Source organism: Oscillatoria sp. CS-180 (assembly GCF_028330965.1).
Lineage (GTDB): Bacteria > Cyanobacteriota > Cyanobacteriia > Phormidesmidales > Phormidesmidaceae > Halomicronema.
Genome location: NZ_JAQMUB010000091.1, coordinates 1 through 57,671 on the forward strand (window position 1 = coordinate 1; position 57,671 = coordinate 57,671).

The 57,671-nt window shown below is 50.9% G+C and carries 46 protein-coding genes and 1 tRNA gene (1 of these 47 running past the window's edge); 26 read left to right on the top strand and 21 right to left on the bottom strand.

The window, feature by feature from the left end; all coding sequences use genetic code 11:
• Positions 1–590: 590 nt before the first annotated feature.
• From PN498_RS23945 to PN498_RS23970, 6 genes are all read right to left on the bottom strand, one after another.
• Entirely contained in the window at positions 591–2,756 is a 2,166-nt protein-coding gene (locus tag PN498_RS23945) for a formylglycine-generating enzyme family protein (RefSeq protein WP_272065948.1), read from the bottom strand.
• Entirely contained in the window at positions 2,753–4,153 is a 1,401-nt protein-coding gene (locus PN498_RS23950) for a VWA domain-containing protein (RefSeq protein ID WP_272065949.1), read from the bottom strand. Before PN498_RS23950 ends, PN498_RS23945 begins: the two co-directional genes overlap by 4 nt.
• A gap of 7 nt (positions 4,154–4,160) precedes the next feature.
• Positions 4,161–5,099, bottom strand: a complete 939-nt coding sequence (locus PN498_RS23955; protein ID WP_272065950.1) for an AAA family ATPase — start codon at positions 5,097–5,099, stop codon at positions 4,161–4,163.
• Entirely contained in the window at positions 5,084–6,325 is a 1,242-nt protein-coding gene (locus tag PN498_RS23960; protein ID WP_272065951.1) for a TIR domain-containing protein, read from the bottom strand. The genes PN498_RS23955 and PN498_RS23960 overlap by 16 nt, the downstream gene beginning before the upstream one ends.
• A gap of 513 nt (positions 6,326–6,838) precedes the next feature.
• Positions 6,839–9,268 (bottom strand): MobF family relaxase, encoded by a 2,430-nt coding sequence (gene mobF / locus PN498_RS23965; protein WP_272065952.1) that lies wholly within the window; start codon positions 9,266–9,268, stop codon positions 6,839–6,841.
• 6 nt (positions 9,269–9,274) lie between these two features.
• Positions 9,275–9,727 carry a hypothetical protein gene (locus PN498_RS23970; RefSeq protein ID WP_272065953.1) on the bottom strand — a complete coding sequence of 151 codons (453 nt, stop codon included), beginning with the start codon at positions 9,725–9,727 and terminating at the stop codon, positions 9,275–9,277.
• A 306-nt stretch (positions 9,728–10,033) separates the two neighbouring features.
• Between PN498_RS23970 and PN498_RS23975 the strand changes: the two genes are divergently transcribed.
• The 8 genes from PN498_RS23975 (at position 10,034) to PN498_RS24010 (ending at position 19,399) form a co-directional block, all read left to right on the top strand.
• Positions 10,034–11,074, top strand: coding sequence for a ParB/RepB/Spo0J family partition protein (locus tag PN498_RS23975; protein WP_272065954.1), 1,041 nt, complete (start codon positions 10,034–10,036; stop codon positions 11,072–11,074).
• 482 nt (positions 11,075–11,556) lie between these two features.
• Positions 11,557–11,859 carry a helix-turn-helix domain-containing protein gene (locus PN498_RS23980; protein WP_272065955.1) on the top strand — a complete coding sequence of 101 codons (303 nt, stop codon included), beginning with the start codon at positions 11,557–11,559 and terminating at the stop codon, positions 11,857–11,859.
• Between the two features lie 293 nt (positions 11,860–12,152).
• Positions 12,153–12,677 (top strand): thermonuclease family protein, encoded by a 525-nt coding sequence (locus PN498_RS23985; RefSeq protein ID WP_272065956.1) that lies wholly within the window; start codon positions 12,153–12,155, stop codon positions 12,675–12,677.
• 518 nt (positions 12,678–13,195) lie between these two features.
• A complete protein-coding gene (locus PN498_RS23990; protein ID WP_272065957.1) occupies positions 13,196–14,542 on the top strand; it encodes a replication initiation protein in 1,347 nt (448 codons plus the stop codon).
• On the top strand, positions 14,530–15,279 hold the full coding sequence (locus PN498_RS23995; RefSeq protein ID WP_272065962.1) for a ParA family protein: 750 nt from the start codon (positions 14,530–14,532) through the stop codon (positions 15,277–15,279). Before PN498_RS23990 ends, PN498_RS23995 begins: the two co-directional genes overlap by 13 nt.
• Positions 15,280–15,302: 23 nt before the next feature.
• Positions 15,303–16,298: a ParB/RepB/Spo0J family partition protein gene (locus PN498_RS24000; RefSeq protein ID WP_272065964.1), complete on the top strand. Its 996-nt coding sequence runs from the start codon at positions 15,303–15,305 to the stop codon at positions 16,296–16,298.
• Positions 16,299–16,916: 618 nt separating this feature from the next.
• Positions 16,917–19,088: a VapE domain-containing protein gene (locus PN498_RS24005; RefSeq protein ID WP_272065965.1), complete on the top strand. Its 2,172-nt coding sequence runs from the start codon at positions 16,917–16,919 to the stop codon at positions 19,086–19,088.
• Entirely contained in the window at positions 19,088–19,399 is a 312-nt protein-coding gene (locus PN498_RS24010; protein WP_272065966.1) for a hypothetical protein, read from the top strand. The genes PN498_RS24005 and PN498_RS24010 overlap by 1 nt, the downstream gene beginning before the upstream one ends.
• On the opposite strand, the gene PN498_RS24015 is transcribed toward PN498_RS24010, so the two are convergent.
• From PN498_RS24015 to PN498_RS24035, 5 genes are all read right to left on the bottom strand, one after another.
• Positions 19,353–20,462 carry a hypothetical protein gene (locus tag PN498_RS24015; RefSeq protein ID WP_272065967.1) on the bottom strand — a complete coding sequence of 370 codons (1,110 nt, stop codon included), beginning with the start codon at positions 20,460–20,462 and terminating at the stop codon, positions 19,353–19,355. The two genes, PN498_RS24010 and PN498_RS24015, sit on opposite strands and share 47 nt — an antisense overlap.
• A 135-nt stretch (positions 20,463–20,597) precedes the next feature.
• Positions 20,598–20,671 (bottom strand) — tRNA-Arg (locus tag PN498_RS24020).
• Between the two features lie 67 nt (positions 20,672–20,738).
• A complete protein-coding gene (locus PN498_RS24025) occupies positions 20,739–21,482 on the bottom strand; it encodes a carbonic anhydrase (RefSeq protein ID WP_272065968.1) in 744 nt (247 codons plus the stop codon).
• Positions 21,483–21,657: 175 nt separating this feature from the next.
• The gene (locus PN498_RS24030) at positions 21,658–22,635 is read right to left on the bottom strand and encodes a putative 2-dehydropantoate 2-reductase (RefSeq protein ID WP_272065969.1); all 978 of its coding nucleotides are present in this window, start codon (positions 22,633–22,635) and stop codon (positions 21,658–21,660) included.
• A 64-nt stretch (positions 22,636–22,699) separates the two neighbouring features.
• Positions 22,700–23,533 carry an SPFH domain-containing protein gene (locus tag PN498_RS24035; RefSeq protein WP_272065970.1) on the bottom strand — a complete coding sequence of 278 codons (834 nt, stop codon included), beginning with the start codon at positions 23,531–23,533 and terminating at the stop codon, positions 22,700–22,702.
• Between the two features lie 220 nt (positions 23,534–23,753).
• Between PN498_RS24035 and PN498_RS24040 the strand changes: the two genes are divergently transcribed.
• The gene (locus tag PN498_RS24040) at positions 23,754–25,307 is read left to right on the top strand and encodes a helicase C-terminal domain-containing protein (protein ID WP_272065971.1); all 1,554 of its coding nucleotides are present in this window, start codon (positions 23,754–23,756) and stop codon (positions 25,305–25,307) included.
• A 198-nt stretch (positions 25,308–25,505) separates the two neighbouring features.
• Positions 25,506–25,721: a DUF2839 domain-containing protein gene (locus PN498_RS24045; RefSeq protein ID WP_272065972.1), complete on the top strand. Its 216-nt coding sequence runs from the start codon at positions 25,506–25,508 to the stop codon at positions 25,719–25,721.
• A 23-nt stretch (positions 25,722–25,744) separates the two neighbouring features.
• Here PN498_RS24045 and PN498_RS24050 read toward each other — a convergent pair whose 3' ends face one another.
• Complete coding sequence (locus PN498_RS24050) at positions 25,745–25,966, bottom strand: lipopolysaccharide assembly protein LapA domain-containing protein (RefSeq protein ID WP_272065973.1); 222 nt, start codon at positions 25,964–25,966, stop codon at positions 25,745–25,747.
• A 121-nt stretch (positions 25,967–26,087) separates the two neighbouring features.
• On the opposite strand from PN498_RS24050, the gene rplI reads away from it, so the two are divergent.
• The 3 genes from rplI to PN498_RS24065 all read left to right on the top strand — a co-directional run bounded on the left by rplI (position 26,088) and on the right by PN498_RS24065 (position 30,767).
• Complete coding sequence (gene rplI, locus PN498_RS24055) at positions 26,088–26,546, top strand: 50S ribosomal protein L9 (RefSeq protein WP_272065974.1); 459 nt, start codon at positions 26,088–26,090, stop codon at positions 26,544–26,546.
• Positions 26,547–26,837: 291 nt separating this feature from the next.
• On the top strand, positions 26,838–27,527 hold the full coding sequence (locus PN498_RS24060; protein ID WP_272065975.1) for a DUF4079 domain-containing protein: 690 nt from the start codon (positions 26,838–26,840) through the stop codon (positions 27,525–27,527).
• Positions 27,528–27,686: 159 nt separating this feature from the next.
• Entirely contained in the window at positions 27,687–30,767 is a 3,081-nt protein-coding gene (locus PN498_RS24065) for a UPF0182 family protein (RefSeq protein WP_272065976.1), read from the top strand.
• Between the two features lie 120 nt (positions 30,768–30,887).
• Here the strand turns inward: PN498_RS24065 and PN498_RS24070 are convergent, their stop codons facing one another.
• From PN498_RS24070 to PN498_RS24085, 4 genes are all read right to left on the bottom strand, one after another.
• Positions 30,888–31,421 (bottom strand): hypothetical protein, encoded by a 534-nt coding sequence (locus PN498_RS24070; RefSeq protein ID WP_272065977.1) that lies wholly within the window; start codon positions 31,419–31,421, stop codon positions 30,888–30,890.
• Positions 31,422–31,623: 202 nt separating this feature from the next.
• Positions 31,624–32,838, bottom strand: a complete 1,215-nt coding sequence (locus PN498_RS24075; RefSeq protein ID WP_272065978.1) for an acetate/propionate family kinase — start codon at positions 32,836–32,838, stop codon at positions 31,624–31,626.
• Between the two features lie 172 nt (positions 32,839–33,010).
• Positions 33,011–33,649 carry a histidine phosphatase family protein gene (locus tag PN498_RS24080; RefSeq protein WP_272065979.1) on the bottom strand — a complete coding sequence of 213 codons (639 nt, stop codon included), beginning with the start codon at positions 33,647–33,649 and terminating at the stop codon, positions 33,011–33,013.
• 240 nt (positions 33,650–33,889) lie between these two features.
• Positions 33,890–35,527 (bottom strand): alpha-D-glucose phosphate-specific phosphoglucomutase, encoded by a 1,638-nt coding sequence (locus tag PN498_RS24085; protein WP_272065980.1) that lies wholly within the window; start codon positions 35,525–35,527, stop codon positions 33,890–33,892.
• Between the two features lie 372 nt (positions 35,528–35,899).
• Between PN498_RS24085 and PN498_RS24090 the strand changes: the two genes are divergently transcribed.
• Both PN498_RS24090 and PN498_RS24095 read left to right on the top strand, forming a co-directional pair.
• Positions 35,900–37,255: a histidine phosphatase family protein gene (locus PN498_RS24090; protein ID WP_272065981.1), complete on the top strand. Its 1,356-nt coding sequence runs from the start codon at positions 35,900–35,902 to the stop codon at positions 37,253–37,255.
• Between the two features lie 6 nt (positions 37,256–37,261).
• Positions 37,262–38,542: a dihydroorotase gene (locus PN498_RS24095; RefSeq protein ID WP_272065982.1), complete on the top strand. Its 1,281-nt coding sequence runs from the start codon at positions 37,262–37,264 to the stop codon at positions 38,540–38,542.
• Between the two features lie 97 nt (positions 38,543–38,639).
• Here PN498_RS24095 and hpsE read toward each other — a convergent pair whose 3' ends face one another.
• From hpsE to PN498_RS24110, 3 genes are all read right to left on the bottom strand, one after another.
• On the bottom strand, positions 38,640–39,605 hold the full coding sequence (hpsE, locus tag PN498_RS24100) for a hormogonium polysaccharide biosynthesis glycosyltransferase HpsE (protein ID WP_272065983.1): 966 nt from the start codon (positions 39,603–39,605) through the stop codon (positions 38,640–38,642).
• Between the two features lie 579 nt (positions 39,606–40,184).
• A complete protein-coding gene (locus PN498_RS24105) occupies positions 40,185–41,438 on the bottom strand; it encodes a molybdopterin molybdotransferase MoeA (RefSeq protein WP_272065984.1) in 1,254 nt (417 codons plus the stop codon).
• 82 nt (positions 41,439–41,520) lie between these two features.
• Positions 41,521–41,709, bottom strand: coding sequence for a hypothetical protein (locus PN498_RS24110; protein ID WP_272065985.1), 189 nt, complete (start codon positions 41,707–41,709; stop codon positions 41,521–41,523).
• A 539-nt stretch (positions 41,710–42,248) separates the two neighbouring features.
• Between PN498_RS24110 and PN498_RS24115 the strand changes: the two genes are divergently transcribed.
• Positions 42,249–43,625 (top strand): aminopeptidase P family protein, encoded by a 1,377-nt coding sequence (locus tag PN498_RS24115; RefSeq protein ID WP_272065987.1) that lies wholly within the window; start codon positions 42,249–42,251, stop codon positions 43,623–43,625.
• 84 nt (positions 43,626–43,709) lie between these two features.
• Positions 43,710–45,356, top strand: a complete 1,647-nt coding sequence (locus PN498_RS24120; protein ID WP_272065988.1) for a Ppx/GppA phosphatase family protein — start codon at positions 43,710–43,712, stop codon at positions 45,354–45,356.
• A gap of 143 nt (positions 45,357–45,499) precedes the next feature.
• On the opposite strand, the gene rpmF is transcribed toward PN498_RS24120, so the two are convergent.
• Together rpmF and PN498_RS24130 are read right to left on the bottom strand one after the other, a co-directional pair.
• The gene (gene rpmF, locus PN498_RS24125; RefSeq protein ID WP_272066078.1) at positions 45,500–45,679 is read right to left on the bottom strand and encodes a 50S ribosomal protein L32; all 180 of its coding nucleotides are present in this window, start codon (positions 45,677–45,679) and stop codon (positions 45,500–45,502) included.
• A 285-nt stretch (positions 45,680–45,964) separates the two neighbouring features.
• On the bottom strand, positions 45,965–46,387 hold the full coding sequence (locus tag PN498_RS24130) for a hypothetical protein (protein WP_272065990.1): 423 nt from the start codon (positions 46,385–46,387) through the stop codon (positions 45,965–45,967).
• A gap of 204 nt (positions 46,388–46,591) precedes the next feature.
• Between PN498_RS24130 and PN498_RS24135 the strand changes: the two genes are divergently transcribed.
• The 9 genes from PN498_RS24135 to opcA form a co-directional block, all read left to right on the top strand.
• Positions 46,592–48,667, top strand: coding sequence for a caspase family protein (locus tag PN498_RS24135; RefSeq protein WP_272065991.1), 2,076 nt, complete (start codon positions 46,592–46,594; stop codon positions 48,665–48,667).
• A 339-nt stretch (positions 48,668–49,006) separates the two neighbouring features.
• A complete protein-coding gene (rfbC, locus tag PN498_RS24140; protein ID WP_272065992.1) occupies positions 49,007–49,558 on the top strand; it encodes a dTDP-4-dehydrorhamnose 3,5-epimerase in 552 nt (183 codons plus the stop codon).
• On the top strand, positions 49,555–50,430 hold the full coding sequence (gene rfbD / locus PN498_RS24145; RefSeq protein WP_272065993.1) for a dTDP-4-dehydrorhamnose reductase: 876 nt from the start codon (positions 49,555–49,557) through the stop codon (positions 50,428–50,430). Before rfbC ends, rfbD begins: the two co-directional genes overlap by 4 nt.
• 26 nt (positions 50,431–50,456) lie before the next feature.
• Positions 50,457–51,530: a glucose-1-phosphate thymidylyltransferase gene (locus PN498_RS24150; RefSeq protein WP_272065994.1), complete on the top strand. Its 1,074-nt coding sequence runs from the start codon at positions 50,457–50,459 to the stop codon at positions 51,528–51,530.
• Positions 51,531–51,568: 38 nt separating this feature from the next.
• On the top strand, positions 51,569–52,645 hold the full coding sequence (rfbB, locus tag PN498_RS24155; RefSeq protein ID WP_442951444.1) for a dTDP-glucose 4,6-dehydratase: 1,077 nt from the start codon (positions 51,569–51,571) through the stop codon (positions 52,643–52,645).
• A gap of 236 nt (positions 52,646–52,881) precedes the next feature.
• Positions 52,882–53,937 carry a class 1 fructose-bisphosphatase gene (gene fbp, locus PN498_RS24160; RefSeq protein WP_272065997.1) on the top strand — a complete coding sequence of 352 codons (1,056 nt, stop codon included), beginning with the start codon at positions 52,882–52,884 and terminating at the stop codon, positions 53,935–53,937.
• A 131-nt stretch (positions 53,938–54,068) separates the two neighbouring features.
• Positions 54,069–55,214, top strand: coding sequence for a transaldolase (gene tal / locus PN498_RS24165; protein WP_272065999.1), 1,146 nt, complete (start codon positions 54,069–54,071; stop codon positions 55,212–55,214).
• 100 nt (positions 55,215–55,314) lie between these two features.
• On the top strand, positions 55,315–56,844 hold the full coding sequence (zwf, locus tag PN498_RS24170; protein WP_272066000.1) for a glucose-6-phosphate dehydrogenase: 1,530 nt from the start codon (positions 55,315–55,317) through the stop codon (positions 56,842–56,844).
• 103 nt (positions 56,845–56,947) lie between these two features.
• A protein-coding gene (opcA, locus tag PN498_RS24175; RefSeq protein ID WP_272066079.1) for a glucose-6-phosphate dehydrogenase assembly protein OpcA crosses the window boundary here: on the top strand, positions 56,948–57,671 show its 5' portion. The gene runs 608 nt beyond the window's last position; only the first 724 of its 1,332 coding nucleotides appear in the window; its start codon is at positions 56,948–56,950; the stop codon falls past the right edge of the window.

Consider the following 57,671-nt stretch of genomic DNA (forward strand, 5'->3'; position numbering starts at 1 on the left):
CGATACGGAAAGCTTTCGTAAATCGCTTGGCGAAATTGGCGCAGCGGTTCAAGATAGGTTGACATCAGTGGTAGGGCTTAGAGTTTCCAATCCTCTACCACTTTCCTGCTCTTCAGTCACCCTGATTGTCCAAAGTCCAGAGCCGAGCAAGTCTTCGGCGAACCTACCAAGGTGATCGGCTCCGGGTGATATTTGGAAGCCGTCGCCGACTTCACTGAAAACAGGTCTGGACTCCCGAATGTACGCTCGATGCAATCCCTTACACCGATTCTGACCGCAGGGAGTGCTGCCGCGGCAACGCACACCACCCGAAAACCGACATTGTTGTTGCGGTTAGCGGGCGTATTATCGTTGCGAGTGGCCGAGCGGCAATTGCGCGGATTGTTGTTCCACGAGCCGCCCCGGCGCATCTATGCCTGCTCTCAACGTCACGTCTCAGCGAGTGAGAAGGGTAACGCTTGATTAGCGTAGAGCAACGCACCACCAGACCCCCCAAATCGTAAAAAAATTTGAGGCGCTGCGCGCCAAGGGGCCAGAGGGAAAAAGATTAAGAAATGCAAAGCGCAAAAGAGTAAGAGGGCAAAGGGGAATCATGCCGCGGCAACGCACACCACCCGAAAACCGACAACGAAGTCGCGGGTAGCGGGCGTAGCATCGACGCGAGAGGCCGAGCGGCAATAGCGCGGATTGTTGTACCACGAGCCGCCCCGGACGACCCTTGTACCTTGATCGCCACCCTCAACCCAGGCCGAGCCGTCCGTTGGCGCCCCTTCATAATTGCCGTGCCACACATCCTGGCACCATTCCCACACGTTGCCATGCATGTCATACAGGCCAAAAGCATTGGCTACCCCAAAACTCCCCACAGGAGTAGTCTCTTGTCGATATTCACCGGTAGGACCAGACCCATAAGAATCTGAAGCGTCATAACTGACTAGGTCAGACGTAATGGTTTCGCCAAAGTGAAAAGGAGTCGTTGTACCGGCACGACAAGCGTATTCCCATTCCGCTTCAGTTGGAAGGCGACAGGTAACACCCAGGAAGGCAGAGAGGCGATCGCAAAACTCCGTCGCGTCTTCCCAAGAAACAGTTTCGACGGGGCGATCGTCTCCTTTGAACTGAGAAGGATCGGGCTCTAAGTTGCGATTGACACGCTCTAGGTTTTCTGCAACATATCGCCATTGGGCCTGCGTCACTGGATAACGCCCCATCGTAAAAGCCGATACGGTCACCCAACGCTGCGGGCCTTCCGACTCCAACCGGTCACGTTCACCCTCCGGAGATCCCATGAGAAAAGCCCCCTCAACGGCTTGAATTGCCCCTACAGCAGATGCATTCCTTCGGCGCATTCGCTGAGCCAAAGCCAGTTCTCGGGTTAAGACCTCTGCCCAAATCACTGCTAACTGGTACTCGTTCACACGGTTGGCTCCCTCCTCCTCCTCAAGCGGCGCTTGATTCCAAAGGTCGGCATCTCGGGCAGTCACCGACATTAAGTATTGATCGTTGATTAGGATGACCGGTGTCCTATTGCGAATTTCTGTAGCGACGAGCAGATCTTCATCCGTTTTAATCCACGCATCTAATGCTTCATTTGTCGTGCGGGTACGCAGTTGCGGCGTCTCTTCATTGTTTGGGGACGCCACCCTGAAGAGCAAACGTCCGTCGATGAAGATGCTATCTAAGAGATTGTTAATTATGGTGGGGGCAACTGAGCTTATGATATTATTTATCAGTAGTACATCTGCCAAATCAGCAGATGCTGGAATATCTACTAGCTCCAACACAAAATCTTGAACATCCCGGCGGTACAACGGACCAAAGATATTCCGTGAGTGGCGCAATACAATCTCACCCGCCTCGTCGACGAATGCAATTTCAGTGTCGAACAGTCTAAACTCTGTTCGTTCGATTTGTTGAGAATTCGGTTCTTCAATCGGACTTGTATCTTGTTGCAACGCACGATTAACAAGACCGACTCCGATCACGCCAGCAACTCCCCACCCGGTTAACTGTAGCCAACGACGACGGGATACTGGCGAACCGGGCTGAAGCTGCTGGCGCAATTCTTCGGGAATTGTCAAGGGTACGCCAGCTACGGTGACTGGGCGGCGTCCGACTCCAGGCAACTGCCGAAATTCCTCTAGGGCAGAGGATTGTTGGCCCTGCATTAGCGTTGCCATGCCTCGTACATAATGCAACAGCGTTTGTGCCTCCTCATCGGGTAATGGTAGTCCCGCCATGATGCCTGCCATACGTCCCCATTCGGCCTCATCATGGCCTTGCACGCTAACAGCGTTACGGGCTAGCTCTTTTACCACTTGGGTTGGCTGCGTCTGGGCCATCGCCATCCAGCGCTGTATCTGGGCCAGCTCTTTGACATCTGGGTCGTCGCTATAGAGCTGGGATGATTGGTAATAGGTCAACAAAAAATTAGCCAGTTCCCGTTGCCGCACTGCACCAAACCGCGAGTCCATTTGGAGTTGCAGCAGCAGGTCAGCGCGGATATCCGCGTCCATCTCATATAGATCTAGCCCCACCTCATTACAGAAGGGCGCGAGCATCACATCCGCCACCGCCACCCAGGGAATATTCAGGGGCCGCCCCTGCACATCGCTGCGAAAGTGCGCCCACAGGCGATAGATCAGATCTGGTGTCAGCGCCATGGGAAAAGCTGCGTGGTAGGCCAGGTCGAGATGGGGTTGGCCAAACTGGTCAATAAAATTTTGCAGCCGTTGATCCGTGGTCTTCGCCATCATAGCCCAGCCCTCCCTTGCCCTCGCAACACACTGATGGCCGCATCCAGCCCCACTCGATCAAACTCAAACATCGGTACCCGCTGGGCAATGGCCCCAGCAGTGGTGCCCGCCCAGCGCTTTTGGGGCATGGGATTGAGCCAGGTGACGTAGCGCAGGCGTTGGTGGAGCCGGGTCAAAAACTGTTCGGTCAGTTCCAGACGGTGGGGATACCAGCGACCGTGGGCCGCGCCCCCGTCACTCAGAATCAGCGCCCCGGCATAGTCTGACGTGAGGCTCTGCAACACCTGATCGATGGTGGCAGCAGATTGCTGATAGGGATCGCGATACAGCCAGGTCACCGGGCAGTTGTGAAAATAATAGATGCAGGCCTGGGTCTGGCGATCACCGTATTGGACGATATCCACCAAGCGCTGGGCCAGGGCATGAAAGGGCACCATGGAGCCGCCATAGTCCACCAGGAGTAACACTTCAGCCAGATTGATGCGCCGGGCTCGAAACACAGGAGTTAACAACAGTCCCTGTCGCCCCACAACCTGCACGGTCGCCTCTACGTCTAACTCCGTTGGTGGTCCCGAACGCACCATGCGTCGCAGGTGACGCCAGCTTTGTTTCATCTGGCGGCGGGTCACGGGCAAATAATCTGCCGTCATGACTGTTTGCCCCAGCCGGACCACTTGCACCTCATCCTGCATATGCTGCGTCACCGCTAAAGACATACCCGCTGTCACATCAGGTTGATCCGTCACTTGACGCTGCCGCGACGATCGCCATTGAAACCATCCCCAAACCGCTCCCGAGGTCAGCCATAGCCCTCCCCATAGCCTTAAACCGTACTGTTGCCACCAGGGTGGCGGCAAAAGGACTTCTGTGGAGATAGCGGTTGGGATGTCTTCCTGGGCTTGCAAATTGTCTTCAAAGTCTTCAGCAGCGTCTGTAGCCGCCGCTTCCACAATCGGCTGGGTCGCCTCGTATAGCTCAGTGGTGCTCTCATTGACCAAGGGTAAGGCCAAAGCGAGCGGCCTCAACTCAACACTTGGCTGTGGCCGGAGCATCCACCAACAAGTGCCAAGAATTAGTGAACTACCCCCAAAGATTCCCAACGCCACAGCTTGAATCAGTCGTGAGGGGCCCGGATGAGGTTTCGCGGTAGTGTTTTGAGGCGTCGATGTCGGCAGTTCTCGAATTAAGCGATTGAACTGCACCTCAAAAATCTGCGCTTCTTCTGGTGTTTTCACCCACACTGTGCAGCAGAGACGCGCTAAAGCGGCTCGATCTTGAGTGCCATAGCCTGCCTGCCACGCTTTCAGCACCCACTGATACTCTCCAATCCCGAGAGGCAATCCGGCCTCTCGCAGTTGGGTAAACAAATCTAGTAGGGGTAACGGTTCGGCTACCATCCTGACCTCACAGTCCTGACTGACGATAGCGTTGATAGGCCGCCTGGCTCTTGAGCAAAACCTCCGGATAGGGCAGTGAGGCACTGAGCTGCGCCAGAATATCGGGCTCGGATTGTCGCAGCAGCACTTTCACCCAGTCCACTAACTCACTGGTGCTGACCCGTTTGCTAGCAAAGGTCCGTTCCGTCTGCTGATTTTGGCGGAGCTGCCAAAAGCGATCGACCGATTTCGCCACTACCGTGTCGGTCGCACTGGGATAGCGCTGTTGGGGAAACAACGAGTGGATAATTTGCACCAAGCGATCTTGATTGGGAAAGTCGACATAGTGAAATAAACAGCGCCGCAAAAAGGCGTCGGGCAAATCCTTCTCGTCGTTGCTGGTGATGAACACAATAGGTGCGATGTTAGCTCGAACCTTACGCCCAGTTTCATCTATTTTGAACTGGCGCTCATCCAGCTCTAGTAACAAATCATTGGGAAAATCAATATCGGCTTTGTCGATTTCGTCGATCAGCACCACGGTGCGCTGGGGGTTAAGAAAGGCTTGCCCCAAGGGACCCCAGTCAATATACTCGGCGGGATCTTTAATGCGGTTGAGTTCCGCCTCCGACAGCATTTGGTTGGCCGCTAGTTGGGCATCTCGCAAGCGACCAACCGCATCGTAGGTATACAGGCCATCCCGAGCGCGGCTGGTAGATTTGATATACCAGGTTTCGAACGGGAGTTGCAGCTCATAGGCCACGGCTCGGGCCAGTTGCGTTTTTCCACAGCCCGGTTCGCCCTTCAGCAGTAGCGGCCGCTCTAGAAAAATGGCCAGGTTCACCGCCTCGACCAATTCTGAGCTGGGTAAATAAGGAGTGAGCAACTGCCCAGTTTCGGGATCTTGCTCTCCGTCCTGGGGCTGCACCTTACCGGTATACTCAGGCAGGTTTAGTACTTCAGCCACTTATCCAACTCCTCATACCAGTCAAACCCACAGCGCTCGCAGATCTCTTGCAATACCAAATCGGGCACCCCCTGATCGGTCAGGGCCAGAATCTCGTTGACCTGTTCATCGATCCCCTGGGTCAGCACCGGGGGGAGATCCCGAAACTGAGAGACGATCCAACTCATCACTTCCTGGTCGGTAAATTCCTGCAGCTTAGGTGGTTTGATGGGCTTGCGGGGATCCCAACTGGCATCCAACTTTTCCACCCAGGGGAGCTGCCATTGTTCAGCTTTGCCTTCATAATCCACAAAAAACATTAGCAATTTGCGATCGCTCTCTCCGGCCTCGGCCATCTGTACTCTCTGGGTCAGGGGTAACCAAAATTGTTCAATCAAGTTTACCAACGATGACTCTGGCATCAAGTTAACATCGTGGAACACAAAAATGACGTCCTGAGTGAGCCACCAGCGATATACCCCATCGGCTACAGCGATCGCATTGATTTCGCTCAATTTCAGGTTTAAGCGCTTACCCAACTCACGCCAATAAGCACTGACATCTTTGCGGCGAGCCGTGCGGCTGAGGTCAATGGTGACCACTTTGCTGACGGTGTGCAGCGGCACATACTCTACCACCAGACGATTCAGCAGCCAGCGCTGGCCGTACTCTGGCGAACCGCCGTGAATCAAAAACGCAGCCACCGATTCAGCATCAATGGCGCGCAAAAACAATTCTGCCTGTTGTTGAAACCCCAGCTTCAGCAGCGCACTGTAGAGATTCGTTTTGAATTCAGCCCGGGCGGCGGCAACTTCCTGCAAGGTGTGTTTGATACCCTGGGCTACATTGAGCAGCGCCTCATCCTGATTTGCCCATTTGGCGATCGGCTGGCCATCGGTGGGTAATGGCTTGAGCTGGCCAAAAGGCGCATCTTGCCAATCGACGGGTCGCAGAATCACCGGAATCACCCGCGCCTCTCTGGCCTCGTGGCGTTCCATTGCCCGCTTCACTTCCACGTCGTAGCAATAGTCTGAGGCTAAAAAATCAGCACTCACCAGCAACAAGATAATATCGGCTTGGTTGAGATGCTGCTGAATTTCGGGGAGGCGCTCCGCTCCAGCTTCGATATCGCGATCGTACCATGCATCAATTTTGCCCTGGCGCTGCAACAGCTTCAGATGCTTCTCTAATTCGTCCCGCAGGTCTTCGTCTTTGTGAGAGTAAGAGAAAAAAACTTCGACGCTCATAGACCTTTTTATCAGGATTACCCTTACTGGGAGTATAGCGTCAGTTGCTGAGGTACCTCTTGACTCTCTACATAGAGAATCATCTGAATTCCGCTTTCAGAAATTCTGCTCATGAACTTTCGAGTAGCGCCTATCGCCGCAGACAGAACCAATATGCTAATCAAGTGATGCGAAGTTCGACCCGTTGAGCAGTGCCTATCTCCTTGCATTCCTACGCAAATCTCTGCAAGCGCACACAAGAAATCAGCACAGTATTTAGTACATCATTCTTTGAAGAGGCTCTAATCCTTGCTAGTCAAAGTCTTCAAATTCTGCGCTGCCGATTTGTAATCAACTACCCGGTAAGTGTGAGCAGGAATACCGGCTTCAACAATGGCCATGCATCAACTTCATTTTCATCTTACAGTGCAAACAAAACTCCCCTGTACTTCTAAGACAAAGAGGGTATTACGCTCAGGAAATGAGTACTTAACAAATCTGTAGCGTTGTCTTTTGAGCTGTAATTTTCCGCGACTACCTCTCCAACACTGGCCCTTGCATGCCTCGCTGAGGCCCCTGCAATGCTTCCGGCAAGAACGTCGCTGCCAATTCTTTCTGCCGACTGCGGTCCATCTTCTTCGACAAGTCTGCTAAAGAATCACCCGCTTCCAAACGATCAGTAAACAGAAAAGTTTTCTGCCGACTGCGCGACAGTTCGACATAACTGAGTTCCCGGTCTTGCATAGCTCCGCCGAGCAGCACAAAACTCTGCTGTCGGGTATCGCCCTGGGCCTTATGAGTAGTGACAGCATAGCCTAACCGGATGTGTGAGTACGCATCGGTATCAATGGTTCGCCTTTCGCCGTTATCGAGTTCCACATCAAGGCGCGTATTATTCAGAGCCGTTATTGTTCCAAACGCTCCGTTCTTGAGGTTCATCAATCGATCGTTGCGGGTAAAGACGATGCGGTCATTTTGCCGTAGGTCATATCCGTTAACCCGTAAAGTGTTGCCAGTGAGCAAACCCGCGTTGATGCGCGTTGCCTGGGCCTTCTCGTTCAGGTCCAAGACATCCAGGTTAGACCCAGCCATGATCAGGTTATCCTGTGGCGCAGTGGCCCCGCCCTGCTTACTCCAGGTATCAACCAGCGCCGTTCGAGCTGAGTTCCAATCCTCTTTGACTGAAAGCAAACCGTTTTGCGCATAGGCCGATAAGACCTCGGTTGCCTTACCGGCAATCATATCCTTCACGGCTTGACGCATCCAGGGGATATGTTGCCGGGTGATGTCCGTGAGTTCTGCTCTCCCAACGCGATCTCCGATTTTCTGAAACGCCCCACCCGCCTCGACGGGCTGGAGTTGTTTGGCGTCTCCGACCAAAACCAGCTTGGCTCCTGCCTCTGTAGTGGCGGTCACTAGCTTTGCCATTTGTCGAGTGCCGACCATCCCAGCTTCATCTACTACCAACACATCGTTTTTGGATAAGGGGCTGACCCCTGTCTCCAACCGGTACAGCAAACTATGAATCGTTTGGCTAGGAATGCCTGCGCCTTTTTCCAATTCCCCTGCTGCTTTTGCCGCCAATGCGCCACCCTGGACTTGATAGCCTTCCCGTTCCCAGGCTTCTTTGGCGACCCGCAACATAAACGTCTTCCCTGTTCCAGCCAACCCTTCCGTCACCTTGATCGAGCTGTGCTTATCGAGCAAATGCGTTACGGCTGCGTGTTGTTCCGCTTTAAGCGTGGGATAGTCACTAACGACCTTACCCAAGGTACGGTCACTTACGCGGTGGGTGCTAGCAGATTTCGCCTGCTCAACCCGCTGCATCATTGTCCGCTCAATCGCCAGCATTTCGGTGGTGGTGTAGCGCCGCTCTTCTCCGACCCGCCCCAGTCGAACAATATCCGGGCTGTGCAGACATTGTTTGACCTGTTGCTTGATGTCCTCGATGCCTAATCCGGTTCCTGGGGCGGCTTCCGCCATCTGCCGTAAGAGATCTCGTTCTACAAACGTGCTGTTATAAAACATCAGTTTCTCCAACACGGCTTCTTGCAGAGCGCCGATAACCTTGACGGGTTGGCGATCAATAACCGTTGCCTGCGGTGCCTGATACCCAAAAGCGGCTCCTGCTTGTTGCCAACGTTGAAACAGCTCCTCTCGCGCAACGTGGCCTTTGACATGCCGGGTATCCAGCGCGGCGATTTCAGCGGCTTTAGCACTGGTGTTGCCACTGTCTTCTAGTGCTGCTTCAATCTCGGAACGCCGTTTGGAGAATTCTTCCACCAATGCCGGATCGACGCCTTTGAATTCAAATAGATTTTGCCGATCTCCAGTCTTAACCACCTCCAAACCAAGGCTGCTTTCCAATTGCCGCGATAATTCCGCTCGGTATAGAGCGCCAGCGGTCATTTTGTTGCGATAAAACTGTTGACTTTCGATGGCTCCTGTACTGCCGTCTTCCCTCACAGCGGCATTCATGATCAGGCAATGCGTATGCAGCTGCGGGTCAAGCGCCCGGCTGGTGCCATGTTCAAAGGTGGCAATGATCAGCTTTGCCGGTTCTTTGATTGCGCCGCCTTTTCCTCTTCGGGTGACGCTTTCTTCCTCAAGCCAGTCCAAGGCTTTCCGCACGGCGGTATCTTGCGCTGCCTGAATTTTCTGACGCGTATCCCCATCCGCCTGACTCCAAACAACGCTTACCGTTTTTGGAACCGAGAAGGTTAAATCCCAGCCGGGTTGTCGCTTGGTTTCACCAGCGTTTTGCACCAGTTTTGCCTCACCGTCTGGGGTAAACCCATCAATGACCTGTCGATAATGCGCTGGTTTGACGTTGCCAATTAACTCTAGGGCTGCTGCCCCTTTTCCGTGCCATTTCCCCGGCGGTTCACCGCCATTCAAGTAATAGTCATCCTTGGCGATGTCGAGGTAATACTCCTTCGACTTAATTCCATTAATGGATAGCATGCCTTTCTAGCAATATTTACTAATGTGAGTCAGCAGCACATCTGCTTTTTCCTTCGGCGTATCAAACGCCATCAGTACACCAAATAAAATATCAATCAGCATCGCACGGTTATCATGAACGGCATTTGCTAATTGATCCTGCCCCTTCAAGATGTTCTGATAGGTGCGTTCCATCAAATCAATTGCGTGATCTGGTGAATAGATGTCTCTTAACAACAGATTTTTTGCATAACAATGAACGCTATCAAAGTGATGAGTGAACGCTCGTTCTGCTGTTTTTTCAAAATCTACAACCGGTAGCCTAAAGCTTATATGTTTGCTTTTCTTTGCCATCTTGCTGTCATTGCTCATTACCAACACTAGGTAGAAACTGTTTACAGCAAAAACGCCTGGTTGCAATGTCAATTTTAGCCCATGGTCAGCTTCTTTGTTTGCTGATCTGTATGCTAAATAAGGCACTGAAACATCTCTATAAAAAAGACAACTCTACACGTCTTGTGAGCATCGTAGGTGCATTGGGTGTGGGAATTTTCATGGAATCGACGAAAAAGCAACAGATTAATGAGTGAGCGTTCACCTACTGAACGGGAAAAACGTGTCGCGATTTGGAGCGGAGAAATAGCTACATAACGGTGAGTATTTGTTCACCAAAGCGGCCACCAGTCTCTGCCGGGATTGTTAGATGGTTTGACAAGAAAAGAGCAACAAACTAACGAACGAATTGCAGCCCATGCATTTTTATGAACTCAGTAAGGAATTATCAGCATGTCTCAAGATGTCATTCAGAAAACAAACCAGAATCAAAATGTGAAACAGTCCGTATCCTCACATAGTCAATCTCATGATGAGATACCGAACGCTGAAAATAACGCGGCAACCATCGCTCTAAGATCAGGAAAAGAGCGCGGCGTTCAGGAAATAGAAATCGACAGGATTATTGAAGAACCTTGGCTGCCCAGAAAGTGCAAACCCTATCAGCAACTCGAAGAGTTGACGCGCTCTGTAAAAGACAAGGGCATCATTGTTCCAATCTTGTTACGCCCCATAGCAGCGGATACGGCAAGCGATATCTATGAGCTGGTTGCGGGTAGCAGAAGGCTCACCGCCGCCCGTAGGATAGGGTTAAATACGGTTCCAGCGGTTATTAGACCACTATCCGATCAGGAAGCCCTCTACCATGCCCTGATCGAGAATAATCTTCGCCAGGACTTCAGCGCTATTGAGCAAACCGAAGCCACCATAGCCCTGTTACAGAAGGTCCTGAATATGCCGGAACCTGACATCATCAAGCTGTTTCAGCGCGTGGCGCATAGTCAGGACGTGCTACAGAATAACGATATTCAGCAACAATGGGAGGCCGTTCTTGGCGTCTTCTCAGCCCTTGGAAAAAACTGGAACAGCTTCCGCAGTAATGACCTGCCCATGCTGCGCTGGCCGGAGGAGGTCAAACAAAGCGTTCGGATGCAGAAAATTGCCCCCAGCAAAGCACGCATCATTGCCCGCATTGACAACTCGGAAACCCGACAGGCGATTCTCCAACATGCCGTCGATAAGGCCGCCACGATCAGCACCATTAAAACCATGCGTCAGGAAGCCGAAGGCCATCAACGAGAACTCAACACCAAGGAGCTAAAGGCTCGGGTGGAAAGCACCTGGTCAAATCTGAATAAGTCAGCTGTCTGGGATAGTCCACACAAAAAAGAAAAACTCGCATCGCTGTTAAAGCAAATCAATCGATTAATGCAGGAAACGGATCCCATAGAGACTTCGGTTGCGCACCTCCCTGAAGCCGGAAATCACAAGTAAAAATGCGTGTTTGGTTGCCCGCATTGTAGAGATTAGAAAGGACCATAACATCTTTTAAAGAGAATAAGTAAAACCGCATTTTTATGTCATCGCAAATTATTTTTTCTTGACGAGACTACTAAAAATAAGTACTCATATGTAGTGAAATATGACTACATGGCCATTGCTGAACTGCCAGGATTTAGTAAGCAGGTTAAGGGCTTGTTGGATGCTGAAGACTTACAGTGACTGACGTTCACATTGGCGTCCTGTCCTGAAGCAGGCGATGTCATAAAAGGCGGTAATGGTTTACGCAAACTCCGCTTTGCCATTGGAAAAAAGGGGGAAAGCGGGGATGTCCGGATTATTTACTATTACTACAACGCCTCTATGCCGCTTTGGCTTATTGATGTTTATGCCAAAAGTAAAAAAGAACCCTCAGTCAGGCACAACTGAATGAATTAAGTAAGTTAGTCGATACATTGAAAAAACAGGAAGAAAGCATGGATAATACTCATTTCAACAGAATGAAAACCGGTCTAGAAGAGGCCATTGCCTTTATGAATGGCGATGCGACTCGCGTCACCCTTCACAAGGTTCCGATCTTGAATGTGAAAGCTTTACGGCAGGATCTGGGAATGACGCAAAACCAGTTCGCTCAGCTGATCGGTTCTACACAGCAAACGGTTGCCTCGTGGGAGCAAACATCCAGTCAACGTTGCCCTGTTGGACCGACACAGAAGTTGCTGTTCCTACTGAGGCAAAATCCGGGCATTGTTCAGGATTTACAGCAACTACCAAACTGAAAACAGAGCAGCCTGTTTTTCACTCGCCTTGACCTCAAACCACTCAGGGCAAACAAGCTTAAGTTGGTCTCCTTCCTGCGACGCCTGATCAAGATTAGAACAAACAGAAAGACACCATGGCAGTGGAAGCGGAATCCTGACGCTACCTGCCACAGTGCATGTGTAGCACTATTTGGCGCTTAGAAGCCTCTGACAGGGGTGTTGGAAGATTTTGGCAGGACTAGTATCAAATAATGGGTTAAACCCACTCTAATCGCCTCTAAATGGCTCCTAAAGGGTAAGAAGGGATATTGATGAGACAGTTGTACGTTGGATGCTACAGGTTACGAAGAGTCGCCGCGATCGCTGGCGCGATCTGTTTCCTGGCCTACTGGCATGAACCGACCGACACACAGAGCCAAGCAAGGCTCGACAGGATCACCGGAAGGGCATGGATCATTGACGGTGATTCTCTGGAAATCAATGGCCGAAAAATAAGATTGTGGGGGATTGACGCCGTTGAACTACAGCAAACCTGTACCGTGAACAACCGGCCCTGGGCATGTGGCAAGATTGCGCAAAAGGTTTTACGCAACGTCATTGCTGATGCTCCGCTCACCTGCATCGCGAGAGACATCGATCGATATGGCCGCACGGTTGCTGAGTGTTTCTTAGGTAGCGGTTCAAGTATCAACGCCACTATGGTCGAGAGGGGTTGGGCTTTAGCCTACCGCCGCTACACGGAACAATACCTCCCCCATGAAGATCGGGCCAGAATGAGAAAACTAGGGATTTGGCAGTCGAGCTTTGTTGCACCCTGGGAATGGCGAAAGCGTTAAACGCAACATAACGGGCACATTAAACCCATCCAATAAAAACAAGCAACAACAATCGAGATTTGCGAATCTCCTAAACCCCATGTTGTTGTTTATTTAACAACATTATTAACAAACATTTAAGGGGTGTTGGTAAGTAACTGTTTTATATTCGAAAATCCGAGTGAAAGGTCGTAGGATTCGGGGCGAAAGGTCGTAGGATTCGGGGCAACAAAAATAGTTTATATATTTATCAATGCCTTATGCGCCTAAAGGTCGTAGGATTCGGGGTGAAAGGTCGTAGGATTCGGGGAGGCCCTTTTCTAAAAGCTTGATATTCCAATAACTCAAAATTGGCAGTTCAATGAAAAGGTCGTAGGATTCGGGGCGAAAGGTCGTAGGATTCGGGGTGAAAGGTCGTAGGATTCGGGGTGAAAGGTCGTAGGATTCGGGGAGCCGAAAAGACACACCGGAAAAAGGAATTTTGCTAGGTCGTATAAATCACTTTTGTGAACGACTTTTATTCTTTTAAGTCCAGTGACATGCATGACCAAGATTCTAAGACGCTGACTATTCCTCAGTTTATTAACAAGCCAACGGCGGCCGTGCATATCAGGAACAGCTATACGGCAACGGAGCGAAAACTTTTGAATATTTGTCTGTATGAGGGCATAAACAATAGTTTCTCATCGGACTTCTATTACATTCAGGTTTGGGAAACCCTTCAGTTGCTTGGCTGCGAGAAGAGCAAAAATTCTGCGTGGCTGAAAAATGAACTGTTTGAGTCCTTACGCAAGAAACCAATTCGCTGGAATGTATTCAAAAAGGACAGGCGTTTACAGGAGTGGACGTGCTCTTTTCTGTCCGCGTATATAGATGATCCTGGTGCTGGAAGAATAGGCTTTCAATTTAACCCGGTCATCGTCAGGCATTTCCAGCAAAGGCAGCTATATTCAAAACTCTTTCTTCAAATTCAGGCCCCTATCAAAAGCGCTTATGCCCTGTCACTCTATGAATTTTTAAATGATGAGCTTCACCGTCACAGAGCACATCGTAGAGATTTGCTCGTTTCACTAGAGGATCTACGAACACTCTTTGATCTGAAAGAGGGACAATATACAGAGTTTAAGCATTTCAATAATCAGGCAATTAAACCTGCCTTCTTAGAGATTAATACTCACACGGATATAAGTATCAAGTCGCAACAAATTAGAGAACGGCGGCGAGTTTCCGGCTTGCAACTCAATATCCAGCGACGCAAAAATTTTCAATTATCTTTCAATGTAGGAGCTGATTCTCTCAATAATTCTGACTCATCAGCCCTAGATGAAAATAGCTGTGAGGTACAAAAGCTGTTGGAGGCCTACGGCATAAGCTCGAAAAAAGCCATCTACATGGCTGGGAATTTTGATGTTCAGCGTATCGTTGCAAATCTAAAATACGCACTAGAAAAAGTTGAAAAGGGAGGGATTTGTAATTTTCCATCGTTTCTGATTAAAGCTGTTGAAGATAATTACATGTCTAATATTGACAGCAACGGATGCCAGAAGACCATTGATGAAGCGTGGTCTACGTACCAATCAAAGCGTATGGAAGAGCGTTTCAATCAACTATCTCAAGAGGCACAAACAAGACTGAAAGACGAGTATGAGCACTCGATTAAGAACGATGCAGGGTCTCAGATTGCAAAGCAGAAATTCAATTATGAGGATGGCTGGCGCAATCAATTTATTCAGCATGATTTTAGGAAAAAAGTCTTGATAAGACTGTTGCAGTCTCCCGAAGAAACCAATATCGAAGCGTTTTCTGAGTGGTGGTTCAAACAGGAGATCAAGCAATTGCGTAATGATGCTCCGTTTAGTAAGAATAGGGCCTTGTGCGCACAATAGCTCTCTTCAATCAAGCAGGCGGTCAAGCAAAAACGACCTTGACGCTCAATCTTGGCTATCACCTCGCGGAAAAAGGACACAGAGTTCTGTTGATTGACCTTGATGGTCAGGCCTCCTTAACCAAGCAAAGCGGCGTTCATCCCCGTGAGTTGAAAACAACCATCTATCACACGTTGATGGACAGCAAGCCCATGCCAATATTAAAAGATATCCATGGCATGGATTGGGTCCCTGCTAATGGGGACCTATATGGTCTGGATCTGAAGCTAGCGGGGAAGCACAAACCAGGACTCAAGTTACGTACAGCGCTGCAAAACGCCTCACAAGAGTACGACTTTGTCCTGATTGACTGCCCGCCGAATCTTGGGATGGCAAGTGCGAATGCCTTGATTGCGGCCTCCCATGTGCTGATTCCCATAGAGACCGCAGAGAAAGGGCTTGAGGGCATTGAAGAACTGCTGGCAACAATTAACTATGCCGTGAAAATGGGAAATCGCTCTATCCGCTCTGCTGGCATCATTCCAACGAAATACGATGTCCGAGAGAGCATTTGTAAAGAGTACTACAAGAAAATCGAGACCTATTTTGGCAAGGCCATGAAAATTCATCCCATAATCCCGTCCAGAACAGATTTTAAGCATGCTTGGGCGGCCAGAGTGCCTTTGGTGAAATGTAATCCCAGTAGTGACGTTATTCCGCTCTTTAAAGAGGTTGTTGAATCGTTAGAGACGTTGTAAATCTCTTTTGACAAGAGATTTATATGCCACGAAAAAAACTTGAGTCTAAGTCTGTCTTCGAGATGCCTTCAGAGGCTCATTTATCATTTTTTGAGCCATCAGAACCAGACGCAACAGCTGATGACACGGCTTTAACGGTGTCTATGAATCTGATAGCGCTGGCACCAGAGCAACCCCGCGATCGAGAATTCATCACGACGCAAGAAATTGATGAACTTGCTTTATCCATTCAAAAACATGGCGTTTTACAGCCCATTGTCGTTCGTCAACAGAACGATCAGCGCTATGAACTGATTGCCGGAGAACGACGCTATCGTGCTGCTCTCAAGGCGGGATTAGAGGCTATTCCCGTGGTCATTAAGGATGTCTCTGATACTGAGGCTTATGAAATTGCCTTAATTGAAAACCTACAGCGGAAAGATCTGAACCCCATTGAAAAGACGGCTGGCATTGTCAAACTCTGTGCGCAATTGCGTAATGTGACACAGAAAGAAATGCTACGAGAGTTCTTTAAATTCACAAACATGACCCAGGCGGATACTTACACTATGGTAAGTATTCCAGAATGGTCAGAGGTGGGTAATGTCTTTAAGTATCTAGGCAAGGAACTCCGGAGCTTTGCTTGTCATGATCTTCCTATGCTTAATTGGCCCCAAGACGTGCAGGGTGCAATTAAAACGGGCGATATTCTTCCCGGCCATGGTCGGATCATTACAAAACTGAAGGATCCCGAAAAACGACAAGCGCTACTCAAACAGGCTATTGAAGAAGGTTTATCGATGCGTGTCCTAGAGGAGCGTCTCAAGAAAATGTCAGGGGATCAGACAACGTCATCTGGAACAAAACGTGCACGGAGCAAAAGCCTTCCGCCTCTGGTCGAGCGCTTGAATCATTTTTGTAAGCTCTACAAGGCTCCCAAAAAATGGTCCTCTTTAACCGAGGAAACACAGCAAGAGGTGAACAGACTTCAGGATGAAATCGATGAACGGTTACAAAAACTAGAGGGCATGTTGCGTTAGGCAAGTATCAATGCCCGTTCCCAAACTCCCCTTAAACGCGTTGATAAAGGTGAGCTGTCCTGTGAGGTAACCCCCATATCAAAAGATTCGGATCACCGATCCTGAGACAGGATTGCGAATTGGCAAGCGGGATATATGATCTCCATAGAAACCCTGTGAACCATCTGCACGCTACTTTACACAGACTCTAATCGAGCCGGTTTTCCCTAGGTCTGTTGTCATTGCTTGAGCACATTGCTCTGCTAGGTATGTGTGCCGCTTCGAAATGAAACGGACTGTGTGTGTATAACAGTCCGCAATAAGAAGAGCCTCCAGCTGTTCCAGCAGCTAAGGACTCTGAAGCACAACCAAGAGTGTGCACGATGGCAATCGGTTTGATGGCGTGCTTACGATGAGCTAACGCCAGATCTTTTGTATTCCTATCAAACCATAGGCTCCTGTAGCCAACAAGGTCGGTTTTCCGATCGTCGCGTGTGTGAAACCCATACGCTCCTTTGCCATGACTGCCTCTTTTCCTGTGCTTTCTGTAGAGCAACGGAGACGGTGATGGTTTTTTCGCAGCATCCATACAACTCAGCATTCACTTTCCACTTTTATCCAGTGCGGAGGGCAACGTGAATGCCGTTTAACATTCTTGAGCATTTATCCAAACTGCAACCAGATGGAGGGCATCAGACGCCGTCTCAAGGCTCCTATCAGTGCCCTGTTTGCCAAGCGCCCAATTTCAAGGTCGATTTGAGAACTGGTAAATACAGTGGGTTCAGCTGTACCTGTACTAAGACTGCTGCCGGGAAACGTCAGGTGCGCGAGGCAATTGCTCCTACGCTTTGGGAAAAACCACATCGCCCCAGGCAGAAGCAAACGTGGTCTTACACCGACTGGAATGGCACCCCACTCATCAACGTGCATCGCACCGATAACGGCGACGGTAAGCGCCGAATTTGGCAGCAATCCCTCATCCCTGACACGTCACCAAAAGACTTGGAGCAGCAGTGTGTTCCCTATCGGCTGCATGATTGCCAAAAGGCGTTGGCAAAAGGGGCCGAAGTTGTCTTCTGGGTAGAGGGAGAACCGTGCGCCGAGGCTTTATGGCAACTCGGGATTCCGGCAACCACCACCATTCGCGGTTGTAATGGCTATCAATCCGAAACTCATCGAGGATTATTCCCGGATGAAAAGCTGGTTATCTGCCCTGATCAAGATCTTCGAGGCCTGAAATATGCGGCATCAATCGCTGCGGATTATCCTGCTGCCCAGTGGCTTTATGCCAATCCCACGTCATACCTCTGGCAAAGGCTGCCCAAGTCTGGCGGGTTTGATATTGCCGATTGGATTACCAATGGCGCAACGGCTGAAACGATCCTCGCCGCCGTAGAGCCTCAACGGCTGTTGAAGAGCAAAGAGAACGCCAAGCGTCCCATCACCTCCGACGTGTTACCTCGCATAGCGATGCAATATCACTCCATTGAGGAGATTTGGGGTGAAACGCTGCGGCTGAATGAGTTAACCAACCAGATTGAACTGGAGGGAGCGCCCCTTGAGGATGTCGCAGACTTGCGGCTGACGTTGGCCTTGGACCACGGTCTATCGGTCTCTATCGTGGACGGTGAGACTATTATCAGACGGATTGCCAAAGCCAATCGTTACCATCCGGTTCAGCAATACCTGGACGAGTGCGCTCAGCGATTCGGGTCGGGGACAGAGATTTTAGAAGACGTTGCCTACCGATACTTTGGCTGTGTTGAGCCGATATACACCGCATACCTGAAAAAGACGTTGGTCGCAGCGGTTGCCAGGATCATGCAACCGGGCTGCAAGGTAGATACGGCCCTGATTCTAAACGGTCCGCAAGGCTTCAGGAAGTCCAGTTTCTTTCGAATCCTGGCTGGAACTGAGTGGTTTGATGATTCCATGGGGGCTGCCACATCAGAACGGGATGAGCGTCTCAAGCTGCATCAATTCTGGTTTCTGGAGTGGGGCGAACTGGAGGCGGTGTTCAGGCGCAAAGATCTGGCGGCAATGAAAGCCTTTTTGACCTGTAGTGTCGATACCGTGCGGCCTCCCTATGGCCGACAGGCCATCAGCCTGAAGCGGCGCTCGATTATTGTTGGGAGTACGAACCAGGAGGAGTTTCTCACCGATGCCACTGGCAATCGACGCTTTTGGGTTATCCCAGTCAAGCAACCCATTGATATGACGTGCCTGATAGCGGAGCGCGATCGACTCTGGGCTGCCGCAGTTGCCCTGTATTACGCGGGATATCAATGGTGGCTGACAGCCGATGAAGAGGCGCTCTCGGCAGCGTTTAACGAAGACTACCGGACGGAAGATCCTTGGTTGGTGGCGATCACCCGCTACCTCAAAGAGAACGCTTGTGGCGAAATCACGATTTCGGAACTGCTCACCCATGCGCTGCACATCGAATTATGCGATCAAAGCCGTGGAGATCAGATGCGTGCAGGGGAGATATTGCGGACGTTGGGCTGGATAAGAACACGCTGCACCATAGGCGGGACCCGCAAGCGAGTATGGGTGAGACCCGAATCTGAGGTGAAGCAGGTTGACCAACCTTTCTTCGCAACTCCTGCCGATGGGCAAGCCCAATATGCCCATGAGACAGAGGAGTTTGGTGACGTGGCCAACCTGGCCAACCCAAATCAACAACATATAGATCGCCGTCACCCGAACGGTCACAGACCCATATCGACGAAATGCTTGCCTATGGATGAGGTGGAGCCAATTCCCCTGGTCGAAGCTGAAGACCAAAATGCTGACGGGATGGTGCAGTAATGGAACCGAAAATCCCGTTAAGTGAGGTCGAACGGTTGGTCGAGATTAAGGTCCGCCAGGTCTTGGCAGAGATGCTGGGAGTAGCCACCCAACCTGAACCCAGTGTTTTATCGCTCAAGAATGCAGTGCTGAGGTTGGGCTACCAGAGTGAGCGCCAACTCTACAAAGATATTGAGTCCGGTCTTTTGCGTGTGGGTATCGAGATAGAAGACCGACGACGACCGGGGGCAAAGAAAGCCCGGTACTTTATCGACATCCCAGCCGCTAGGAAGAGACTGGCATCTGCTCCTGAGAAGCGGAAGGGGCTTTAGGGCCTTGCGCAATGGCCTTTTGATAGATGGATGTCTGTTCAGCCGCCGATAGCCATCGTTGGTAGGTTTTCGTATGCACCGCGACCGAATGGCCCATCATCCGCGCCGCGATACTCGCTGAGATATCGAATTTGATGCAGCGCACCGCAAATGCATGGCGTAGGTCGTAGGGAACAAAAGGAATGTTGTAGCGAGCGAACTGCTGAGCTGTAGCCTCACCATACTTTCTAAGTTCAGAGTGGTTGAGACTCGGAGGGGTTCCTTGCAATAGCCCCCACTGCTCTACCCATTCTGGATAGAGGGCTGATGTTTGGCGAGGTCCTGTTTTCCCGTTAGACACATTCCAGCTCAAAGAATCGGCAGTAGAGCACAGAAAAAATGCTTCATGGGGTCGAACGCCAAATGTGGCGATGACACCATAGACCCAACGCCACTGTAGATTCGGGATTTTCTCCCACCATTCCTCAATCAGCGCATCGTCAGGCAAGTCTCTTGGAACCTCTGAACGCCCTGTGCAGTAATCTCCCCGGTAAGGACTCAGATCTATCTGGAGACCGGCAAATTCAGCCAAACGACTGTAGTAACCCGTTGTCCGTTTGCGCTCCCGTGTTCCTGGGGCAATTGTTAGGAGGGTAGTCAAGAGCGCCTCTGATGTCAGCGGTTGCTCTTGAGGAAGTCGGTTAAATGCTCGTTGCCAATGACGCTGCCAGGTTGCTTCGCTGGTTTTCCCCTGACTTAACCATTGGTCGCGAAACGCGCTTACCCATTCTTTGACAGGACGTTGCTCGCGATCAGTCTTCCCTAACCAGGTCTCCCAGTCGAAGCTGCCATCCACCACACTTCCCCATAATGAGATTGCAAGTCGCTCGGCGGCCTTAATCCCCTGAGCCGTCGCGGGTAGTCCAGTGTGAGGTCGGGTGATATCTTGGCGAAAGCCCTTAACCTTGTCAGAGTTGGGCTTTGGTGGTAGCACCGTGCGAAGGTACAACCATTGTTTGCGTTGGACAATGGTTACTCGTATCCCAGCATCGCGAAGTCGTTGATTGACTGCGGTAATAGTCATGTGCCAATTTCCCTACAGCGTTCACCATTTGTTCACCACATTAACGAAGAAATCTGGTGAATTATGGGTAATTTGGAACTGAGCGCTTCTTCCAAGGAAATCCTTGGACGCCTTGAAACCATTGATTTACAGGGACGGGACTGGCGCGATTCGAACGCGCGACCTACCGCTTAGGAGGCGGTTGCTCTATCCAGCTGAGCTACAGCCCCAGAGACTCTACCCACTATATCTTGACCACTGGGAGGACTCAACCGGCGATCGCTGTTCCCTTAGAGATCAAGAAACCCCCACAGAGCCTCGATAGATGCGCTCACATTGCTCACGGGGCAGGCGCGTCACCCCAGGCAGGTGGCTTTGAGGAGCAACATAAGGTTCTTGGAAGGCATTCTTGCTGGTCTTTACACCATTAGGTGGGCAAAAGGCGTGATGTTCAGAGTCGTAAGTTAAGACCTCACCCGTCTCAATTTTGTAAACCCAGGCATGAATAGAAAGATCACCTCTGTAGAGTTTGGAGCGAATAACCGGGTAGGTTCTTAGGTTTTCAATCTGGGTTAGAACATTCTCTGCAACCAGCGCATCGATCATTTCCTTCTTGTCTAAATGACCGTAGTTGTCGTTGACCAATTTACGAGTGGCTTCAGCAAGGCGCAGCCATTCATAGACCAAAGGCATTTTTTCTTCTAATTCCCCCAACTGCAGCAGTCCCTTCATAGCACCACACTGACTATGCCCACAGACAATCACCTGCTGAATGTCAAGCGCCTCGATCGCATATTCAATGGTCGCCCCCTCGCCTCCGTTACTTGCTTCGAAGGGAGGCACAATATTGCCCGCGTTGCGAATAATAAACAAATCACCAATCTCTGACTGGGTGATAATCTCAGGGCTGACACGAGAGTCAGAGCAGCCGATAAAAAGGACGCGAGGCGATTGTCCTTTGCTCAATTCCTTCATCAAAGCCTGGTGAGAAGGAACATAGCTGCTTTGAAACTGCCGGATACCTTCAATCAGCTTTTGCATAACCGCCCTTCCTGTTGCTCAGAATCTAACTGTAGCTAATGTATCTATTGTTATCTCATATCTTATGAATAATGTGATCAAAGGTTTGCTTATTAGTTAAATTGCTGTAGCTTCTTGACATCGCTTCTTGAATTGTCATGTGGGCTCAAACTCAGAAGCGAGGCAGATTGGCAAATCAGAGATCGCGAGCGTCAATCGCTTTAAGTTGGTGATACAGCATTTCTATGCGAGGAGTTTCGACGCCAACGGCTTGAGCTGCACGTAAGGGATTGCCAACAATGGCTTCAACCTCAAGCGGACGGCCCTCGTCGAAGTCGATTTTCATGCTGGTGCGATAGGGTTTCATCGTTGCGGTATGGGCCAGCATTGTCTCGATGATGTCAGCTGGCAGAGCACGATCGCCCCTGGCAGCATCTTGGACACAGGCATGGGCAGCAGCAACCACCTCCGCCATCAGGTCAGCCGCGAGCTGTCGGGTATTAGAGTGCGCCATCATCGCTTCAGTCGTGGCGTTGAGAATGACCGATAGGCTATTGAAAGGAATGTTCCAAACTAGCTTGCGCCAGCGAGCCAAGTAGAGATCGTCGGTCACATCAACTTTGATGCCGGCCTGAGTAAAGTCCTGGGCGATCGCCGCCAGTGAGGGCGAGATATCAACGGGTAGCTGCTCTGAGCTATAGCTTCCCAGAAGAACGCTGCCGTAATCGATATGGTGAATGTGTCCTGGTCCTACTTTGTTCGAGCAGATGAAACACAGGCCGCCGAAAATTGGGTGATTCGGAGCGATCGCGGCAATGTCAGCCTCAATGTCCAAACCATTTTGCAGCGTCAAAATGACGGTTTCCGGCTTCAGCAGGGGCGGTAATAGGGACGGTAACAGACGGGCATTTTGCGTTGTTTTCAAGGCAATGACAACGACATCTACCTGGGGCATCTCGCTTGCCTGCTGATAAGCCTGCACCTGTGGCAAAGCAAAGTCACCGTTGATTGAATCTACCTTAAGGCCATGCTGGAGCACCTGCGAATAGTCGCTGTGGAGTAAAAAATGAACGCCTAGACCACCGCGCTGGAGGCAAGCGCCATAATAACCCCCAATCGCTCCTGCCCCTATGATGGCGTAGTGTTGGGCAGAGGGATAAGCGTCAGTAGCCATGAGATGCTTTCAACTTCAGCAGTCAGAAATTGCCAGAGCGTTTAGATATAGACTCAACACTTCGTCAGGATTTGCCTTCGCCGTTCTCAGGCGTCGTTGGACTATTCATTAAGTCAATAATGCCTTCAGAGAGGAACTTAGGATCCATGAACAGCACTTTGGAATTCTGACTTTCACCCAGCTTTTGATTGGCTTCCACGTATCGCTGAGCAATCAGGAAGTTCAAAATTTCTCGCGCATCGGATCGTTCCTTCAGCGCCTCAGCCAACAGTTGAATAGACTGCACGGTCCCTTGAGCACGTTTAACGGACGCTTGCTGATCTCCTTCGGCTTCAGTCACAGTGGCACGTCGCTTAATTTCCGCTGCCTGCTGCTGCTGCATCGATTCCAGCAGTTCTTTAGGGGGAACAATGCTTTGAACTTCTACACGGGTAACCTTGACGCCCCACGGTTCTGTTGCTTCGTCTAACTGATCCAGCAGGGCTTGGTTGACTTCATCCCGAGAAGCAAACGTTTTTTCAAACGGCATTTTACCGATTTCCGATCGCAAAGTTGTTGTAACCAACTCCCGAATGGCCGCTTGAATATCCTCAACCTCGTAGTAAGTCCGTTCCAGGTCCAGGATTTTCCAGTACACGACAGCATCCGCATCTAGAGGGACGTTGTCATTAGTGATCACGGGCTGTTTGGGCACATCCAAAAGCCGTTCCCGCATACTTTCTTCCCAGACGATGGTGTCCAAGAAGGGAACGATGAAATTCATCCCTGGTCGTAGCTTTCGATGATAGCGCCCGAGCCGCTCAACCAAAGCTTGATTACCCTGATTTACGATCCGCACTGAACCCACCGTGTAACCGATGATAATCAGCGCCAAAATTACAAAAACTGATGCATTCATTAAGCGCACGCTCCTGCGGGTGCACGAGTTTACCGTAAGTCTAATGCCTTTATCGATAATCGGACTGGAAATTCCAATCGAAAGTCATTTTACGCAAGCAAGGAGAACTTAGGGGAATAGACGAACGGCGGGATCTTCTGCTCCCCTACCGCACCCCAAATCTGGGAAGGCTGGAATTGCTATGTCACAATGGAGGTCATTACGTTTGAGGAGCAAGTAAGTGCTGGAAGCGATGGTTCATGAACAGTTGCGGGCTTTTCTGCGACATCATGGCAATACCGACTGGCCCCACCATCTAACGATGGCACGTCTTGCTGCTCGTGCCCTGCGGTTGGGCCGTAGTTCTCTGATGCAGACAGGAACATCGGCGTTTTATCAGGGGCATTATCGTCTCAGCTATCTCATGTCTTTGCTGATGTGGCCTGAGCCGGCAATTCTCATTTTGCCTGAGACGCTGCAACAGACTGTCCTGTTAGGAGATATTCCTCGTTTACAGGAATGGATGCCTAGCCAAAAGCCTGTTCACTGGGGCGAAGAATGGCCAGGTGAAACATTTCAGGGCTTATTCCTGACTCGTCCTGAGGCTTGGTTACGCGATCGCCTTAATCAGCAGAACCGTTTTCCCGCAGGCATTCCTGTCTTTATTGATGGCGCAGACAGTCTCGAACAGTGGATTCGAGACTGCCTGACTGTCACCCTCGATGCAGATGCCTGGCAAAGCCTCATGCAGGCTTACCCTCAACATCAGGCTCTGGTCCGAGATACACGGGTTCGCCTGACCCACAGCATCTTTCAGCATCCGCCGAATCCCTATCAGTGCCATCTGGTCGAAGACACAGAACGTCAGGCTCTTTTGGCAATTCGTCAGGTACTACTAGACGGGGATGTGGATCAGGCTTCAATGCCAACCCCTTGGAAACAGTTCTGGGCTCAGGTCAATCTTCCCGAATCTCTACAGTGGGTAAGGCTTAACCGAGCCACAGGGCAGTGGACGTTAAACTGTGCTCCGATTGACGTGGCTCCGTTTATTGAAGCATGCTGGCAGCAGCAGCCTCTGGTTCTGATGGGTGGCGCTTTAGACACCACAACAGAGGCCATCCATTACCGACAGCGATTGGGACTCGGCGACATGACTTGCCTGAAGTTTAATCCCGATCGCCAAACAGAGGAAATTCAGCTCTATCTGCCTGATCGCATTCCCTTTCCCAACACCGCAGAGTTTCAGCCAGTTCTCCTGGATGAACTCGCCTATCTTGTAGTTGCCGGGACTAGCAGAGTTGGCTTAACGGTGGTCCTAGTAGACGATACGCCGTTGAAGCAGCAAGTGGCGACAGTACTCGCGTCGCAGTTTGGCTCCCGAGTCCAGGTCGAGACTACGGATTTGACCGAAAATGCGGTGCTGGTTACAGGCTGGCAGTTCTGGCAGGAGTACCAAACCCAACTTCCTATGCCAACACTGTTGGTGATGGCAACGCTACCGCTACCCTCCTTGGAGGATCCGTTAGTGGCGGGTCGCGTGGCTTACTATAAGCGATCGCGACAAGATTGGTTTCGCCTATACCTCTTGCCGACAGCGCTAACAGCCTTACAACGGGCGATCGCGCCTGTGCGGGCCAATCAGGGAACAGTCGCTATCCTAGATAATCGAGTCAATCACCGTAGCTATGGCCGTCAGATACTGGAAGTCCTCGATCCTGCCGTGCGGTTTCATCAGCGACAGCACCTGTGGATTGCCGATCCATCTTCCTTATCTCAAAATCGGCAGCGCTTCTAGGCGCGATCGCTGTAAGGCGATCTCCAGGACAGAATTTACTGCTGGATTGATTTATCCTTTTGCCTTGATCAGTACTCCTCTGTTCAAAGCTTTCTATCGCGGGTTACGGCGTGCTCAGGAACCCACGATATGATCGGCTTACGACTTCGCGGTTGAGTCCAACCCTGAGTCCAGTTGTCACATCTCCAGGGAATTGTTATGGGAGAAGCAAAACGCCGCAAGGAAAAACTAGGAGCCGACTACGGCAAAGAAGATAAGATCTTGCCGTGGGTCCCAATTACGAAGCGTCAGAGTGAGGACTTTGTAAAGTGGACAACTCGTGGAGCTTGGATTGGCATCTTCGCCATGATTTCGCTTTGGGTGACTGTTCGCTTTATCGGTCCTGGTTTTGGTTGGTGGGACGTGTCCGGTTGAAGTGGCACCTCCAAAACCTGTAGTCATCGTTGTTTTGACGGTTTCCGTCCCTCTAGAAACAGCATCAAGAGGGCCGTCAAGAGCATGCCGCCCGCAGCACAAAAGCTGAGTACGAGGCCAAACGGCAGTTCTACCGATTGAAAGGCTATGAATCGGATCGCGACGGGCGTTGCATTTTGCACAGCGACGATCGCGATCGCGACAACCCAAACCGCTGGAATCAGCACTAGAAAAAATCTTTGCATAGTTTAGCTGCCTCGTTCGTCAGTCATCACTCTGCCATTTGTGAAAGAACGCTCTGGTTGGTTCTTGCCTTTCATGACTTCCATTAGGTATGGTAATAGACCGGACGTTTGAAGGAAAAGCATGGCTAAGAGAGTTCAGGTTGTTTTACAAGAAGATATTCGCAAGCTAGGCATTGCTGGAGACTTGGTAGAAGTTGCTCCTGGCTATGCCCGCAACTACTTGTTCCCAAGGGGATTGGCTGTTCGAACCACACCCGGTGTCCTCAAGCAGGTGGAGCGTCGCCGTGAAGAGATTCGTCAGCGTCTTGAGCAGATCAGACAGGACGCCGAATCGATGAAAACAGCCCTAGAAACAATTGGCATGTTTGTCATCAAGAAGCCTGTAGGTGAAGATGACGCTATTTTTGGAACTGTAACTTCTGGTGATGTGGCAGATGCCATCCAAGAAGCGACTCAAAAAGAAGTTGACCGTCGCGACATCTCCGTCCCTGACATCAATAAGCTCGGCGAGTATCGCGTCACCATTAAGCTCCATGCTGAAGTGACCGCTGTGATCAACATTCGAGTTGCGGCTGACTAGAGTCAAGTCGCTTCAACGTCCGGCATTAATGAATAGGTTAGGTCGCCTCTGATAGAGTCTTCGGCCTAGCCTATTTTGTTGTGTTAGCTACAGACAGCTTCTAAGAACGTTGGTCCAGATGGCTAAAGCTATAAAATCCAAGACTCAAAGTCTGTTTCTATCAGGTTTCACTCAGAAACCTCTCATGCAAGATTCCTACAATTTTTCCAACTAAAAAGTATGTCTTTTTGGAGATGTAGTCCCTACAATCTCGGTTAAGGACTGGCTTTTATTATTGCGAAACTTGAAGCTATGAACACAACAGATATCTTGCGGCTTGTGCATCCGGCGATCGCGGTTTTTTATGTGTTTCCGTTGATAGGTATTGCGACTTACTTTGCCCTGCAAACTCGTCAGCGTCGTTTGGCAGCAGCCAACAAAGAAAAGACCAAAATCGCGCCTGTTGTCGGTCAAGAACACGTCAAAATTGGCCGCTTGCTTGCTGCCTCTGTGGTGGGTATATCGCTGTTGGGAATGGCCCATCCTATTCTCAAAACCTTAGTTGGAAACAACGTGTGGGCCGAGAATCCCTTCCAAATTATTTTTATCGGTGCCATGTATGTTTTTACAATCACCACGCTGATATTTCTTTATCAAGCTAAACTTCCTGCTTGGCGAGCGGCATTTGCGACCTTGTCCAGCATGGGAATCATTATTTTGGGTTGCCAGGACGGCATCTTTCGGCGAACCAACGAATGGTTTATATCTCACTACTACTATGGAATTGTCGCCGCCGTTCTGATGGTGATTTCCGTCGCTGTTCTCCCCGAAATCTACAAGTCCAAAGCATGGCGACGCAGCCACATTGCCCTGAATACGATCGCACTGCTGTTGTTTGTCGGCATGGGGATCACAGGGGCCCGTGACCTGCTCGAAATTCCCCTCTCTTGGCAAGAACCGGTTGTTTATCAGTGCGACTTTGTTAACAAAACTTGCGAGTAGAGAGAACTGCATTCCTAGGGAACCTCCTGACTGTCCCAAATGCCTTCTATAGCCGTCACTAGTTCCGGTTAGGAGCAGACGGCGAGCCGTTTGGCGATGCGCTCAGCCGCCTAGACGCTATTGGGTGCACACGCCTAGATGGCTAAAGCTATATAGAATATGGGCATGTTAGAAAAACGACTCCAACATTGGTCTGGGTGGATCTGGCTCATTGCGATCGCACTCGGCTTTCTACTGTTTTGGGGAATCACCTACTTTTGGGCTGAGGGGCTGTGGTTTCGAGACGTCGGCTATAGCAGCGTTTTTCAACTTAGGTTAGTGACTCAGGTTCTGCTCGGCCTCATAGCGGGGGGGTTGAGCATTCTGTTTCTGTGGGTCAACCTAAGGCTGACGACGCGGTTTCCCCCTCCTCCCATCTCTCCAACGGCACTGTCTGCGTCTGATCAGAGATCGCGTTCACCTGGTATCGGACTGTTTTTGCTGCTGGCGTTGAGTAATGGCCTCGCTTTAGTCATCGGCATTCAAATGCTGTATTTGGGGCGGGTGGTTAGCAGCTATTGGTCACTGACATCGTCCGTCTATAACCCAGCACCGCCGCTGCCGTTGTGGGCAAAACCAGATGCGATTCAGGCGGTCTTCGTACAGCTGGTAGCGTATCCGCTCCAACTCGTCGCGCTGCTGTTCGTCGCGATCGCCTTTATCTTTCTACCGCGATTGTGTACGGCGATCGCAGCAGTCTTCACAGGGGTTGCTCTCGGGGTAGTCCTGTCCGAGCAGTGGACAAAAGTTCTGACGGCAATTAATCCCGTTACCTTTGGTTCGACAGATCCACTCTTTGAGCGAGACATTAGCTACTACCTGTTTCGACTGCCCTTTTTAGAAGTTCTAGAGTTTTGGTTCATTAGCCTGATCTTTTTTGCTCTGGCCAGTGTCACGCTGCTATACCTCTTATCAGGCAATAGCTTAAGCAATGGTCGTTTTCCTGGCTTCTCTCCAAAACAGCAGCGACATCTATATGGCTTGAGCGGTGTGCTGTTGCTGGCAACCAGCTTAAATCACTGGTTGGGCCGCTACGAGATTCTCTACTCGCCGCAGGGAGTGGTGTATGGCGCTAGTTACACGGATGTCAACGTGGGCCTACCCGTCTACACCGTTCTCAGTGTTATGGCTTTGCTGCTGGGAATCGCCATGCTGTGGCGTACCTTATATTGGTCTGTTGGCGTCAGAGATGTGTTTGTCTGGATGGGCAAAGTCGGGCAGCGCAAACACGCAGGCCTACCACCGCTGTCCTATCGGCCACTGTCAGCTCGTCCTCTGATTTGGGGTTTAGGGATTTATATCTTGTTGGCAATCGCCGGGGGATTAATCGTACCCCGACTAGTGCAGCAAGTTGTCGTGCAACCCAATGAATTGCAGCGAGAGCGGCCCTATATTGAGCGGGCGATCGCCCTCACGCGACAAGCTTTTGACCTCTATGACATCAATGTACAGCCCTTTGATCCTGAGGGTGACTTGACGATTGATGACCTGCAAAGCAACCGCACCACTTTAGATAATGTGCGCTTGTGGGATACTCGACCTTTGCTGCAAAGCAACCGTCAGCTCCAACAAATTCGGCTTTATTACGAGTTCTCGGACGCTGATGTTGATCGCTATCCCCTCATTCAAGATTCTGGCGAGACATCATTACGACAGGTCCTCATTTCAGCGCGGGAACTCAACTTCGAACGAGTTCCTGAGGTCGCTAAGACGTGGGTCAACGAACATCTCGTCTACACCCACGGTTATGGGTTCACCATGAGTCCGGTCAACACGGCTAATGAAGACGGGCTGCCGTCCTACTTCGTTAAAGATATCGACCATACACCTAGCGACGAGGCTGTCCGCCGCAGCATTCCCATTGATAAACCCCGCATCTATTTTGGCGAATTAACAAACACGTACGTCATGGTGGACACAGACGTACGCGAACTGGATTTTCCCAGTGGTGATGACAACGCCTACAACACCTATGACGGCAGTAGCGGCGTGGCGATCGCTAATCCTTTTCAGCGACTCCTGTTCGCTTGGCATCTCAAAGATTGGAAGATGCTATTCACTGAGGATTTTAATGAAAATACTCGGCTTCTGTTTCGCCGCCGCATTACCGATCGGGTTCAGAGCATTGCTCCCTTCTTGCGATTCGATTCTGATCCCTACTTAGTCATTGCTGATATTGAGGAGGATACACGCAGTTGGGGAACGAACGTTGCCTTCAGGGAAACCATTCCACCCAGTGCAGATGCCAATTATCTCTATTGGGTCATTGATGCCTACACGACGAGCGATCGCTATCCCTACTCGGATCCCCTTAGCAACGACTTCAACTACATCCGCAACTCAGTCAAAGTCGTGATTGATGCCTACAACGGCGCAGTTCGGTTCTATATGACTGATGTGCAAGATCCCATCATTCAAACCTGGGATCGCTTGCTGCCCGGCATGTTTCATCCCATTTCAGAAATGCCCGCAGCGTTGCTAGAGCACATCCGCTACCCCAAAGACTTCTTTCAGGTACAGTCCAATCAGTTGATGACTTACCACATGACAGATCCTCAGGTGTTCTACAACCGGGAAGACCAGTGGCGTGCACCTAATGAGATTTATGCCAACGAGGCTCAAGAGGTACAGCCTTATTACCTCATCATGCGTCTGCCCAACCAGGATCGAGAGGAGTTCATTCAGTTACGTCCTTTCACACCCGCTCAGCGAAACAATCTGGTTGCTTGGCTAGCGGCTAGTTCGGATGGCGATCGCTATGGACAAATGCTGCTCTATCGCTTTCCCAAACAGGTGCTTGTCTTTGGTCCCGAACAAATTGAGGCTCGGATTAATCAAGACCCCGCTATCTCCCAGCGGATTTCCCTCTGGAATACCCAAGGATCCAGAGCGATTCAGGGCAATTTGCTGGTGATTCCCATTGAGCGATCGCTCCTCTATGTCGAACCGCTCTACCTAGAAGCCGAACAGAACAGCCTGCCCATCCTAGCCCGCGTGATTCTTGTTTATCGCAACCGCATCGTTATGGCAGAAACTTTGGCTGATGCGCTTTCCGCCATCTTCCAAGGTGAACGCGAAACTGCTCCGCCAGTGATTCGGGATTTGGAAGCAGACGTACAGTCTCTAGATGACCTGCTCCCTAACCTCATCGAAAACCCTGAAGGCGAAACCCCTGCTGCTGCTGAAGACAACCCTGGATAACAGTCTTGCTATCCTAAATGACAGACCACTAGGGTTAAGACAAAACACAATTGATCGACCCACACGATGCAGGGGCACACACTGTATGCCCCTGTGCAAATTGCAGTGGGCTGTGTAAGACTAGGCAACTTCGCTGTAGATGGCGTCTTTGTCCAAATTCTCGCGGCGCAACTCGTCAAAATCCACAGCATCCTTGTCAAGGTTTTCACGGCGCAACTCGTCGAAATCAACACCTTTAGCTAGAACCTCGTACACGGCATCTTTATCGAGGTTCTCCCGGCGCAGCTCGTCAAAGTCCACCGCATCCTTGTCAAGGTTTTCGCGACGCAACTCGTCGAAATCAACGCCTTTAGCTAGGACCTCGTAGACTACATCTTTGTCTAAGTTCTCCCGGCGCAGTTCATCAAAATCGACAGCATCCTTGTCGAGGTTTTCGCGGCGCAGTTCGTCAAAGTCAATGCCCTTAACTTGAATTTCGTACACGGCATCTTTGTCGAGGTTCTCGCGACGCAACTCGTCAAAATCCACAGCATCCTTATCAAGGTTTTCGCGGCGCAGTTCGTCAAAGTCAACCGCTGCATTAGCGGTAGGAGCAATTGCGATCGCGGAAGCAGAAATCGTCAAAGCGGTCAAAGCAAGTGCAAAGCGTTTCATGGTTAGAACTCCTTTCAGCCTTAGTTGACTGATTCATCTTGAGTTCTATAGTGCTCTGAGGTTCTGAGAAGGTGCTGACCCGAAAATAAGCGAAGGTTAATCGCTTCCTGAGAAAACTGAGGGGTAGGGATTGGGCTTTTGGGGGACATTGCCCCCTACGCGCACAGCAAACAGCTCGATCTTGGATGTTGGGGACAGCTAGCTAGTGGTGAGAACTGTCTTCACCCAGGATTTTGAGGCAGTCTTGAGCGATCGCCCATTCCTCATGGGTGTGGATGACAAAAACACGCACCTGCGATTCTAGGGTGGCGATGTCTTGGTCGGTTTTACTCCGGTGGAGCGTCTCCTCGTTCAGAGACAGTTCTAAAAAGTCCCAGTTCTGACAGGTAGCCTGCCAGATGTCAGGACTGTTCTCACCGATACCTGCGGTGAAGACAAGGGCATCCAGCCCACCTAAGTTACCGAGCATCGCGCCGATGTTACGACGCAGGCTATGGATGAACATGTCGTAGGCGAGTTGAGCGCGATCGCTGCCACTGTCTGCGGCTTCTCGCACTTGTCGCATATCGTTAGAGACACCGGAGATACCTTTGAGTCCAGAGGCTTTGTTCAGCAGCGTATCTAATTCGTCCGCGCTGAGATGGTCGTGACGAGCCAAGTAGATCACGATGCCCGGATCGACAGATCCCGAGCGGCTACCCATCATCAAGCCGTCCAGAGGCGTAAATCCCATTGTCGTATCAGCGCTAACGCCATTGCGAACTGCGGCTAAAGAGCATCCGTTGCCCAAATGGCAGGTGATGATTTTTAGATCTGCTAGGTCTCGGTGCATCAGTTCAGCAGCTCGCTGAGCCACGTAGCGATGACTAATACCGTGGAAACCATAACGCTGAATGCCCTGCTTAACCCAGTCATAGGGACCGGGATAGGTGCTGGCAGCGGCAGGCATCTGGGAATGAAACGCTGTGTCGAAGACCGCCACTTGAGAGACTAATGGCAAGATCGCTTCCATCGCCTCAATCCCTTGTAGGTTTGCTGGATTATGGGACGGAGCTAGGGGAAAAAGCTGTTTGATAGCTTCCTTAACGGCAGGGGTGATCTGAGTACTTTGCTGATAGTCCCGGCCACCATGCACGACCCGATGCCCGATCGCCTGAATCTCGCTGAGGTCCTGCAAAATCTGCACTGGACTATCCACGAGCGTGTCCAGCATCCAGCGAATACCTTCGGTCTTGTCTTGGGTTTCTAGAGTCGCTTGGTGTTCCCGGCCATCGGCTGCCTCGGCCTCTAATTCAACTGCGCCAGCGCGATGGGTCCAGTCAAGCTGCGATCGCCAAAGCGGCTCCTGCCCTACCGAAAAATCGAACAGGGCAGCCTTATGACTACTCGAACCGGCATTCAGAACGAGAATTTTCATATCACCCTCTTAGTATTCACGTCTCCACCTATCTGCTTGTCTCCGGTATTTCGGCTTTAGTGCACTGCGGCAGAAATAGGTTCACCATTCAAACCACTGAGAAAGCCTATCTGCGTTAGTTTTGTAGGGCTTTGCCCTTCCCGGAGGGTATTTTGAATTCCGCGTAGCCGTACTAGGTGCCTGGTCGGGCATTTAATTCGGCAGGCAAATGAGAGCGATCGCCATGCTTGACCAACATAGGACCGTGAATATCGAACCGAACCAGGCTGACGGAGGCAACGGGCATGTCGATGCGATCGCGATAGCGGCCTAAGTCAATCCCCAGTAGGCTACAGAGGATGATGCGAATCGTGGCTTTGTGAGAAACCACAAGGACATTTCCAGACGTATGCTTGTCTTCAATTTCAGCCATGACGAGGGAGGCACGGCTAGCAATCTCGACCGAGGATTCACCACCCGTAGGCGGATTCCAAGCCGGTTCTGTCAACCAGTGAATGTAGTCTTCTTCGTGAGCGGCTCTGACATCGGTGGGCGTTTTACCTTCCCATTCGCCATAGTGGATCTCTCGCAGACCGTCCCGGATTTGCATCTCCATGCCGATGGCATCACAGAGAGGTTTAGCGGTTGCGATCGTGCGTTTCATCGGACTGATATAAATGGCCTGCCAAGGTAAAGACTGATAGTGCTTAGCAAAAGCTTGAGCCATCTCGTGTCCCTCCGGCGTCAGTTCGGGGTCAATCGAACCGCAATATCCTCCGGTTTTGCTGGCTTCGGTCTCACCATGTCGAACCATGTAAACACAAAGGCCCATGAAAATTCTCGATAGAGGACAAAGGGATATAGGAGTCAGAAGTCAGGAATCAGAATGGATAGCTTTAGCTCTCTAGGTTAGTGCACCCAATAGCATCCGAGTGCTGAGCGCATCGCCAGAGAGGGCTTGCCGTCTTGTCCTGACGAAACAGGCGACGGTCATAGCAAACAGGTGCGTGGCGACGCAATGTATCGCGTCGTCACCAGGAGTTATATCGTGTTCTGTCTCTAGATTCTGTATCTAGGTGATTACGGTAGGAGCGTCGCGTCCAGTCAGCTCTTTGATCTGGGCGATTTCATCGGCAATGCGAATCAAATCGGCTAGAGCGGCTTGCGTATCTTGATCATGCTTGCTGGTGTCCGCCTCGTACCGCTCCACATACAGTCGTAGGGTAGCCCCTTGAGTGCCCGTCCCAGAGAGGCGATAGACAATTCGAGATCCATCGGTGAAGCCGATGCGAATGCCTTGCTTCGAGGCAACACTGCCATCTACGGGATCGGTGTAAGTGAAATCGTCGGCGTAAGCAACCTCATAGCCACCAAAGGTCTTCCCTTTGAGGCTGCCAACAGCGGAGCGCAGATTTTCCATCAGCGTGGTGGCGGGTGCTTTGTCGACCGCCTCATAGTCATGGCGAGAATAGAAGTTGCGCCCGTAAGTAGCCCAGTGCTCTTTAACAATTTCTTCAACAGATTGTTTTTTAACTGCTAGGATATTGAGCCAAAAGAGCACTGCCCAAAGACCGTCTTTTTCACGAATGTGATTAGAACCAGTGCCGAAGCTTTCCTCTCCACACAGGGTCGCTTTGCCAGCATCGAGCAGATTGCCGAAGAATTTCCAGCCAGTCGGCGTTTCATAGCACTCAACCCCCAGCTTTTCAGCCACTCGATCCGGAGCTTGACTTGTGGGCATGGAACGAGCAATTCCAGCCAAGCCGTCGCGATAGCCAGGCACCAACGTGGCATTTGCGGCTAGAACAGCCAGACTGTCGCTAGGGGTAACGAAGAAATTGTCGCCCAAGATCATGTTGCGATCGCCATCCCCATCAGAAGCCGCTCCAAAATCGGGAGCACCCTCTTGAAACATGACGTCCACCAGGGTTTTGGCATAGACCAAGTTAGGGTCAGGATGACCACCACCGAAATCTTCTAGCGGTTCACCATTTTGCACGGTGCCCCCAGGCGCATTGAGGCGACGCTCAAAGATAGCCTTGGCGTAGGGACCTGTAACGGCATGCAGAGAATCCATGCACATGCGGAAAGAACCATTGCTCACAAGCTGCTGAATTTGCCCAAAATCAAACAGGGTTTCCATCTGAGCAGCATAATCAGCCACGCAGTCAATCACCTCGACGGTCATGTTGCCGAGCTGAGTGGTACCGATGCGGTCAAGATTGATGTCTGAGGCATCGATGATCTTATATTCGTCAATGGTTTTGCTGCGATCGTAAATGGCGCTGGTCACTTTTTCCGGTGCGGGTCCACCATTGCCAATGTTGTACTTCACCCCAAAGTCCTCATCGGGACCGCCAGGGTTGTGACTAGCAGACAGAATAATGCCCCCGAAAGCATCATTTTTGCGAATGACACAGGAAGCGGCTGGTGTGGAAAGAATACCGCCCTGTCCCACCAGTACTTTTCCAAAACCATTGGCTGCCGCCATTTTCAGGATAATCTGAATAGCCTCTCGGTTGTAATAACGACCATCGCCACCTAACACGAGCGTCTGGTTCTGAATCCCTTCAAGACTGTCAAAAATAGACTGAACAAAGTTCTGTAGATAGTTGGGTTGCTGGAAGGTAGGAACCTTTTTACGCAAGCCAGACGTCCCTGGCTTCTGGTCAGAATAGGGTTGTGTGCTAACCGTTTGCACTGTTGTCATACAATCTCCCGTATCGCAGCTGTAGGTGGTGGTCAGGGGCTAAGTCACAGCCTGTTGCCAATGCCTGAACTCAAAGATAGCCTCCGTTGGCAATTGCATTATGGAATAGGGCTGTGATCAGCGCAATCTATTGAAAGACTGGCATGGAAGGGCGATCGCTCACGCCTCCCAATCAAGCTTACTGAAGTGCCTTATCTTATCCGCAAGCTTTACCCTATCAAGACACACGGCCAACCGGACACACTTCACCAGCCAGTATGGGCGACCAACCCTAAGACCTCGTTAAGTCCACCCCGTCTGGGGTGCTGGCTACCGTCTGCCATTCGCCACAGGGTAGAATCGGACTGGCTTTAGCGGGAAGAGGGCAAAACGTTGAAAACGCGCGTCATTTTGGTGAGACACGGTCAGAGTACGTACAACCTCAAAAAGTTGATTCAGGGGCAGCTTGACCTCTCCGTACTCACAGATTTTGGCATTGAACAGGCAAAGCAGGTCGGACAAACACTGACGGGAATTCCCTTTGATCATATCTACGCCAGCCCCCTCAAACGAGCCTATAAGACGGCAGAGACAATCGTTGAGGTGCTTCGCACAGAAATCCCAGACACCCCTCTCCCAGAAGCCATCGATATGATCAAAGAAATTGACCTGCCCCTGTGGGAAGGTCTTTCTTTTGATCAGGTGAAGGCCAAATATCCTGAGATGCACGTTCTTTGGCGCAATGATCCCTCAAACTGCAAGATGACGTTAGAGGATGGCACTGAGTTTTATCCGGTGCGATCGCTCTACGATCGCGCTACTCAATTCTGGCAAACGACCCTCCCTAAACATGTCGGTCAAACGCTGCTGGTCGTCGGCCACAGCGCCATCAACCGAGCCCTCATTGCCACCGCCCTGGGCCGAGGGGTGGCAATTCACGAACAGCTAGGACAGGCCAACTGTGCCATCAGCGTGTTGAATTTCACTGGGGAACTGGGCGCAGGTGTGCAGGTTGAATCGATGAATCTGACCACCCACATGGGTGAACCATTACCTGAAATGCGATCGCGCTACAAGGGTCCTCGGATGCTACTGGTCCGACATGGCGAAACTGAGTGGAATCGGCAAAAGCGCTTTCAGGGACAGATTGACATTCCCCTCAACGACAACGGCAAGCGGCAGGGAGGACAGGCTGCTGAATTCTTGAAAGACGTGACGATTGATGCTGCCGTCTCCAGTTCCCTTTCTCGTCCCAAAGAAACAGCGGAAATCATCTTGCAGCATCATCCCAATGTTGTACTAGAGACGACCGATGGCCTGAAGGAAATTGGTCACGGTGAATGGGAGGGACTGTATGAGCATGAGATCGAGTCCGGCTATCCTGGCATGTTGAAACAGTGGCAAGACACACCCAAAACGGTTCAGATGCCAGGAGCGGGAGGTGAAAATTTGGCTCAGGTTTGGGAGCGGGCGATCGCTGCTTGGAACGCCATTGTTGCTCAATACAGTGGCACTGGAGCACCCATCACTGTTCTGGTCTCCGCCCACGATGCCGTGAACAAGGCTATCCTGTGTCACATTGTCGGACTAGGACCAGAATCCTTCTGGAATTTCAAGCAAGGCAACGGAGCCGTCAGCGTTATCGACTATCCCGATGGGGTCGAAAGCCGTCCAGTGTTGACCGCCGCCAACATCACCATCCATTTATCCGGCAGTATTTTTGACAAAACTGCTGCCGGCGCACTGTAGGCAAAGATGACAAGCACCCTACTGCGACAAGTCCGCATCGTTGATCCTGGTTTACAGATTGACCAGATTGCGGATGTGCTGATGGTGGACGGCAAATTTCAGGCGATCGCCCCTACCCTTGCCGATCCACCCGAAGAGACCCAAGTTATTGATGGCACGGGTAAACTCCTCGCGCCAGGACTCATTGATCTCTATAGCAACAGCAGCGAGCCGGGCAACGAGTCGCGGGAATCGCTAGCAGATTTGATGGCGGGGGCGATCGCAGGCGGCTTTACTCGCGTCGGTATCCTACCCACCACTCTGCCCCCGCTGGATACGCCGGGAGCCATTCACCATTTCGTGACTCTGGCTCAACAGTCCGTCACGCCACGTCCCCAATTGCTGCCTTGGGCGGCGTTGACGCAAGGGACAAAAGGCGAGCAGATGACGGAGCTAGCAGAACTGGCAGCATCCAATATTCCCCTAGCCGGCTTTGCCAACGGACAGCCGATTAGTCATCCGGTCTTGCTGCGTCGGCTGTTGGAATATGCGAAACCACTAAATCAACCCGTTGCGCTTTGGCCCTGCGATCTCGCTTTAGTTGGCAACGGCATTGCCCGCGACGGTTCTCTAGCGCTGATGGGAGGCCTTGCCGGAATTCCTGTTGCTGCCGAGACCGCCGCACTAGCTTTAATTGTGGAACTGGTGCAAGAAATTGGGACTCCTGTTCACTTGATGCGCTTGTCCACTGCCCGCAGCGTTCAATTAATAGAGCGGACCAAAGCGGAAAAGCTACCTATCACCGCCAGCACGACGTGGATGCATTTAATGTTGTCCACTTCGGACACTCTAAGCTACGATCCCAACCTCCGCCTCTCGCCCCCCTTAGGCAATCCTGAAGACCAGGCCGCGCTGATTGCGGGTATCAAAGCCGGTGTGGTTGAGGCGATCGCGGTTGATCACAGTCCCTACACCTACGAAGAGAAAACTGTTGCTTTCGAGGATGCTCCTCCTGGTGCGATCGGCTTAGCTTTGGCATTCCCTACTCTGTGGCAGAGGTTTGTCGCCTCCGGTGAATGGACCGCCACAGAACTTTTGGCACCTCTCACCACCCACCCCGCTAGCTGCCTCAGACAAAACGCTGGCAAAATCGCTGTCGGCAATCCGGTCGAAGCCCTTCTATTTAATCCCCAAGCTGAATGGACAATCGAACGAGAAACAGTGCGATCGCCCGCCCAAAACACCCCTTTCCTACACCAACACCTGCAAGGCAAAGTCACTCAAGTTTGGACCCAACACTCGTATTGATTCTGTAAATGTGCTTTAGTAAAGCCGTCGCCAGTTCCGTTAAGACAAGACGAGTATAAATCTTTGATTGCGAAGGAAATGATCGCAATTGCAAAGTCTACTGTTGAGGCTTTTTAAACGTTTTGCTTAAGAAAAAAAACGGGCTGACAATGCTGTAAATATAAAGGGTGATTTCGCTGGCAGTTACGGTATCGGTCCAGGCTTGTTTACCGTGCTTCAAAACGCTCCAAATAATTTTACGAATGTCATTCAAGGCATATAAAATCACCATTTGAGGACGCTTGAGTGGACTAACGCTGAGCATTCTTGTGCGATGACGACTCAGGCCAATGCCGCGCATCAAGCTAATGAGATAGGGCCGTGTCAGACGATGAGCCGGGATTTGGTGTTCCAAACACATTGCGGGGTTGTACCAAATCTCCCAGCCTGCTTGTTGGATGTGAAGGACAGCTTCCAAGTCTTCCCCAGTTAGCATACTCTTTTGAGTTCTGCCACCGAGTACGAGTTTTTTAGACAGATGGCTTGACCAAGCCTCTCGTCGAACAACCATGCCAGCGCCAGGTGGAAGCACCTTCTTTTCAGGTGCATAAATCCGGGGGGAATCACCTCGATCAGTTAAGGCTAAAAAAGGTGCAATTCGCTCAAAACTGGCTGGAGTTGCACCGTCAAAACGACCTCGAATGCGACTACCAATAACGCCTGCTTGCGGATGATTTTTCAAAAAACGATGGGCTTCGTTCACCCAAGTCATGGCGGGAATGGTATCGTCATCTAAAAACCCAATGAGGGGACTTTTAGCCAGACGAACGGCCTTTCGACGAGCATAAGCAGCTCCTTGTTCAGTTTCGAGAGCATATTTCAAAATAGGCCAGTCTTTCTGATAGTCCTTGATGACCTCAACTGTATTGTCGGTACTATTGTTATCTACAACAATGATTTCCCAACGAAGGTCTTTGGGAATTAGTTGCCACTTCAAAGAATCAAGCACCTGGGTGATGCGATCGCCACCGTTGTAGGTCGGAATGGCAACAGTGAAGTCGAGCTGCTCATTTGCCAAAGTCATACAGCTGGTCCTTATGCAAAACTTTTCAATGGTTATATGGCCGTCCCAGATAACTCTAGGCGTGAGAAGGCTTTCTGAATCAGGTTTGCCTAGGAAAACCTGATTAAAATCCAAATAGGACCGCTATAGCTTTAGCCCTCTAGGCCACGGCATCCAACAGTATTCGGGGCTAAACACATCGCCAGACGATTCACCGTCTTGACCCAACGAAACTAGCAGCGGCTATAAAACGAATGCATAAAAGTTGACTACTCAACCAAAATAGTCAACTTTTCAACAAGATAGCGGTGTTTAGTTTAAGGGTTCACGATGACATTACGTTAAGACTGAACGCAATTGTTTTAGTCAAAGTTAACGAGAAACAATTCCTATTCGTTTTCTGTGTAAATTATCCAAAAACAGTACGTTATTGGGTTTAGTGGTTACACTCAAAAATTGATATCTTCTTTTAGAAAAAGTGCAGCATTCTAGCGTTTATTCGGAGTTCGGGGATCTCAGGAAAGAACGTATCGCTGGCAGGGCGTCATTAGCGCAGTGTAATGCACCACATCCAGGTATCTTTAATTGTCAGAAATCTTCTTAGTTCTGCAAAGCTTGATTGATCCATAAAACACGTACTTGTGAGCCTGCTTCAATTTCGGTAACGCCAATAGGGACCACGGCAAGTCCTTGGGTGCCTGTAATGTTAATCAAGTTGCCAGAGCTGTGGCTTCCCTGAGCGAGGCTAAATTCCAGTCCTGATGGCGTTGTGTGGAGTTGTCCCCAAAGGTAAGTCTCGCGCTTTCCCCCCGCTTTGAGGACTTGATGCGATCGCGCCGTCAAAAACGTGGCAGACCAGTTGTCAACTCGACCTGACAGCTTACGCAGAGCCGGGGCGACAAACCGCCAAAAACTTACCAGGGCCGAAACCGGATTGCCTGGTAATCCAAAGTAGAGCAGCGGGGGCACTCGCTTGGGAAAAGTGGCAACGGTCAAGGGCTTACCTGGCTTGACAGCAACAGACTGGATGTGGATTGCGGCCCCCAGTTCTTGAAGAATGGTATCAACATAGTCGTAATCCCCGACAGAAACGCCACCGGAAGACAACACCATATCAGCTTCTTCGACAGCTGTTTTGATAGCCTGCTTCAGCTGCGTGGGATCATCAGACACAATACCTTGACAGAGTGGTATTGCCCCCATTTGCTGGACTAATGAAGCCAGAGCATATTGGTTGGAATCCACAATCTGTCCCGGCTGTAAAGGCTCATTGGGCGTCACCAATTCATTGCCTGTCGATAGGATCGCCACTCGTGGACGTCGATAGACCTGCACCTCTGAGCGTTGAGCGGCAGCCAGAACAGCGACTTCTGGGGGAGTCACTTCGTTACCAACAGACAATAGACGATCGCCCTCTTTGACAAATGTACCCCTCTCACGAATAAAGGCTTTAAGCCCCGGCGGCGAGAGGATTTGAATGCGATCGCCTTCCCGCTGGGTGTTTTCCTGAATCACGATAGTGTTGGCCCCAGTGGGCACCATCGCCCCGGTCAAAATACGGGCAGCTTGACCCGGCTCTACGGTTTTTTGCGGTGGTTTTCCGGCTGGAATGTCTTCAACGACGGTCAGCTCGACGGGAGTAGTTTCGGACGCAGTGCTGACATCTTCGTAGCGAACGGCATAGCCATCCATAGCTGAGTTATCCCAATGCGGGAAATCCAAAGGGCTAATAACCGACTCGGATAGAATCCGGCCCGTGGCTTGCAGCAGAGAGACCGTCTCACAATCACGACGAGAGTCGAGTGGCACAACCAGATCCAAAATCTGAGCTTCGGCAGTGTCAGCAGGAATCATAACTACCCATCCAATTTCCCATTCGTCATCGTAGCAGCGGTTTCCCCTAAAGCGGAGAGTGCTAGCACACACTGACTGTGGTTTAGGAGACGTTTACGACGGGAATTGCGAGCTGTGTCACTTTCACACAGAGCTGGATATGGCTAGGCCAACCCGGTTGACGTAGCCAAACGCGATCGCTTTTGCAGACCGTTACCAAGAAATCGGGTACGTGAGAGGGCTGTTGCTTGAGACGCACTGTTATCCCCGGACGCAGAAGCAATGAAGGCATGATCAACCTCGGCTTTAGACCCTTTAGAGACAATTTTAGCATTCGATATAGTCCTTTTGTACTATAGCCGTTACCAGTTTCGCTGAGACAAAATGGCGAGCTATCAGCAATGCATTCGGCACTCGGGCGCTTTTGAGTGCATAGAGCCGAGTACCGCTACGCGAAATTCGAAATTCAAAATTCAGAACTCAAAACTCAAAACTAAGGCAGATGAACTTTCCTCACATTCTGAATGGCGAACCTATTTCTGCCGTAATGGATTAGAGGATTAAAGCTACACAACTGTGATGTCATCGATGGATGAGAATTGGAAGCGGGATAGGACTTACGCGAGGAGCAAAGCCGGGTTGAATCCGGATTCAACGGCATAAATCTCGAAAGCATGAATTTTCGGATAAACGATTGGCCTGACCTGAAAGGACCGTTTAGAAAGTGGGATTATGGAAAAACGCGAAGGGTATAACGTTCTCTAGTCTGATACCAGCAAGGGAACGACTTTCTACTTTCGTCTGACTGTTTTTCTTTTTTGGCCTCCAATCATGACTGCGATCGCCCCTTCTCCAACCCTTGCTGAAACGTTGCGATCACGCCGGGAACGGCTGGCTGAACGGATTAATTTTCCAGTTATGCTGTGGTCGGGTCGACCAAGGGCACGCAATTTTCCAGCCAATACCTATCCTTTTCGAGCAAACAGTCATTTTCTCTATTTTGCCGGCATGTCGCTGACAAATGCCGTCATTCGGCTTGACGGGAAACGCTTAACCCTGTTCATGGACGATAGTACGGTAGAGGATGCTCTTTGGCATGGACCAATGCCGACGTGTGTAGAGGTTGCCAACATCATTGGAGCGGAGGCTGCTCTGCCAATGAGTGAGCTACCCAAGGCCGCTCAAAATGTGGCCACCATTCCTGTGCAGGATGGCATAACCGTCGCTGAGCAAATGACTCTGAGGACAACCGTACAACCGGCCCAAGATAAAGCCTTAGCAGAAGCGATCGTGGCCGTGCGGCTCACCCACGATGCCGAGGCGATCACAGAGATCCGCAAGGCAGCGGCAGTTTCGACATGGGCACATCGGGCGGGTATGGCAGCGACGGCAGTGGGACAAACTGAGGCTGCTGTACGAGCCGTGATGGAGTCTGTCATTGTGGCAACCGGCATGACCTGTGCCTATAACAGCATTGTGACGATACAGGGCGAGGTGCTGCACAACGAGCGCTACGACCATGTTCTACAACCGGGGGATTTGGTGCTGGCGGATGTGGGTGCAGAGGCTGCATCAGGTTGGGCGTCAGACATCACCCGAACGTGGCCTGTGACAGGTCAGTTTTCGTCTACTCAACGAGACATTTATGAGGTCGTGTTAGCGGCTCACGACGCTTGCATTGCAGCGGCTCGCCCTGGGGTGGAATATCGGGAATTACATTTCCTTGCCTGCCGAACACTGGCGACGGGCTTGGCAGAGTTAGGCATTCTCAAGGGAGACCCAGATGGCCTTGTAGAGCAGGATGCCCATGCCCTGTTCTTTCCCCATGGCGTTGGACATTTGTTGGGGCTGGATGTTCACGACATGGAGGATTTAGGTGATCTGGCTGGATATGCATCTGGACGCAGTCGGAGCGATCGCTTCGGCCTAGCTTTTCTCAGATTAGATCGTCCCCTGCAAGCAGGCATGGCGGTCACCATCGAGCCAGGATTTTACCAAGTGCCCGGGATTTTACAAGATGCTGTGCGGCGTGAAGCTTACAGCGACTGCGTGGATTGGGACCGTCTAGCCCAATTTCAAGATGTTCGCGGTGTTCGTATTGAAGACGATATTTTTATTACCGCAGAGGGTTGTGAAATTCTAACTGGAGAGTTATCTAGTGATGTAGACACTATTGAGACAGCCGTGAAATCACAGAAGGTTATGTGAAGAGACAATAGAGAATTTGGCTACAAGTGGTTGGATCTTGTCGATCTCACTTGTAGTATATGAAACAATATTTTGATTACGGCTATGTTTGCGATTATCTCTCCTATTCAGCGAGCTACAGTGCCTTACCCGTATCAGTTTCAAGATTCCGACCTCAATCGCGATCGCATCTTAGCTGCGATCGATGTTGGTACAAATTCCATTCATATGGTGGTCGTAAAGGTAAAGGCTTCGATTCCGGCTTTCACTATTATCGATAAGGAAAAGGAGACCGTCCGCTTGGGGGATTTTGCTGAAGACGGCAACCTTTCACAAGATGCCATGGAACGGGGAATTGATGCGCTGAAACGGTGTCGGGCGATCGCAGAGAGTTTTCGCGCAGAAGATATCGTCGCCGTTGCCACTAGTGCCGTTCGTGAGGCAAAGAACGGTCCAGCTTTTTTAGAACGAGTGAAACTCGAAGTTGGGCTGGGTGTGAACCTCATTTCGGGAACCGAAGAAGCCCGACGAATCTATCTGGGCGTCCTTTCCGGTATGGAATTTCACGGACGTCCCCATGCTGTCGTTGATATTGGGGGGGGATCAACAGAATTGCTGCTGGGAACGGGAGAAGTTCATCGTTTTCTGAGCAGCACCAAAGTGGGTGCAGTGCGACTGACGGCAGGATACGTTTCGTCCGATCCGATTAGCGATGAGGAGTTTACCTATCTTTCTGCCTACGTACGGGGACGCATGGAGCCAACCGTTGAGGACCTAAAGCGGCATCTCAAGCCAGGGGAAACTCTTCAACTAGTTGGCACTTCTGGAACAGCTGAGTGTTTGGCCTCGCTGGTTGCCTATGAGCGTCTGGGGGTTGTGCCCGATCCATTAAACGGATTTCGCATGAGTCTGGAGGAGCTTCAGACTTGGGTAGAAAGGCTACGCAAAATGACGCTATCGGAGCGGCTAGACCTGCCTGAGATTTCTGAGCGACGGGCAGAAATCATTGTCGCCGGAGCCATCATTCTTCAAGAAACGATGAAGCTGCTCGGTGCGGACGATTTAGTTATTTGCGAACGTGCTCTGCGGGAAGGCGTTGTCGTTGATTGGATGCTGACCCATGGTCTCATTGAAGACCGAATGCAGTTTCAGGGATCGGTGCGAGAGCGCAGCGTTAGGGCGACAGCAGAAAAATATCATGTGCCCTTAGAGGCGGGCGATCGCGTCGCAGATTTTGTGCTAGCTCTTTTTGACGCTAGCAAAGGCCATCTGCACAACTGGGACAATCCTGAACGAGAACTGCTATGGGCAGCCGCCATACTCCACAATTCAGGTCATTACATCAGCCACTCCAGCCACCACAAACATTCCTACTATTTGATCCGAAATGGCGAGCTGCTGGGCTACACTGAAGCCGAAATCGAAGTCATTGCTAATATCGCCCGTTACCATCGGAAGAGTCTCCCGAAGAAGAAGCACGACAATTTCCGAGGGCTGACGACTAAGTATCATCGGCAAGTTGTGATCGAACTGAGCGCCATGTTGCGGGTTGCTGTAGCTCTAGACCGTCGTGGTATTGGGGCCATTAAGGATGTGCAGTATTACTACGATGGCACCAACAAAACGCTTCATCTGGATATCAGACCGTCTCATCCCTTCGATGATTGCGCTTCTGAGCTATGGAATTTAGAGGATAAAAAGCTTTGGTTCGAGGACCTGTATAGCGTGAAGCTAGTAGCCCATTTAGTGTAATCCTGCTCTATATCTTGACTGGAAGCAGCCCCATGAGAGCATAGGCTCCACTAAACATAAGCAATGCCTCGTTCTGACATTGCTGCAAGCAAAAAGCGCTTTAGGCAAAACACGTTGCTTCGCCTAAAACAGACCATTGCGCTCTACTCTTCGTCGTCGTCCTCTTCATCATCAGTGGGATAGACGAAGCCTTTGGAGCGTCCGGTGAGAACAGACTTGCCCTGGGAGAGTGCTTTTTGAGCTTGCAGCGCTGCTGTGCGCTTCCAATGCGCTTTGCGCTGATCACGCTTGGCTTTTGAAGTTTTCTTCTTAGGAACCGCCATGACCGCTAGAAAATTTGACAACCTTGTAAGCATAGCATTCTCTAACTGGGAGTACAGCTTTAATTTTTGGAATCAGGCGGATTGTCTTGGCGTGCGCCATCGAAAAAATTAGAAGTGTAGAGAATGCGGCAGTAGAGGCGTAGGAGACAAAATATAGCGGTGTGCCTTTGAGTTAAGTACACCCCATTCCCTGTCCCTATTCCTTACTCCCCTGAGTCACTGAGATGTACTTAACCAAGCTGCACAGGGCTATATTTTCTACTGAAGTGGTGTTGACCCAATTTTCTAAAGATCGAGTAGGACGGAGGCGTTGCTATAGTACCGGGCCCAATATCGAGGATCGGGGCGTTCTTGCCATTCAGCCCGAGTGACTTGTATTTCCATAGTAGGAATCGCGATTCCCTGGTTGTCGCCAGCGACAGTAACAATGACCTCTGAGATCAGCGGATCCGTGATAAAGCTGAGCTGAATCTGCGCCTGAGCGATCGCTTCACTCTGCCGCAAAAAAGTGTCATAACGCTCACCCGGATTCCGAGGAACTAACAGGGTGGACCGCGACGTATAAGCGTGGGCCGCTTGGGGATGGGCCAAGTCAATAACTGAGAAGGCGCCGATGCTGCACAATGCGATCGCCAAACCGAAGCCACTCGATAACAAACGCCAAAAGAGTTCTGGGGGACTTATAGGGATAGCAGGGCCGAGTTTCATAGTCTGATTTACCGTGAATCGTACATGTCTTTTTGTCTAAAGTTGGCAGTTCAAAGTGTCAAAAGACTGCCTGATCGCTAGAATTAGCATCGTTTTCAAAGGTCTGTGCTATCGTCTGTGTTCACACCTGGTGTGCAGTTGACGACTGTTACCTCATCGGTGGGAAAAAGATTGACGATTGTATGAGTAAAGGCGAAGGGCAAAATGGCAAATCAGTGGGCTCTCCTCATCGGGATCAATCAATATAAAGCGCTACAACCTCTGATGTACGCGCAAACGGATGCAGTCGCTTTGCGAAACTTCTTCGTTGATGAGCTAGGCATCCCAGTTAACAATTGCACTTTAGTAACCGACCTGTCTGCTTCTATTGAACCTCATGCCTACGCGCCCTTACGTAAAGAGATTGAAAGCCAGCTCCAAACGCTTTGTCGAGACAAGGTGCAGCCGGGAGATCTGCTGTGGGTCTTTTTCAGCGGCTGTGGTTTAACTGAAGGCGGTCAGGATTATTGGATGACCGTGGACTCTGATCCGATGAAGCCGTCAGAGACTGCGATTTCTCTAACCAGTATCTTCAATATTTTGAATCAGGCAAAGACCGATCAAATTCTCCTAGCGATGGACATGAATCGGAGTCAGGGGGCGATCGGGCATCGGGATATGGGGGCTCAGACCCTAACTTTGGCCAATGATTTCAACATCACTACCTTGTTGTCTTGTCAGCCGGACGAATTTTCCCATGAGACGATGTACGTTCGGCATGGCTTATTTACTAAGGCTTTGTTAGAGGGACTGCGTTACCACGGCTGTATTACGACATCTCAGCTAGGGTCTTATTTGAGCGATCGCGTCCCTGAACTATGTACCCATCACTGCCGCCCGCCCCAGCATCCCGCTATTACCATTCCAGCTGCTCAGAAATTCATGATGGTGGTGCCGTCTGACGGCCTTGCCAACTTGTCGGTCACTGAAGGTGCAGCTGTGAACTTGAGCAGTGATGTCAGCACGCCGACTACGGAGTTTTCCGATAGTCCAGAAGTGGCAGCAGTGCCGCCATCGAGTTGGAACCCCTCGTTGACGAATCAGCCAGCCGCAGCGGTCGCTCCATCGGGCACAAAGACCTCCTTTGACACCCATGACCTAGCAGTCGAGCAAGGTGAGGTCCGTGTGGATCCTTCTACCGCTTCCAGAAAGCCTTCTGTAGCCGCAGCCAATGAGCCAAAACAGGGCGCCATTGTTCTTAAAGAAAGAGACAATCCAGAAGACGAATCGGAAGATATTGCGGCGCTAGGTGGGTTATGGAAATGGGGTGCCTTGGCCGCAGCGATCGCCTTCTTGGTTGGGGTATTTTTCCGCTATCAGCCTGCCCTCTTCAGAGGCGATCGCGCGGCTGATGCAGACAGGCCTACGGTGACGGCTGCCGGCGACTCAGTTGCCAACGACTCTGAAGCAGCCGCAGACGCTGGAGAAACTTCTCCCGAAGGTGAGGAAGTGCCCCCAACTGGCGAATCGCTCTTTCCCGCCGAAATTGATCCCATCGAGGCTGGAGAGACGGCCTTGCAGAGAGCTGAGGAAGCGATCGCGACGAGCCGCTATGGTGAAGCTCGGGCTTGGCTGACTCAGGTGCCGCCTGAATTGCAAGACAGCACCTACCAGTCACTGCTTCAGCAGGCTAATAGTGAAGTGGCTGAGGCCGCTGTTCGCAACCAAAGCGTTTTGGAAAGCGCCCGTCAGATTATTCAGCCGGCTTCTGCGTCCATGTTCAACGATGCCATTGAGCAAGCTCGCCAAGTGCCGCCTGAGGATCCCTATTACGAACAGGCTCAGGCTGACATTGCTCGTTGGAGTCAGGTGATTCTAGATTTAGCTGAAGGTCGCGCGGCCAGTGGCAATATCAATGGAGCAATCGCGGCGGCCCGATTAGTACCGGATGACCAGCCTGCCATTGCTGATTTGGCTCAACAGCGGATTGGGACTTGGGAACAACAGATTGCAAACCAGGATTTGATTCAACAGGCTCAGAATTCTCTACAGCCCGGACAAGCGAGTTCCTTTAATGACGCCGTTCGGACCCTTGAGCAAATTACGCCTGATCAGCCGGGCTATGAAACCGCTCAAGCTCGAATCAATCAGTGGAGTGAAGATATTTTGGCGATCGCCCGGGCAAGAGCCGCCCAGGGTGATTTAGGCGGCGCGATCGCGGCGGCTAGGTTAGTGCCCGACAATCAGGCTGCCTATGCGGAAGCTCAACAGGAAATTCAGCGCTGGCAGGAGCAACTATAGTCAATTAGGCACGAGTCTTAGGGAGCTAAAGCGTGTTCTGAGAGGGCATGGTTCTGTGTCCCCTTTCGAGATACCATTTTTTCGTTAGAGGCGGTCTCCATCGCAGTTGGCAGCAGACTACGAACAGTAGGCAGAATCAATCTCTTCTGCACTATGAACTTCGCGTTCTCGTTTGTCCTGAACTGAACCGCTGTGGCGAGAACAGTTGGTTTATAGAAACCTTGGTACGAGTTTTTTAGGAAAGGTTTCTCTGAACTGGAGACCGACCGGATGATATGACCTCGCTGGGGCATAAACTGTCAAATTACGAAGGATGACTCCCGACTAGCATTAGAAGCCATGAAAATAATTCCCACAGAAATCCCTGAGGTGCTGATCATAGAGCCGCAAGTTTACGGCGACCATCGTGGATTTTTCATGGAAAGTTTTAATCAGAAGCAGTTCCAAGACAAGACTGAAATCATCTGCCATTTCGTCCAAGACAACCATTCCCGGTCCAAAGGCGGCATCTTGAGAGGGCTGCACTATCAAATCAAATCGCCTCAGGGAAAGCTGCTGCGGGTTGTGAACGGAGAAATCTTTGACGTCGCGGTCGATATTCGTCGCAATTCCCCCACGTTTCGGCAATGGGTGGGCGTTGTGCTCTCGGCTGAAAACTATCGGCAGTTGTGGGTGCCAGAGGGTTTCGCGCACGGCTTTTATGTCGTGTCGGACAGTGCAGACGTGCTGTACAAAACGACCGATTACTATGCGCCTCAGCACGAACGCACCATCATGTGGAATGACGAGGATCTTGGAATCGCCTGGCCTATTGGCGACAAGGAACCCGTATTATCAGCTAAAGATCAGAAGGGCGATCGCCTAAGAGCAGCTGAGGTTTTTGAGACATGAAGATTCTGCTGATTGGTGGGCAAGGTCAAGTTGGACAAGAGCTGCAGACCACTCTTCCCGCGATCGGTGAGGTGGTTGTTTGGGATCGCACTCATCTTGATCTCACCGAGCTAGACGACATCGCGCCCAAGGTCGTGGCTCAGCAGCCCGATGTCATCGTGAACGCGGCGGCCTACACTGCCGTGGATAAAGCGGAGACCGAACAAACCCTAGCCTTTCGGATCAATGGTGACGCACCTGGCAAGCTAGCGGCAGCTGCTACAAACTGTAGGGCGGCGCTGGTCCACATCTCAACAGATTATGTCTTTGACGGGAGTCAGAACCGTCCCTATCAGCCCGATGACAAGCCTAATCCGCTGGGAGCATACGGTCAGTCCAAACGGGCTGGGGAACTGGCGGTACAGGCGGCCTGCGATCGCCACATCATTTTTCGTACGGCCTGGGTGTACGGGGCCAAGGGACAAGGCAACTTTGTCAAAACGATGCTACGACTGGGAGCAGAGCGAGAAACGCTGAATGTGGTTTACGACCAAGTCGGATCCCCAACCTGGGCCTATGAAATTGCCGCAGCAATGACTGCTCTGATCCCCACGTTGAATTCCGCTAATTTCGGCACGTATCACTTCACAAATAGCGGCGCCGTTAGCTGGTATGATTTCGCAGTTGCCATTTTTGAGGAGGCAGCTCTCCTCGGTCATCCTCTTAAGATCAATCAGGTGAACCCCATTACGAGTGACCAGTATCCAACAGTGACTCAACGACCGCATTACTCAGTACTAGCGGGGGAAAAACTGGCTCATTTGATTTGCCGATCAGCTCCCCACTGGCGAGAAAGTCTGAGAAAGATGCTGAAAGAGTATCTACTCGCATAGTCGCAACTGAGGTTACCAGGATGGACATGAAAGCGTTGATTTTGTCAGGCGGACGGGGGACCCGTCTCAGACCATTAACCTATACGGGTGCCAAACAGTTAGTTCCCGTCGTCAACAAACCCATCCTCTGGTACGGCATTGAGCAAATTGTGGCTGCGGGTATTTCTGACATTGGAATCGTCATTAGCCCAGAAACAGGCGACGACATTCGCAGCATGACTGGGGATGGTTCCCAATTTGGCGCAAAAATCACCTACATTCCTCAAGACAGTCCTGATGGGTTGGCTCATGCGGTCAAAATAGCGAAGCCGTTTCTGCAGAATTCGCCTTTCTTGATGTATCTAGGCGACAACCTGATCCGCGATAATCTAGTGAACTTTGTGGAAAAGTTCACTCAGCAGTCCTTAGACGCCCTGATTTTGCTCAAACAAGTGCCCAATCCAACTGCTTTTGGAGTGGCTGTGCTTAATCAGCAGGGCAACGTGATTCGACTGGTTGAAAAGCCAAAAGATCCCCCCTCTGATTTCGCGTTAGTTGGCGTCTACCTGTTCTCAGCCGTCGTTCACGACATCATTGAAACCTTGCAGCCCTCAGCCCGAGGAGAGTTGGAAATTACGGACGCTATTCAGTCTTTAGTTGATGCGGACAAAAACGTCATGGCCCAGCCTCTTCAAGGTTGGTGGTTGGACACGGGTAAAAAGGACGACTTGCTAGCGGCCAATCAAATTATTTTGGACGAGACGCTTTCTAGCAAAATTGAAGGTCAGGTGGATGACGCGACCAAAATTAGCGGTCGGGTGGCCATTGGTCACGGCTCGACGGTGATTAATTCAACCATTCGGGGACCCGTCGCGATCGGGCAAAACTGCCATATTGAGAATTGCTTTATTGGCTCCTACAGCAGCATTGCTGACGGTGTGAAGCTGACAGATATTGAGCTAGACCACAGCGTTGTTCTTGAAAACGCCACCATTCAGGACTTGCATCAGCGCATCACAGATAGCCTGATTGGCCGAAAAGCACAGCTTGTGCAGTGTCTCGATCGCCCCAAAGCACTCCGATTCATGATTGGAGATGACAGTCACATCGAACTCACTTGATTTGTCAGACATTGTTCGTTTGATCCCTGATATTTTTGATGAAAACTATGGCTAAGCGAGGACAGCGGATATTAGTGACCGGCGGGGCTGGATTTATTGGCTCCAATTTTGTGCGGCACTGGTGCGATCGCGCCGATGAGATGGTGGTGCTGGACGCGCTGACCTATGCGGGCAATCGAGCGACCCTGTCCGATTTGGAAGCCAGAGAGGAGTTCTCTCTGGTTGAAGGGGACATCGGTGATGCCGCTCTGGTGGCGCAAATCCTTGAGCAAAATCGCATTGATACCCTGGTTCATTTTGCGGCAGAGTCCCACGTTGATCGCTCTATCCTGGGTCCGGCAGCCTTTGTGCAAACCAATGTGGTGGGCACCTTCACCCTGCTCGAAGCCTTCCGCAAGCACTGGGACACGGCAGGAAAACCCGATGATTTTCGCTTTCTGCACGTGTCTACCGATGAGGTCTTTGGCAGCCTTGGCCCGGAAGATCCGGCTTTCTCAGAAACTACACCCTATGCACCCAACAGTCCGTACTCAGCCTCTAAAGCTGGGAGCGACCACCTCGTCCGAGCCTACTTTCACACTTACGGCCTGCCCACGCTAATCACAAATTGCTCGAATAACTATGGGCCGTATCAGTTCCCAGAAAAGCTGATTCCGCTCATGTGCGTCAACATCCTGCTGGGCAAACCGCTGCCGGTGTATGGCGATGGGCAAAACATTCGCGACTGGCTGCATGTAGAGGATCACTGCGAAGCGATCGCGATCGTTCTTCAACAGGCAACTCCTGGCGAAACTTACAACATTGGCGGCAATAATCAGGTCAAAAATATCGAGATTGTGGAATCTCTCTGCGATCTCATGGATCAGCTTGCCCCTGAATTACCGACTCAGCCTGCCCGAGACTTGATTACCTTTGTCACTGATCGTCCAGGGCACGATCGCCGCTACGCTATGAACATCTCTAAAATTCAGCGGGACCTAGATTGGCAGCCTAAATATGACTTTGCCACTGGGCTGAAGCAAACCGTACAGTGGTATCTTACGCATCGTGACTGGTGGCAGCCCCTGCTATCCGAAGAATATCAGACCTATTACCGCAATTTGTACAGCGTGTAGAGAAGGGTTGAAAACCAGCGTCTTACATCGCCGTCTCCAACGGTTGGTACATAATGCTGAGGCCCTAACTCTATTTTTCAATACCTATTATTGAGGCAATCTTTAGCTGACATAAAGACTTTCGAGCTTTCCAATTGGACTTTCTAACATGGGTGCGGGGCATAAATACGCTGCGCACATAATAAACATGCTGGCGCGTAGCGACACTGCTTCTGACGTCCATTTGGGAGGCTTGAATGGTTGACAGTTATCAACCGTCCTCGGAACATACGCTGGATCGTGACTGCACAACACTGTCTCGTCATGTGCTGCAGCAGCTTCAAAGCTTCGGATCTGAAGCTCAGGATCTCAGCGCTTTAATGAATCGGATTGCCCTTGCCGGTAAGCTGATCGCTCGTCATCTTTCTCGCTCAGGGTTAGTTGCAGATACCTTGGGGTTTACAGGCGAAACCAATGTTCAGGGAGAAGCCGTCAAAAAGATGGACGTGTACGCCAATGACGTCTTCATCTCTGTGTTTAAGCAGAGCGGTTTAGTCTGTCGGCTGGCCTCAGAGGAGATGGACAAGCCCTACTACATTCCTGAAAACTGCCCGATTGGACGATATACCCTGCTCTACGACCCGATTGATGGATCGTCCAACGTTGATATTAATCTGAACGTGGGCTCAATTTTTGCCATTCGTCGGCAGAGCGGAGATGATCTCGATCAATCTGCCTCAGATTTGCTGACGAATGGACAAGATCAGCTAGCGGCTGGCTATATCTTGTATGGCCCCACCACCGTTCTAGTCTATTCCATCGGATATGGAGTGCACTCCTTCACGCTAGATCCCAGCCTCGGGGAATTCATTTTGGCGTCTGAAAATATTCGCATTCCTGAGCACGGGCCGAACTATAGCGTCAACGAAGGGAATTTCTGGCAATGGGAAGAGTCCATTCGCGATTTTATTCGTTACGTTCACAGGCATGAAGGGTATTCATCGCGATATAGCGGTGCATTGGTGGGTGATTTTCATCGGATTTTGCTTCAGGGCGGAGTTTTTCTCTATCCCGGTACGGTGAAGAAACCTGATGGCAAATTACGTCTGTTGTATGAAACGGCACCGTTGGCTTTCTTGGCTGAACAGGCTGGAGGCCAAGCCAGTACGGGTACAGAGAGACTGTTGGATGTGGTTCCAACTGAACTCCATCAGCGAACGCCAGTTGTGATTGGTAGTTCTGAGGACGTCATGCTAGTGGAGTCTTTCATCAAAGAACGTATCCGGGAACAAGCAACCATCGGAGCGACTTAGCTAGATACTGGTTCAACGCCCTATCAGACTAAGTTTCGCTTCATGACGCGCGATCGCCCCTCGCCAAATCTGAAGCAGTTGCCCCCATTAAAACCCAGTCCACTGAACTGCTGATACGTAGGAGATTACTGATGACAATGACTGCTGATAATCCCATCCTGCACCTCAAAGATTATGGCCAGAGTGTCTGGATGGACAACCTCAGCCGCGACATCTTGGAATCGGGCGAGCTGAAACAACTGATTGAAAGTCGTGACGTCCATGGGATCACCTCCAATCCAGCCATTTTTGAGAAGGCGATCGCGGGCAATGCCATTTACGACGCTGACATCGAGGCGGGGATTCGTGATGGTAAATCCGTCGAAGAAATTTACGAGTCTTTAGTATTTGAAGACATCCGTAATGCTTGCGATGTCCTGATGCCGATTTACGAAGAGACCAATCACCTAGATGGATATGTCAGCTTGGAAGTGCCCCCCAGCATGGCCCGCAATGCGGACACTACTCTAGAAGCAGCACGCCGCTACTTCAACGAATTGCAGCGTCCTAACCTGATGATTAAAATCCCTGGAACTTCAGAGGGATTACCTGCCGTAGAAGCGGCGATTCGCGATGGCATCAACGTTAACGTCACCCTGCTATTCTCTGTGCAGAGCTATATCAACACAGCCTGGGCTTACATTCGCGGCCTTGAGGCCCGGGTCGAAGCGGGTGAAGACATTAGCAGCGTGGCATCAGTCGCCAGCTTCTTCCTGAGCAGAATTGACAGCAAGGTGGATGCTCAGTTAGAGGAACTAGCGGCCAAGGCGGATGATATCAACGTGCAGGCCAAGCTCAATGAGGCTAAGGGTAAGGTCGCGATCGCTAACGCCAAGATTGCTTACCAGGAGTACAAAAAGATCATTAGCAGCGATCGCTGGAAAGCACTAGCGGAGAAAGGTGCACGGGTTCAGCGGCTACTTTGGGCTAGCACCAGCACCAAGAACCCTGACTATAGCGATGTGATGTACGTGGACGAGTTGATTGGCCCTGATACCGTCAACACTCTGCCGCCGAACACCATTGAAGCGTGTGCCGACCATTGCGATGTGGACAGCCGCATTGAAACCAATGTGGAAGAAGCACAGCGGTTGATTGCGAATTTGCCTGAGCTTGGCGTTGACCTAGATCAGGTTATGGATGAGCTGCTGGAAGAAGGCATTGATAAGTTCATCAAGCCTTTTGACACGCTGATGGATTCGTTAGTGACCAAGGTTAAGCAGTTATCTCCTGCGTAAGTTAATGCGACTCAGGGGCGAGGTCCATTGGCCGATCTCGCTCCTTTTCAATCGGTATCTGACTGTTCTGTTCATTTAGCTCCCAACTACAGAAAACTTTATGGTTAGCCTGCTTGAGAATCCTCTCCGCGTTGGTCTTCAACAAGATCGCATTCCCGACCCTCAGATTTTGGTTATTTTTGGTGCCTCAGGAGATCTCACTCAGCGTAAGCTGATTCCTGCCTTATATCAGATGAAGCTTGACCGTCGTCTGCCGCCTGAGTTGACGATTGTAGGCGTTGCTCGACGAGAATGGAGCCACGATTTCTTTCGAGAACATCTGCGCGAAGGTGTCGAGGACTTTGGGGGCGGCCTGGGTAACGAAGCGGTCTGGAAAAATTTTGCAGAAGGTCTCTACTACTGTCCGGCCAACATCGATAAGCCTGAAAGCTACCAAAAGCTAAAAGCCTTTTTGTCTGAGCTTGATGAGAAACGGGGCACTCGGGGAAATCGTGTCTTTTATCTCTCGGTTGCTCCTCGCTTCTTTGGGGAGGCCACGAGGCAGCTGGGGGCAGCGGGTATGTTGGAAGAGCCTGACAAACAGCGGTTAGTGATTGAAAAGCCCTTTGGTAAAGATATTGGATCTGCTAGAACGCTGAACCGAGTCGTGCAAAATGTTTGCCGCGAAGAGCAGGTCTATCGCATCGACCACTATTTGGGTAAAGAAACCGTTCAGAACCTGATGGTGTTTCGCTTTGCCAACGCCATTTTCGAACCGCTTTGGAACCGTCAATTTGTCGATCATGTCCAGATCACAGTGGCAGAAACAGTGGGTTTAGAGGGACGTGCAGGCTACTACGAAACAGCGGGGGCGCTGCGCGACATGGTGCAAAATCACCTCATGCAGCTCTTTTGTCTAACTGCAATGGAAGCTCCGAATTCTTTGGATGCTGACAGTATTCGCAGCGAGAAAGTGAAAGTCTTGCAGGCCACTCACCTGGCAGATTTGGAAGATCTCTCTAAATGTGCGGTGAGGGGGCAATATGCACCAGGCTGGATGAAGGGAGAACAGGTGCCGGGCTATCGGGACGAAGATGGCGCCAGCGAAACTTCTACAACGCCGACCTATGCCGCTCTCAAGCTCATGGTAGATAACTGGCGTTGGAAAGGTGTTCCTTTTTACATGCGAACAGGTAAACGGATGCCAAAGAAGGTTTCGGAGATTTCAATTCACTTCAAAGAAGTACCGTACATGATGTTCCAATCGGCAGCTAAGCAGCTCAATCACAACGTCTTGGCGCTGCGTATTCAGCCGGATGAGGGGATTTCGATGCGCTTTGAAGTGAAAACTCCGGGGAACTCGCTGCGGACTCGCTCAGTGGCAATGGACTTTCGATATGATGCGGCCTTTGGTAAACCCAGCACGGAAGCCTATGGTCGTCTATTAGTGGACTGCATGTTGGGTGACCAGACGTTGTTTACCCGTGGCGACGAGGTAGAGGCATCTTGGCGGATGCTAACGCCCTTGTTGAATGTTTGGGATGCCCCTGCTGATCCTAAAGCTATTCCAATGTATGAGGCGGGTACATGGGGACCCGTCGAAGCTGAGTTGCTGCTGAACTGCGATCGCCGCCGCTGGCGCAGACTGTAGCATCATCCTTAAATTCCACTGATTTTCGGTGAAGTTCGATAGCATGGACTCGATCCGAAAAATATTGTTTGCTCCTGACCTTCATCTTTCAGAGCTAGATATGATCACAACTCCTGTTGTTGCGCTACAGAAACCTAAAGATATTTCCATTGAGGAAATCGAGAGTGAACTTCGTAATATTTGGCGGAGCCAAGATGGTGGAACAACGGCTCCGGCTGCCACTCGGGCCAGCACGTTCAGCATCGTGGTCTATGAACCAGAAGAGTTTCAGCAGCTTTTGGCAGCCCTGACGTTTTATAAAGGAGATATTGATGGCGTTCATGGGCCTAAAACGCGAGAGGCAATTCGCCAAGCACAAATAGCCTATGGCCTAAGGGTGACTGGACGAGTGGACGAAAAAACACTCGCTCGGCTGCGGTCGGAATATGAGAAGCTGCCGGACAGTCAAAAGGCGATCGCTAATCCGGATCTACGGGGATTCAATTTGAGTGAGGCGATCGCGTCACAAAATCCCTGTCGCGTCATCACCCTGTGTCCCATTCTGGGTCAAGATGAAGGCGTCACGGCTCAAGTGTCGGCCTACTGTCCCGTACAGAAACGCAATGCAAGCAACCTGATCTGTTGTGAGTACATTACCCTACGAGGCACGAAAGCCGCCCTGGAGCGCGTCGGTGGTATTGTCTCTTCGCTGCTAATTGGTGACTTGCCTAAGTTTATCTGGTGGAAAGCCACCCCTAATCCTGAGCAAGCACTCTTTCGTCAGCTAGCGGATACTAGCAATTGCCTGATTGTGGATTCCAGCTACTTCAGCGAAGTGGAATCTGAGT

Bases quoted from the DNA above. Each gene is read 5' to 3' on its own strand.
- PN498_RS23945 (WP_272065948.1), bottom strand. From the start codon at position 2,756: ATGATGGCGAAGACCACGGATCAACGGCTGCAAAATTTTATTGACCAG.
- PN498_RS23950 (WP_272065949.1), bottom strand. From the start codon at position 4,153: ATGGTAGCCGAACCGTTACCCCTACTAGATTTGTTTACCCAACTGCGA.
- PN498_RS23960 (WP_272065951.1), bottom strand. From the start codon at position 6,325: ATGAGCGTCGAAGTTTTTTTCTCTTACTCTCACAAAGACGAAGACCTG.
- mobF (WP_272065952.1), bottom strand. From the start codon at position 9,268: ATGCTATCCATTAATGGAATTAAGTCGAAGGAGTATTACCTCGACATC.
- PN498_RS23975 (WP_272065954.1), top strand. From the start codon at position 10,034: ATGTCTCAAGATGTCATTCAGAAAACAAACCAGAATCAAAATGTGAAA.
- PN498_RS23980 (WP_272065955.1), top strand. From the start codon at position 11,557: ATGGATAATACTCATTTCAACAGAATGAAAACCGGTCTAGAAGAGGCC.
- PN498_RS23985 (WP_272065956.1), top strand. From the start codon at position 12,153: ATGAGACAGTTGTACGTTGGATGCTACAGGTTACGAAGAGTCGCCGCG.
- PN498_RS23990 (WP_272065957.1), top strand. From the start codon at position 13,196: ATGCATGACCAAGATTCTAAGACGCTGACTATTCCTCAGTTTATTAAC.
- PN498_RS24000 (WP_272065964.1), top strand. From the start codon at position 15,303: ATGCCACGAAAAAAACTTGAGTCTAAGTCTGTCTTCGAGATGCCTTCA.
- PN498_RS24005 (WP_272065965.1), top strand. From the start codon at position 16,917: ATGCCGTTTAACATTCTTGAGCATTTATCCAAACTGCAACCAGATGGA.
- PN498_RS24010 (WP_272065966.1), top strand. From the start codon at position 19,088: ATGGAACCGAAAATCCCGTTAAGTGAGGTCGAACGGTTGGTCGAGATT.
- PN498_RS24015 (WP_272065967.1), bottom strand. From the start codon at position 20,462: ATGACTATTACCGCAGTCAATCAACGACTTCGCGATGCTGGGATACGA.
- PN498_RS24025 (WP_272065968.1), bottom strand. From the start codon at position 21,482: ATGCAAAAGCTGATTGAAGGTATCCGGCAGTTTCAAAGCAGCTATGTT.
- PN498_RS24030 (WP_272065969.1), bottom strand. From the start codon at position 22,635: ATGGCTACTGACGCTTATCCCTCTGCCCAACACTACGCCATCATAGGG.
- PN498_RS24035 (WP_272065970.1), bottom strand. From the start codon at position 23,533: ATGAATGCATCAGTTTTTGTAATTTTGGCGCTGATTATCATCGGTTAC.
- PN498_RS24045 (WP_272065972.1), top strand. From the start codon at position 25,506: ATGGGAGAAGCAAAACGCCGCAAGGAAAAACTAGGAGCCGACTACGGC.
- PN498_RS24050 (WP_272065973.1), bottom strand. From the start codon at position 25,966: ATGCAAAGATTTTTTCTAGTGCTGATTCCAGCGGTTTGGGTTGTCGCG.
- rplI (WP_272065974.1), top strand. From the start codon at position 26,088: ATGGCTAAGAGAGTTCAGGTTGTTTTACAAGAAGATATTCGCAAGCTA.
- PN498_RS24060 (WP_272065975.1), top strand. From the start codon at position 26,838: ATGAACACAACAGATATCTTGCGGCTTGTGCATCCGGCGATCGCGGTT.
- PN498_RS24065 (WP_272065976.1), top strand. From the start codon at position 27,687: ATGGGCATGTTAGAAAAACGACTCCAACATTGGTCTGGGTGGATCTGG.
- PN498_RS24070 (WP_272065977.1), bottom strand. From the start codon at position 31,421: ATGAAACGCTTTGCACTTGCTTTGACCGCTTTGACGATTTCTGCTTCC.
- PN498_RS24075 (WP_272065978.1), bottom strand. From the start codon at position 32,838: ATGAAAATTCTCGTTCTGAATGCCGGTTCGAGTAGTCATAAGGCTGCC.
- PN498_RS24080 (WP_272065979.1), bottom strand. From the start codon at position 33,649: ATGGGCCTTTGTGTTTACATGGTTCGACATGGTGAGACCGAAGCCAGC.
- PN498_RS24085 (WP_272065980.1), bottom strand. From the start codon at position 35,527: ATGACAACAGTGCAAACGGTTAGCACACAACCCTATTCTGACCAGAAG.
- PN498_RS24095 (WP_272065982.1), top strand. From the start codon at position 37,262: ATGACAAGCACCCTACTGCGACAAGTCCGCATCGTTGATCCTGGTTTA.
- hpsE (WP_272065983.1), bottom strand. From the start codon at position 39,605: ATGACTTTGGCAAATGAGCAGCTCGACTTCACTGTTGCCATTCCGACC.
- PN498_RS24105 (WP_272065984.1), bottom strand. From the start codon at position 41,438: ATGATTCCTGCTGACACTGCCGAAGCTCAGATTTTGGATCTGGTTGTG.
- PN498_RS24110 (WP_272065985.1), bottom strand. From the start codon at position 41,709: ATGCCTTCATTGCTTCTGCGTCCGGGGATAACAGTGCGTCTCAAGCAA.
- PN498_RS24115 (WP_272065987.1), top strand. From the start codon at position 42,249: ATGACTGCGATCGCCCCTTCTCCAACCCTTGCTGAAACGTTGCGATCA.
- PN498_RS24120 (WP_272065988.1), top strand. From the start codon at position 43,710: ATGTTTGCGATTATCTCTCCTATTCAGCGAGCTACAGTGCCTTACCCG.
- rpmF (WP_272066078.1), bottom strand. From the start codon at position 45,679: ATGGCGGTTCCTAAGAAGAAAACTTCAAAAGCCAAGCGTGATCAGCGC.
- PN498_RS24130 (WP_272065990.1), bottom strand. From the start codon at position 46,387: ATGAAACTCGGCCCTGCTATCCCTATAAGTCCCCCAGAACTCTTTTGG.
- PN498_RS24135 (WP_272065991.1), top strand. From the start codon at position 46,592: ATGGCAAATCAGTGGGCTCTCCTCATCGGGATCAATCAATATAAAGCG.
- rfbC (WP_272065992.1), top strand. From the start codon at position 49,007: ATGAAAATAATTCCCACAGAAATCCCTGAGGTGCTGATCATAGAGCCG.
- rfbD (WP_272065993.1), top strand. From the start codon at position 49,555: ATGAAGATTCTGCTGATTGGTGGGCAAGGTCAAGTTGGACAAGAGCTG.
- PN498_RS24150 (WP_272065994.1), top strand. From the start codon at position 50,457: ATGAAAGCGTTGATTTTGTCAGGCGGACGGGGGACCCGTCTCAGACCA.
- rfbB (WP_442951444.1), top strand. From the start codon at position 51,569: ATGAAAACTATGGCTAAGCGAGGACAGCGGATATTAGTGACCGGCGGG.
- fbp (WP_272065997.1), top strand. From the start codon at position 52,882: ATGGTTGACAGTTATCAACCGTCCTCGGAACATACGCTGGATCGTGAC.
- tal (WP_272065999.1), top strand. From the start codon at position 54,069: ATGACAATGACTGCTGATAATCCCATCCTGCACCTCAAAGATTATGGC.
- zwf (WP_272066000.1), top strand. From the start codon at position 55,315: ATGGTTAGCCTGCTTGAGAATCCTCTCCGCGTTGGTCTTCAACAAGAT.